At 68.5% G+C, this 56,152-nt stretch carries 53 protein-coding genes and 2 pseudogenes (1 of these 55 cut by a window edge); 27 read left to right on the forward strand and 28 right to left on the reverse strand.

The genetic code is table 11. The annotated features are described in order from the left end of the window. From ABTZ59_RS08590 to ABTZ59_RS08605, 4 genes are all read left to right on the forward strand, one after another. A protein-coding gene (locus tag ABTZ59_RS08590) for an SDR family oxidoreductase (RefSeq protein ID WP_351392749.1) crosses the window boundary here: on the forward strand, nt 1-1,455 show its 3' portion. It extends 345 nt beyond the left edge of the window; the window shows 1,455 of its 1,800 coding nt (coding positions 346-1,800); the start codon falls outside the window, past its left edge; the stop codon is at nt 1,453-1,455. Continuing rightward, complete coding sequence (locus ABTZ59_RS08595; RefSeq protein ID WP_351392752.1) at nt 1,452-2,375, forward strand: metal-dependent hydrolase; 924 nt, start codon at nt 1,452-1,454, stop codon at nt 2,373-2,375. Before ABTZ59_RS08590 ends, ABTZ59_RS08595 begins: the two co-directional genes overlap by 4 nt. Further along, complete coding sequence (locus ABTZ59_RS08600) at nt 2,372-3,334, forward strand: MerR family transcriptional regulator (RefSeq protein ID WP_351392755.1); 963 nt, start codon at nt 2,372-2,374, stop codon at nt 3,332-3,334. Before ABTZ59_RS08595 ends, ABTZ59_RS08600 begins: the two co-directional genes overlap by 4 nt. 132 nt (nt 3,335-3,466) lie before the next feature. Beyond that, nucleotides 3,467-4,021, forward strand: coding sequence for an RNA 2'-phosphotransferase (locus tag ABTZ59_RS08605; RefSeq protein ID WP_351392758.1), 555 nt, complete (start codon nt 3,467-3,469; stop codon nt 4,019-4,021). 147 nt (nt 4,022-4,168) lie between these two features. Here ABTZ59_RS08605 and ABTZ59_RS08610 read toward each other — a convergent pair whose 3' ends face one another. Next, entirely contained in the window at nt 4,169-5,068 is a 900-nt protein-coding gene (locus ABTZ59_RS08610; protein ID WP_351392761.1) for an LLM class flavin-dependent oxidoreductase, read from the reverse strand. A 128-nt stretch (nt 5,069-5,196) separates the two neighbouring features. On the opposite strand from ABTZ59_RS08610, the gene ABTZ59_RS08615 reads away from it, so the two are divergent. Further along, nucleotides 5,197-6,126: a Cof-type HAD-IIB family hydrolase gene (locus tag ABTZ59_RS08615; RefSeq protein WP_351392764.1), complete on the forward strand. Its 930-nt coding sequence runs from the start codon at nt 5,197-5,199 to the stop codon at nt 6,124-6,126. A gap of 162 nt (nt 6,127-6,288) precedes the next feature. Here the strand turns inward: ABTZ59_RS08615 and ABTZ59_RS08620 are convergent, their stop codons facing one another. The 5 genes from ABTZ59_RS08620 to hisC all read right to left on the reverse strand — a co-directional run bounded on the left by ABTZ59_RS08620 (nt 6,289) and on the right by hisC (nt 15,820). After that, the gene (locus ABTZ59_RS08620) at nt 6,289-7,992 is read right to left on the reverse strand and encodes a sensor histidine kinase (protein ID WP_351392767.1); all 1,704 of its coding nucleotides are present in this window, start codon (nt 7,990-7,992) and stop codon (nt 6,289-6,291) included. 20 nt (nt 7,993-8,012) lie between these two features. After that, a complete protein-coding gene (gene cydD / locus ABTZ59_RS08625) occupies nt 8,013-11,759 on the reverse strand; it encodes a thiol reductant ABC exporter subunit CydD (RefSeq protein ID WP_351392770.1) in 3,747 nt (1,248 codons plus the stop codon). Between the two features lie 150 nt (nt 11,760-11,909). Continuing rightward, nucleotides 11,910-12,905: a cytochrome d ubiquinol oxidase subunit II gene (gene cydB, locus ABTZ59_RS08630; protein WP_351392773.1), complete on the reverse strand. Its 996-nt coding sequence runs from the start codon at nt 12,903-12,905 to the stop codon at nt 11,910-11,912. Between the two features lie 15 nt (nt 12,906-12,920). Continuing rightward, nucleotides 12,921-14,429 (reverse strand): cytochrome ubiquinol oxidase subunit I, encoded by a 1,509-nt coding sequence (locus tag ABTZ59_RS08635; RefSeq protein WP_249951506.1) that lies wholly within the window; start codon nt 14,427-14,429, stop codon nt 12,921-12,923. Between the two features lie 296 nt (nt 14,430-14,725). Further along, entirely contained in the window at nt 14,726-15,820 is a 1,095-nt protein-coding gene (hisC, locus tag ABTZ59_RS08640; RefSeq protein WP_351392777.1) for a histidinol-phosphate transaminase, read from the reverse strand. A gap of 369 nt (nt 15,821-16,189) precedes the next feature. Between hisC and ABTZ59_RS08645 the strand changes: the two genes are divergently transcribed. The 3 genes from ABTZ59_RS08645 to ABTZ59_RS08655 all read left to right on the forward strand — a co-directional run bounded on the left by ABTZ59_RS08645 (nt 16,190) and on the right by ABTZ59_RS08655 (nt 19,837). Next, a complete protein-coding gene (locus tag ABTZ59_RS08645; protein ID WP_249951504.1) occupies nt 16,190-17,302 on the forward strand; it encodes a LacI family DNA-binding transcriptional regulator in 1,113 nt (370 codons plus the stop codon). A gap of 432 nt (nt 17,303-17,734) precedes the next feature. Continuing rightward, nucleotides 17,735-18,835, forward strand: coding sequence for a metallophosphoesterase (locus ABTZ59_RS08650; protein WP_351392782.1), 1,101 nt, complete (start codon nt 17,735-17,737; stop codon nt 18,833-18,835). A gap of 147 nt (nt 18,836-18,982) precedes the next feature. After that, nucleotides 18,983-19,837, forward strand: coding sequence for a hypothetical protein (locus ABTZ59_RS08655; protein WP_351392785.1), 855 nt, complete (start codon nt 18,983-18,985; stop codon nt 19,835-19,837). A 41-nt stretch (nt 19,838-19,878) separates the two neighbouring features. On the opposite strand, the gene thiC is transcribed toward ABTZ59_RS08655, so the two are convergent. Then, a complete protein-coding gene (gene thiC, locus ABTZ59_RS08660; RefSeq protein WP_351392788.1) occupies nt 19,879-21,720 on the reverse strand; it encodes a phosphomethylpyrimidine synthase ThiC in 1,842 nt (613 codons plus the stop codon). Nucleotides 21,721-21,928: 208 nt separating this feature from the next. Between thiC and ABTZ59_RS08665 the strand changes: the two genes are divergently transcribed. After that, a complete protein-coding gene (locus tag ABTZ59_RS08665) occupies nt 21,929-23,377 on the forward strand; it encodes a YibE/F family protein (protein ID WP_351392791.1) in 1,449 nt (482 codons plus the stop codon). A gap of 40 nt (nt 23,378-23,417) precedes the next feature. On the opposite strand, the gene ABTZ59_RS08670 is transcribed toward ABTZ59_RS08665, so the two are convergent. From ABTZ59_RS08670 to ABTZ59_RS08685, 4 genes are all read right to left on the reverse strand, one after another. Then, nucleotides 23,418-23,852 (reverse strand): SsgA family sporulation/cell division regulator, encoded by a 435-nt coding sequence (locus ABTZ59_RS08670; RefSeq protein ID WP_351392793.1) that lies wholly within the window; start codon nt 23,850-23,852, stop codon nt 23,418-23,420. 101 nt (nt 23,853-23,953) lie between these two features. After that, nucleotides 23,954-24,724 (reverse strand): IclR family transcriptional regulator, encoded by a 771-nt coding sequence (locus tag ABTZ59_RS08675; RefSeq protein WP_351392796.1) that lies wholly within the window; start codon nt 24,722-24,724, stop codon nt 23,954-23,956. A gap of 301 nt (nt 24,725-25,025) precedes the next feature. After that, nucleotides 25,026-25,250, reverse strand: coding sequence for a DUF5326 family protein (locus tag ABTZ59_RS08680; RefSeq protein ID WP_326611436.1), 225 nt, complete (start codon nt 25,248-25,250; stop codon nt 25,026-25,028). Nucleotides 25,251-25,387: 137 nt separating this feature from the next. Further along, on the reverse strand, nt 25,388-25,705 hold the full coding sequence (locus tag ABTZ59_RS08685) for a cupin domain-containing protein (protein WP_030349859.1): 318 nt from the start codon (nt 25,703-25,705) through the stop codon (nt 25,388-25,390). A gap of 15 nt (nt 25,706-25,720) precedes the next feature. Here ABTZ59_RS08685 and ABTZ59_RS08690 point away from each other — a divergent pair, with 15 nt between their 5' ends. The 4 genes from ABTZ59_RS08690 (at nt 25,721) to ABTZ59_RS08705 (ending at nt 28,484) form a co-directional block, all read left to right on the forward strand. Then, entirely contained in the window at nt 25,721-26,101 is a 381-nt protein-coding gene (locus tag ABTZ59_RS08690; protein ID WP_351392801.1) for a phage holin family protein, read from the forward strand. A gap of 8 nt (nt 26,102-26,109) precedes the next feature. After that, nucleotides 26,110-26,622, forward strand: a complete 513-nt coding sequence (locus ABTZ59_RS08695; protein WP_351392804.1) for a low molecular weight protein-tyrosine-phosphatase — start codon at nt 26,110-26,112, stop codon at nt 26,620-26,622. Nucleotides 26,623-26,639: 17 nt separating this feature from the next. Continuing rightward, entirely contained in the window at nt 26,640-27,761 is a 1,122-nt protein-coding gene (locus ABTZ59_RS08700) for a cystathionine gamma-lyase (protein WP_351392808.1), read from the forward strand. Between the two features lie 342 nt (nt 27,762-28,103). After that, nucleotides 28,104-28,484 carry a transposase gene (locus ABTZ59_RS08705; RefSeq protein ID WP_351392811.1) on the forward strand — a complete coding sequence of 127 codons (381 nt, stop codon included), beginning with the start codon at nt 28,104-28,106 and terminating at the stop codon, nt 28,482-28,484. Between the two features lie 66 nt (nt 28,485-28,550). Here the strand turns inward: ABTZ59_RS08705 and ABTZ59_RS08710 are convergent, their stop codons facing one another. The 5 genes and pseudogenes from ABTZ59_RS08710 to ABTZ59_RS08730 all read right to left on the reverse strand — a co-directional run. Beyond that, nucleotides 28,551-29,354, reverse strand: a complete 804-nt coding sequence (locus ABTZ59_RS08710) for an aminoglycoside phosphotransferase (RefSeq protein ID WP_351392814.1) — start codon at nt 29,352-29,354, stop codon at nt 28,551-28,553. A 77-nt stretch (nt 29,355-29,431) separates the two neighbouring features. Continuing rightward, the gene (locus tag ABTZ59_RS08715) at nt 29,432-29,659 is read right to left on the reverse strand and encodes a hypothetical protein (protein ID WP_351392818.1); all 228 of its coding nucleotides are present in this window, start codon (nt 29,657-29,659) and stop codon (nt 29,432-29,434) included. Between the two features lie 3 nt (nt 29,660-29,662). Continuing rightward, nucleotides 29,663-30,808 carry a radical SAM protein gene (locus ABTZ59_RS08720; protein ID WP_351392821.1) on the reverse strand — a complete coding sequence of 382 codons (1,146 nt, stop codon included), beginning with the start codon at nt 30,806-30,808 and terminating at the stop codon, nt 29,663-29,665. A 363-nt stretch (nt 30,809-31,171) separates the two neighbouring features. Beyond that, nucleotides 31,172-31,513 carry a hypothetical protein gene (locus ABTZ59_RS08725; RefSeq protein WP_351392958.1) on the reverse strand — a complete coding sequence of 114 codons (342 nt, stop codon included), beginning with the start codon at nt 31,511-31,513 and terminating at the stop codon, nt 31,172-31,174. A 261-nt stretch (nt 31,514-31,774) separates the two neighbouring features. Further along, nucleotides 31,775-32,035, reverse strand: a pseudogene (locus ABTZ59_RS08730) (ATP-binding protein); the annotation flags it as partial. 290 nt (nt 32,036-32,325) lie between these two features. Between ABTZ59_RS08730 and ABTZ59_RS08735 the strand changes: the two are divergent. Next, nucleotides 32,326-33,492, forward strand: a complete 1,167-nt coding sequence (locus ABTZ59_RS08735) for a helix-turn-helix transcriptional regulator (protein WP_351392823.1) — start codon at nt 32,326-32,328, stop codon at nt 33,490-33,492. 10 nt (nt 33,493-33,502) lie between these two features. Beyond that, entirely contained in the window at nt 33,503-34,249 is a 747-nt protein-coding gene (locus ABTZ59_RS08740) for a 5-formyltetrahydrofolate cyclo-ligase (protein ID WP_351392825.1), read from the forward strand. An 84-nt stretch (nt 34,250-34,333) separates the two neighbouring features. Here the strand turns inward: ABTZ59_RS08740 and ABTZ59_RS08745 are convergent, their stop codons facing one another. Together ABTZ59_RS08745 and ABTZ59_RS08750 are read right to left on the reverse strand one after the other, a co-directional pair. Continuing rightward, entirely contained in the window at nt 34,334-35,107 is a 774-nt protein-coding gene (locus ABTZ59_RS08745; protein WP_351392828.1) for a very short patch repair endonuclease, read from the reverse strand. Next, a complete protein-coding gene (locus ABTZ59_RS08750) occupies nt 35,104-36,408 on the reverse strand; it encodes a DNA cytosine methyltransferase (RefSeq protein WP_351392831.1) in 1,305 nt (434 codons plus the stop codon). Before ABTZ59_RS08750 ends, ABTZ59_RS08745 begins: the two co-directional genes overlap by 4 nt. A gap of 118 nt (nt 36,409-36,526) precedes the next feature. Here ABTZ59_RS08750 and ABTZ59_RS08755 point away from each other — a divergent pair, with 118 nt between their 5' ends. Then, nucleotides 36,527-37,306 (forward strand): Eco29kI family restriction endonuclease, encoded by a 780-nt coding sequence (locus tag ABTZ59_RS08755; protein ID WP_351392833.1) that lies wholly within the window; start codon nt 36,527-36,529, stop codon nt 37,304-37,306. Nucleotides 37,307-37,356: 50 nt separating this feature from the next. After that, nucleotides 37,357-38,121, forward strand: a complete 765-nt coding sequence (locus tag ABTZ59_RS08760; RefSeq protein WP_351392836.1) for an Eco29kI family restriction endonuclease — start codon at nt 37,357-37,359, stop codon at nt 38,119-38,121. Between the two features lie 57 nt (nt 38,122-38,178). On the opposite strand, the gene ABTZ59_RS08765 is transcribed toward ABTZ59_RS08760, so the two are convergent. From ABTZ59_RS08765 to ABTZ59_RS08790, 6 genes are all read right to left on the reverse strand, one after another. Next, the gene (locus tag ABTZ59_RS08765) at nt 38,179-38,433 is read right to left on the reverse strand and encodes a hypothetical protein (protein WP_351392838.1); all 255 of its coding nucleotides are present in this window, start codon (nt 38,431-38,433) and stop codon (nt 38,179-38,181) included. After that, on the reverse strand, nt 38,430-38,705 hold the full coding sequence (locus ABTZ59_RS08770; RefSeq protein ID WP_351392841.1) for a holin: 276 nt from the start codon (nt 38,703-38,705) through the stop codon (nt 38,430-38,432). Before ABTZ59_RS08770 ends, ABTZ59_RS08765 begins: the two co-directional genes overlap by 4 nt. A 19-nt stretch (nt 38,706-38,724) precedes the next feature. Further along, nucleotides 38,725-39,654 carry a peptidoglycan recognition protein family protein gene (locus ABTZ59_RS08775; RefSeq protein ID WP_351392843.1) on the reverse strand — a complete coding sequence of 310 codons (930 nt, stop codon included), beginning with the start codon at nt 39,652-39,654 and terminating at the stop codon, nt 38,725-38,727. A 135-nt stretch (nt 39,655-39,789) separates the two neighbouring features. Continuing rightward, a complete protein-coding gene (locus ABTZ59_RS08780; protein WP_351392846.1) occupies nt 39,790-40,914 on the reverse strand; it encodes a hypothetical protein in 1,125 nt (374 codons plus the stop codon). A gap of 9 nt (nt 40,915-40,923) precedes the next feature. Next, entirely contained in the window at nt 40,924-41,931 is a 1,008-nt protein-coding gene (locus ABTZ59_RS08785; RefSeq protein ID WP_351392849.1) for a hypothetical protein, read from the reverse strand. Between the two features lie 24 nt (nt 41,932-41,955). Beyond that, nucleotides 41,956-42,597, reverse strand: a complete 642-nt coding sequence (locus tag ABTZ59_RS08790) for a phage distal tail protein (protein WP_351392852.1) — start codon at nt 42,595-42,597, stop codon at nt 41,956-41,958. 67 nt (nt 42,598-42,664) lie between these two features. On the opposite strand from ABTZ59_RS08790, the gene ABTZ59_RS08795 reads away from it, so the two are divergent. From ABTZ59_RS08795 to ABTZ59_RS08815, 5 genes are all read left to right on the forward strand, one after another. Then, nucleotides 42,665-42,880: a hypothetical protein gene (locus tag ABTZ59_RS08795; protein ID WP_351392854.1), complete on the forward strand. Its 216-nt coding sequence runs from the start codon at nt 42,665-42,667 to the stop codon at nt 42,878-42,880. Between the two features lie 173 nt (nt 42,881-43,053). Next, the gene (locus tag ABTZ59_RS08800; RefSeq protein ID WP_351392858.1) at nt 43,054-43,485 is read left to right on the forward strand and encodes an ImmA/IrrE family metallo-endopeptidase; all 432 of its coding nucleotides are present in this window, start codon (nt 43,054-43,056) and stop codon (nt 43,483-43,485) included. Further along, nucleotides 43,455-44,834: a tyrosine-type recombinase/integrase gene (locus ABTZ59_RS08805; protein ID WP_351392861.1), complete on the forward strand. Its 1,380-nt coding sequence runs from the start codon at nt 43,455-43,457 to the stop codon at nt 44,832-44,834. Before ABTZ59_RS08800 ends, ABTZ59_RS08805 begins: the two co-directional genes overlap by 31 nt. 109 nt (nt 44,835-44,943) lie before the next feature. Beyond that, a complete protein-coding gene (locus ABTZ59_RS08810; protein ID WP_351392863.1) occupies nt 44,944-45,837 on the forward strand; it encodes a LysR family transcriptional regulator in 894 nt (297 codons plus the stop codon). An 86-nt stretch (nt 45,838-45,923) separates the two neighbouring features. Continuing rightward, nucleotides 45,924-46,403: an NUDIX domain-containing protein gene (locus ABTZ59_RS08815; RefSeq protein ID WP_351392866.1), complete on the forward strand. Its 480-nt coding sequence runs from the start codon at nt 45,924-45,926 to the stop codon at nt 46,401-46,403. 81 nt (nt 46,404-46,484) lie between these two features. Here ABTZ59_RS08815 and ABTZ59_RS08820 read toward each other — a convergent pair whose 3' ends face one another. After that, nucleotides 46,485-48,113: a globin domain-containing protein gene (locus ABTZ59_RS08820; RefSeq protein ID WP_503002427.1), complete on the reverse strand. Its 1,629-nt coding sequence runs from the start codon at nt 48,111-48,113 to the stop codon at nt 46,485-46,487. A gap of 493 nt (nt 48,114-48,606) precedes the next feature. Then, nucleotides 48,607-49,245 (reverse strand): HAD family hydrolase, encoded by a 639-nt coding sequence (locus ABTZ59_RS08825; protein ID WP_351392869.1) that lies wholly within the window; start codon nt 49,243-49,245, stop codon nt 48,607-48,609. Between the two features lie 76 nt (nt 49,246-49,321). On the opposite strand from ABTZ59_RS08825, the gene ABTZ59_RS08830 reads away from it, so the two are divergent. The 3 genes from ABTZ59_RS08830 to ABTZ59_RS08840 all read left to right on the forward strand — a co-directional run bounded on the left by ABTZ59_RS08830 (nt 49,322) and on the right by ABTZ59_RS08840 (nt 51,275). Next, nucleotides 49,322-49,864 carry a DUF2269 domain-containing protein gene (locus ABTZ59_RS08830; RefSeq protein WP_351392872.1) on the forward strand — a complete coding sequence of 181 codons (543 nt, stop codon included), beginning with the start codon at nt 49,322-49,324 and terminating at the stop codon, nt 49,862-49,864. Between the two features lie 5 nt (nt 49,865-49,869). After that, nucleotides 49,870-50,736 carry a GNAT family N-acetyltransferase gene (locus tag ABTZ59_RS08835; protein WP_351392874.1) on the forward strand — a complete coding sequence of 289 codons (867 nt, stop codon included), beginning with the start codon at nt 49,870-49,872 and terminating at the stop codon, nt 50,734-50,736. Nucleotides 50,737-50,822: 86 nt separating this feature from the next. Then, nucleotides 50,823-51,275 (forward strand): GNAT family N-acetyltransferase, encoded by a 453-nt coding sequence (locus ABTZ59_RS08840; RefSeq protein WP_351392877.1) that lies wholly within the window; start codon nt 50,823-50,825, stop codon nt 51,273-51,275. A gap of 48 nt (nt 51,276-51,323) precedes the next feature. Here the strand turns inward: ABTZ59_RS08840 and ABTZ59_RS08845 are convergent, their stop codons facing one another. Beyond that, nucleotides 51,324-52,715: a serine hydrolase domain-containing protein gene (locus ABTZ59_RS08845; protein ID WP_351392879.1), complete on the reverse strand. Its 1,392-nt coding sequence runs from the start codon at nt 52,713-52,715 to the stop codon at nt 51,324-51,326. 97 nt (nt 52,716-52,812) lie between these two features. On the opposite strand from ABTZ59_RS08845, the pseudogene ABTZ59_RS08850 reads away from it, so the two are divergent. Next, nucleotides 52,813-53,184 (forward strand): annotated as a pseudogene (locus tag ABTZ59_RS08850) (VOC family protein); the annotation flags it as partial. Nucleotides 53,185-53,224: 40 nt separating this feature from the next. Continuing rightward, complete coding sequence (locus ABTZ59_RS08855; RefSeq protein WP_351392955.1) at nt 53,225-54,190, forward strand: aldo/keto reductase; 966 nt, start codon at nt 53,225-53,227, stop codon at nt 54,188-54,190. A 108-nt stretch (nt 54,191-54,298) separates the two neighbouring features. Here the strand turns inward: ABTZ59_RS08855 and dnaB are convergent, their stop codons facing one another. Further along, entirely contained in the window at nt 54,299-55,777 is a 1,479-nt protein-coding gene (gene dnaB / locus ABTZ59_RS08860) for a replicative DNA helicase (RefSeq protein WP_249951484.1), read from the reverse strand. Between the last annotated feature and the right edge of the window lie 375 nt (nt 55,778-56,152).

Below are 56,152 nucleotides of genomic sequence, written 5' to 3' on the forward strand. Positions count from 1 at the left end.
GGCCACGACTGGGGCTCCGTGCAGTGCTGGGAGTTTGCCACGGTGGCGCGGACCGAGGGACGGATCGCCTCCTTCACCTCGATGTCGGGACCCTCCCTCGATCATATGGGGCACTGGATCAAGCAGCGGGCGGCACGGCCCACTCCACGCCGTGCCGGCCAGCTCCTCGGGCAGGGCGCCAAGTCCTGGTACGTCTATCTGCTGCATACGCCCGCGCTGCCGGAGCTGGCCTGGCGCGGGCCGCTCGGCAGGCGGTGGCCGAGGATCCTCCGGCGGATAGAGGGGATCCCGGACGGTACGTACCCGACGTCCTCGCTGCCCCAGGACGCGGCGCACGGCGCGTGGCTCTACCGGGACAACGTCCGCGCCCGGCTGCGCAGCCCGCGCACCGACGCCTACGCGCACGCCCCCGTTCAGCTGATCACGCCGACCGGCGACGCCTTCCTGTCGGCACGGCTCTACGACGATCTGGAGCAGTGGGCTCCGCGGCTCGTGCGGCGGACGCTGCCCGCCAAGCACTGGGTGCCCCGCACCCGGCCCGACCAGCTGGCTGCCTGGATCGGTGACTTCGTCACGGTCCACGAGGACGGCGGGCTCCCGGACCCCGGTACGGCGCCGAGCGGGCCGTACGCCGAGCGCTTCGGCGGACAGCTGGTGCTGGTCACCGGCGCCGCCAGCGGCATCGGCCGGGCCACCGCCTTCGCGTTCGCCGAGGCGGGCGCGCGGATCGTGGCGGTCGACCGGGACGCGGAGGGGGCGGCCAGGACCGCGGAGCTGGCCCGGCTGATCGGCGCCCCGGACGCCTGGGCAGAGCCGACCGATGTCGGCGACGGGCAGGCGATGGAGAAGCTCGCCGAGAGGGTCGCCACGGAGTACGGCATTGTGGATGTGCTGGTCAACAACGCGGGGATCGGGCTGTCCGGAGCGTTCCTCGACACCACCGCCGAGGAGTGGAAGAAGGTCCTGGACGTCAATCTGTGGGGCGTCATCCATGGCTGCCGGCTCTTCGGCAAGCAGATGGCCGAGCGCGGCCAGGGCGGTCATATCGTCAACATCGCTTCGGCCGCGGCGTATCAGCCCTCAAAGGCGCTGCCCGCGTACAGCACGTCGAAGGCGGCGGTGCTGATGCTCAGCGAGTGTCTCCGGGCCGAACTGGCCGGGCAGGACATCGGGGTCTCCGCGATCTGCCCCGGCTTCGTCAACACCAACATCACCTCGACCGCGCACTTCACCGGCGTCTCCGCCGAGGAGGAGGCGCGGCGCAGGAAGAAGTCGGCCCGGCTGTACGGTCTGCGCAACTATCCGCCGGAGAAGGTCGCCGAGGCCGTGCTGCGAGCCGTCGTCCGCAACCAGGCCGTGGTGCCGGTCACTCCGGAGGCGCACGGGTCGCGGCTGCTGTCCCGGTTCGCGCCGGGCGTGCTGCGGGCCATCGCACGCGTGGAGCCGCCGCTGTGAACGCCGGAAGAGACGTGGAGCACCCCATCGTGCCGCGCCGGGTCTCGTTCGACTGGCGCGAGACCCCGCTGCACTGGATACCGGACGAGCCCACCGCCACGCATGTCATCAATGTGCTGCATCTGCTGCTGCCCGCGGGCGAGCGGTGGTTCGTGAGGGTCTTCAAGGAGGGCCTTCCGCTGGTCACCGACGCGGACCTGGTCAAGGACGTCAAGGGGTTCATGGGTCAGGAGGCCACACACAGCGTGCAGCACTCCTATGTGCTGGACCACCTGGCGGAGCAGCGGCTGGACACCGACGCGTACACCCGGCATGTGGACTTCCTCTTCGAGCGGCTGCTCGGCGAGAAGCCGCCCTGGGGGATACCCTTCCCGGCCGGGAAATGGCTCCTGTACCGGCTGGCGTTCGTCGCCGCGATCGAGCAGTTCACGGCGGTCCTCGGCGACTGGGTGCTGCGCGCGCGGGAGTTGGACCGCGCAGGCGCCGACGAGGTCATGCTCGATCTGCTGCGCTGGCACGGCGCCGAGGAGGTCGAGCACCGGGCGGTGGCGTTCGACATGTACCAGCACTGCGGCGGCTCCGGGGCGGCGCCGTACGCCCGGCGGATCGTGACGATGTGCGTCACCGCGCCCGTACTGCTGTGGCTGTGGACCTGGGGCGCGGCCTATCTGATCCGGCACGACCCCCAACTCGCGGGGCGGTCGCGGTATTCGCTGCGTGAGCACAGCAAGGCGATCAACAAGGGTCTGCTGCCCAGCTGGCGGGAGCTCGGTTCGGCGATACCCCGCTACTTCCGGCGCTCGTACCATCCCTCGCGGGAGGGCTCGCCGCGCAGGGCGCTCGACTATCTCGCGACCTCGCCGGCGGCGCGTGCGGCGGCGGGCGCGGTGGGCCGCGCGGCGCTGGGGCGAGGGAAGTGAGCGTGTCCGGGTCCGAGCCGCGGTCCGAGCCCGGCGCCGAGTACCGGATCGAGGGTCTCGCGCACGCGAGCGGCGCCACGGTCCGTACGATCCGTGCCTACCAGGACCGCGGGCTGCTGCCCAGGCCCGAGCGGCGCGGCCGGGCCAATGTGTACGACGACACCCATCTCGCCCGGCTGCGGCAGATCGCCGATCTGCTGGAGCGGGGCTACACCCTGGCCTCCATCAAGGAGTTGCTGGAGGCATGGGACGCCGGGCAGGGACTGGGCGGGGTGCTCGGGCTCGTCGCCGAGGTGCACGGACCGTGGACCGACGAGGAGACGGCCAGTATTTCGCGGGCGGAGCTGGACGAGCGGTTCGGCGGCGCGCGGGACGACGCGGCCATCGAGGAGGCCCTGGAGCTGGGCGTGCTGGAACGTATCCCGGGCCGGGACGACGCCTTCCTCGTCCCCAGCCCCCAGGAGCTGGCCGTGGCGGCGGAGTTGCACGCGGCCGGGGTGCCCCTGCCCGCGATCTCCGGACATCTGCGGGAGCTTCGCGGTCAGGTCGAGCACATCGCCTCCCGTTTCCTGGAGTTCACCACTGAGCATGTCTTCGCCCGCTATCTCGGTCACCGCCCTCCGACGGACGCGGACGCGGCCGAGGCGGCCGCGCTGGTGCGCCGGATGCGGCCGCTGGCGCGGCAGTCGGTCGACGCGGAACTGGCCCGCGCGATGCGGCTGTTCGCCACCCGCCGTCTCCACCGGCGGCTGTCGGTGGACGCTCCGCCCTCGGGCCCCTCCGGGACCCGGTCCGTGCCGCTGCCCGCCGACACGATCCGGGCTGTGGAGAACCTTGTTGGCCGGGAGCGAGTGGCGTCCTTCGTCGCCGCGGCCACCGAACGCGAGGTTCAGGCAAGAGCCTTGGACGACCTCACCTCAACCCACAGACAAGAAAGACAAATTGACCAAATAGGTTAAATGGGCGCCCAGTTATCCACAGATCCGTCAAATAGCCTGTGGATAAACAAAGTTGACTGTGGATCAAACCTACGCACCGTCAGCAATGTGAAATGAGTGGCGCCGGACAGCACCACCGGCCACGCTGGTGCGATGACCGGAGTATCCGACGAACGACGCATCGTGAAGGTGTCGAAGTACCTCGCCAAACATCTGCGCCATCAGCCCGAGCGCATCGGCATCACCCTCGACGCGAACGGCTGGGTGCCGGTCGATGAGCTGATGACCGCCGCCGCCGCGCACGGCTTCCGGCTGAGCCGTGCCGAACTGGACCATGTGGTCGCCGTCAACGACAAGCGTCGCTTCACCATCGACGGCAACCGGATCCGCGCCAACCAGGGCCACACCGTCGCCGTCGACCTTGAGCTGGCTCCGGCACAGCCACCCGCGTACCTCTACCACGGCACGGTCGCCCGCAACGTGGACGCGATCCGGGCGGAGGGGCTGCGCCGCATGGACCGCCACCACGTCCATCTCTCGCCCGACCGCGAGACCGCTACGCGGGTGGGCGCGCGCCGCGGCCGGCCCGTCGTCCTGTCGGTGGACGCCGGAGCGATGCACCGCGACGGGCTGGTGTTCCACGTCAGCGCGAATGGCGTCTGGCTCACCGACTCCGTACCGCCGCCGTATCTGCGCTTCTCCGACTGAGGGCTGACGGTCGCGGGCCCGGGCCGCGGGCTGACGCCCGACAGCGGACCGGCCCCCGGACGAGCAGACGAGCTGACGAGCCCTGGACGGAGCTGACAAGCCCCGGACGAGCCTCGGACGAGCCCGGAAAGAGCCCCCGGAAGAGCGCTACCGCTGGAGCTGGGCCGGCGCCTCGGTGGCGATCCGCTCGTAGACCCGCTGGTCGGCCGCGAATTCCGAGTCCGGGATGGGTGCGTGCACCGCGATCTCGGTGATGCCCAGCTCGAAGTGCCTGCCCGCGAAGTCCACGAACGCGTCGAGCGACTCCATCGGGCCATTACGGTCCGGGGTGAAGCCGGTGAGCAAGATCTTCTCCACCTCGGACACCTCCCGCCCGATCTCCGAGAAGGCCCCGCCCAGCCGCTCGATCTGCCCGCTGATGGCGGCACGCGACTGCTCCGGCGTACCCGTCTCGAACAGCTTCGGGTCCCCCGTGGTCACCCATGCCTGACCGTGCCGGGCGGCGAGCTTCATACCGCGCGGTCCGGTGGCCGCCACCGCGAAGGGCAGCCGGGGCCGCTGCGTACACCCCGGAATGTCGCGCGCCTCGACCGCCGAGTAGTACGTCCCGTCGTATGTGACGGAGTCCTCGGTCAGCAGCCGGTCGAGCAACGGCACGAACTCGGCGAACCGGTCGGCCCGCTCCTTCGGCGTCCATGGCTCCTGCCCCAGCACCATCGCGTCGAAGCCGGTGCCACCCGCTCCGATCCCCAGGGTGATCCGGCCGTCCGAGACGTCGTCGAGCGAGATGAGGTCTTTGGCGAGCGTCACCGGATGCCGGAAGTTCGGCGAGGTGACGAGGGTGCCCAGCCGCAGCCGCTCGGTGACGGCGGCAGCCGCGGTCAGGGTCGGCACGGCCCCGAACCAGGGCCCGTCGCGGAAGGTCCGCCAGGACAGATGGTCGTAGGTGTACGCGGTATGGAAGCCGAGCCGCTCGGCTCGCCGCCAGTCGTCACGGCCTCCGTCATGCCAGCGGCGGACGGGCAGGATCACGGTACTCAGACGCATGCCCCCGACGATACGGGTGCGTACGGAGCGCACGTCCGGCCGGGGACGGAACCGAGCGCGCACCCCGGGTCCACTCAGATGTGCGCCCCTCCGCACGCCCGTGCGTATCCGTACGGGAGAATGGATGAGTGACCTCGCCCAATGGACCCGCGCCCGCGCCCGACGACTCGCCGCTCCCCGCCAGACCCCGGCTGATCGCCACCGATCTCGACGGCACCCTGCTGCACGACGACAAGTACGTCTCGGAGCGCACGATCGCCGCGCTCGCCGCCGCCGAGCGGGCCGGTATCGAGGTCTTCTTCGTCACCGGCCGCCCGGCCCGCTGGATGGATGTCGTCAGCGAGCATGTGCACGGCCACGGGATGGCGATCTGCGCCAACGGCGCCGCGGTCGTGGATCTGCACGACGGCGGAAAGCTGTTGCAGGTCCGCCCCCTGGAGCGCGACATCGCCCTCGCCGTCGTCCAGGCGCTGCGCGACAGCGCGCCCGGCACGACCTTCGCCGTCGAACTGACCACGGGTATCCACTACGAGCCGGCGTATCCGCCCTTCCACCAGGATCCGGGCGCGACCGTCGCCACCGCGGAGAAGCTCCTCCAGGTACAGGGGCGGGTGCACGAGCGGACACCACAACAGGGACCGGAAACGGAGGCGGAGGACGAGTACGCCGCGCCCGTGGTGAAGCTGCTCGCGCACCACCCGGACCTGACACCCGACGGCTTCCTCGCCTTGGCCCGTACGGCGGTTGGGGACCGCGCCACCATCACCCGATCCAGCCCGAGCGCGCTCCTTGAGGTCAGCGGCCCGGGGGTCAGCAAGGCCAGCACGCTCGCGCTCTGCTGTGCCCAGCGCGGCATCTCCTCGGACGAGGTCGTCGCCTTCGGCGACATGCCGAACGATCTGGAGATGCTGACCTGGGCCGGGACGTCGTACGCGATGGGCAACGCCCACCCGGACGTACTGGCCGCCGCCTCCGGACGTACGGTCACCAACAACGAGGACGGCGTCGCGATCGTCATCGAGCAGATCGTGGCCCGCCGTCAGGCAGAGGGACATTGAGCGAACAGGCTCTGACCGAACGGGCCCCGAGCAAACAGGCCCCGACCGGACACGCATGAGGCACAGGCACACCGGCGAAGAGCAACAGTGTTCCCCCCTGGAGCGGCACCCCACAACGGGATCTCGCAACGGCACCTCACAGCGGGGCGTCACAGCGGGGCGTCACAGCGGGACCTCCCACACCACCGTCGTACCGCGTCTGCCCTCCCCGAGCCCCGGTTCGCACGTACTCGATCCGCCCAGCGCCTCCGCCCGCCGCTTGAGGTTGCGCAGTCCGCTGCGCCGCCCGCCCGCCGGAATGCCCACCCCGTCGTCGGCGACCGACAGCCGGACCCCCCGCCCGCCGTCGGGAAGCAGCACCGTGCAGTCGACGACCACTTCGATCCGGGTGGCGTGCGCGTGCCGGAAGGCATTGGAAAGGGCCTCCCGAAGTGCGGCGATCAGGTTCTTTCCGGCGAGCTCGCCGACGGAGTCGACCGCGCCGACGAAGCGATGGGTGGGCCGGAAGCCCAGAGGGACCGCGGCCATGTTGATCTCGCGCAGCACTCGGGTACGCATCCCGGGCGGCGCCTCGGCCGGTCCCTGCTGGAGCGCGAAGATGGCCGTACGGATCTCCTGAATCGTCACGTCCAGTTCCGCGACCGCCTTCTCGATGCCGTGGTGCACCTCGGGCGCCACCTCGCCGCGCTGGGCCGTCTCCAGCGTCATCCCGGTGGCGAACAGCCGCTGGATGACCAGATCGTGGAGGTCACGTGCGATGCGGTCGCGGTCCTCCAGTACGGCCAGCCGCTCCCGGTCCCGCTGTGCCCCGGCCATCATCAGGGCCAGCGCGGCCTGCGAGGCGAACTGCCTGGCCAGCGAGCGTTCCCGGCCGCTGAATTGACGCGCGCCCGGTGCGCGCGGCATCACCAGCGCGCCGAGCACCCGCCCGTCGGTACGCAGCGGCAGCAGCATGAGGGGACCGAACTCGCAGGCCAGCCTGGTCACCAGGCGCGGGTCGGTGGCGGCGTCGTCCACGAAGACGGATTCACCGGCCAGCAGAGCCGCGGCTGCGGGGGCGTTGGCCGGGACGCGGTACCCCACCCTCATCACCGGATGGTCGGCGGAGACGGCCACGATCTCCAGGCCGCCGGTCCGCGCGCGCAGCATCACCGCGCCCATGGTCGAATCCGAGAGTCCGCCGGCCTGTTCCGCGACGACGGTGAGCGCGTCGTCGGCGTCACCGCCGGAGAGGAGGGCGGTGGTGACGGCGACCGAACCCTCGATCCACCGTTCACGCTGCCGGGCCGCCTCGTACAGCCGGGCGTTGCCGATGGCCACCCCCGCCTCGGCGGCGAGCACCCGCAACAGGCGCAGATCGCTGTCGCCGAACTCGCCCCCGTCCGCCTTCTCCGCCAGATAGAAGTTGCCGATCGTCCTGTCCCTGGCGCGGATCGGGACGCCGAGGAAGGTCCGCATCGGCGGGTGGCCCGGCGGGAATCCGACGGCGCGCGGATCGGTCGTCAGATCGCTGAGCCGAATCGGCTCGGGTGCCCGGATCAGCGCGCCGAGGAGGCCGCTCCGTCCGTCCGGTCTGCGTCCGATCCGCCGGGCCACCTCCTCACCGGCCCCGTAGGTCACGAAGTCGGAGAGGCCCTCGCCCTCCTCGTCGACCACGCCGATCGCCGCGTACCGGGCGTCGGCGAGTTCGGCCGCGGTCTCACAGATCCGGTCGAGCGTGGAGTGCTGGCCGAGTCCGGTGCCGACCGAACACATCGCCTCCAGCAATTGCGGCACGCGCGCGGCGGTCTCGGCGGACAGGCCCTCAAGGCTGGTCGCCGCCCGGATCGCGGCTTCGAGGGGGTCCTTGGATTCGGGCACGTCCATGCCCTTGAGCCTAATAAGTCCTATTTGACAGGGAAAGTCGACTTCTGAGCTTCCAGGAGGTCTCCGGCGCGTTCCCGGTCCAGCATCCGGCGCAGCGGTCCCTCCTCAGCGGCCAGTTCGGCGTAGGTACCGCGCTGTACGGGACGACCGCCGTCGAGCACGATCACCTCGTCAACCGTGTCAAGGCCCTGCAACCGGTGGGTGATGAGCAGCGTCGTCCGCCCCTCGGTCGCCGCCAGCAGATCAGTGGTCAGCGCGTCGGCCGTCGCCAGGTCCAGATGCTCGGCCGGCTCGTCGAGGACGAGCACGGGGAAGTCGGCGAGAAGCGCGCGGGCCAGCGCGAGCCGCTGCCGCTGGCCGCCGGAGATCCGTGCGCCGTGCTCACCGACGAGCGTGTCGAGTCCGGCGGGCAGGGCGTCGACCCAGTCGAGCAGCCGGGCCCTGCGCAGGGCATCGCGCAGTTCGTCGTCGGTCGCGTCCGTACGGGCGAGCCTGAGGTTCTCCCGTACGGAGCTGTCGAAGAGGTGCGCGTCCTGGGCGCACAGCCCCACGAACCGGCGGACGGTGTCCCCGTCGAGCGTGGCCGTGTCCGTACCGCCGAGCCGGCAGCCGCCCTCGCGCGCGTCCAGGAAGCGCAGCAGTACCTGAGCCAGCGTCGTCTTGCCCGAACCGGAAGGTCCGACGACGGCGACCCGTTTCCCGGCGGTCAGGGTCAGATCGAAGCCGCTCAGCGCGTCCCGCCGCTGCCCCGGGTACCGCGCGGCCAGCCCGCGCACCTCCAGCGGGAACGGCGATACGGGAGCGGTGGCAGGCCGCTCTGGCTCCCGTACGGGTACGGGCGCGTCCAGCACCTCGCACACCCGCTCCGCGCCGCGCCGGGAGCGCTGCCGGTACCGCACGGCGAGCGGGAGCCCCGTGACCGCCTCGAACGCGGCGAGGGAGGTCAGAACGACCACGGCCAGTTCGACGCCCGCGAGCCGTCCCTCCGCCAGGGCCCCGACCCCCGCATACCCGGCCGCGGCGACGGTCAGCCCGCAGACCAGGGCGGAGAGCCCGCCGCCGAGCGCGTTGGCGCTCGCGCCGCGGGAGGCGATGGCCGTCAGTGTCCCGTCGGCCTCCCGTGTCCGGCGCATCCGGCTCTTCAGCGCGCCCGCGACGGTCAACTCGGCGACGCCGCTGAGCAGATCGGCGACGCGGGTGGCCAGCAGTCCCCGTGCCGGGGCGAGTTGCCGCTCGGTCCTGCGAGCGCAGAGACCGCTCAGCAGCGGTACGCCCACGCCGGCGACGAGCAGCCCACCGGCCAGTACGGCGCCCGCCTCGGGCAGCAGCCACGCGGTGAATCCGACCGCGCCCACCCCGACGAGCAGGGCGGAGCCGACCGGGAGCAGCCAGCGCAGCCAGTAGTCCTGGAGTTCGTCCACATCGGCGACCAGCCGGGACAGCAGATCGCCGCGCCTGGTCTCGCGCAGACCGGCGGGCGCGACGCGCTCCAGCCTCCGGTACACGGAGACCCTGAGGTCGGCGAGCATCCTGAGGACCGCGTCGTGCGACACGATCCGCTCGGCGTACCGGAAGACGGCCCGCCCGATACCGAAGGCGCGGGTCGCCGTCACCGCGATCATCAGATAGAGAACGGGCGGCTGCTCGGAGGCACGGGAGATGAGCCAGCCGGACACCGCCATGAGCCCGACGGCGGAACCGAGCGCGCAGCTCCCGAGGACCAGCGCGAGGACGAAGCGGCCACGGAGCGCACCGGCGGCGGCCCGCATCCGCGCGAGCGGGGTCCGCGCACCGGTATTTCCAGCGTGCCCGTGCTCCGCGCCACCTCCGCCGTCCCCTCGTACGCCGTCGTCCCCTCGTACGCCGCTGTCCCCCCGCACTCCGCCGCCTCTGCGTCCGCCACCGTCCGTCCCGTTTCCGCTGTCCGCCGCGTCGAAGGTGGCGGGTTTAGCGTGCTCTTCGCCGGGCGGGGGCAGCGCGGGAACGTCGCCGAGTCCCAGCCCGGGTCCGGACTCCTCGATCGCCGACCCCACCGACGCCATCGACGCCATGGGCGTCAGCGGCCGCTCCATGGACGCCGACAGGTCGGACAGCTCCGGCCGCGCGGATCCGGCCGTACGTTCGCGGGGGCGCGCCCGCTCCACGAGGGTCACCACCCGGTCCGCCACCGCGAGCAGCGCGGGCCGGTGGACGACCAGCAGTACCGTACGGCCCACGGCCAGCCGTCGTACCGCTTCGACGATGCCCGCCTCCGTCTCGCCGTCGAGCGCCGCCGTGGGCTCGTCAAGCAGCAGCAGCGGCCGGTCCGCGAGGAAGGCACGGGCCAGCGCGAGCCGCTGACGCTGTCCCGCCGAGAGCCCCGCCCCGTCCTCGCCGAGCACGGTGTCCGGTCCGTCCGGTAGCGCCGCCACGAAGTCGTACGCCCCCGCCTCCCGCAGCGCGTCCCGTACGGCCGTGTCATCCGCGTCCGGCCTGGCCAGCCGTACGTTCTCCGCGATCGTCCCGGCGAAGAGATACGGCCGCTGCGGCACCCACGCGATCCGTTCACGCCAGCGCTCCATGTCGAGGGAGGCCAGATCGCGGCCGTCCACCCGCACCCGGCCCTCGTCGGGCGCGGTGAAACCGAGGACCACATTGAGCAGGGTGGTCTTGCCGATGCCGCTGGGGCCGACCAGAGCCACCGTCTCCCCCGGCTCGACCGTCAGCGTGGCCTCGTCCAATGAGGGCTCGGCACGCCCCTGATGGCGGACCGTCACCCCATCCAGCTCCAGCCGCAGCACTCCGGGCACCTCCCCCGTACCGCCGGCCGCAGGGTCGGTCTCCAGCACCGTGAAGATCTCCTCGGCCGCCGAAAGCCCCTCGGCCGCCGCGTGGTACTGCGCCCCCACCTGCCGGATCGGCAGATAGGCCTCCGGGGCGAGGATCAGCACCACCAGCCCGGTGTACAGATCGAGTTCGCCGTGGACGAGCCGCATCCCGATGGTGACCGCGACCAGTGCCACCGACAGCGTCGCGAGCAGTTCCAGCGCGAATGACGACAGGAAGGCGATCCGCAGCGTGCGCAGGGTGGCCTGCCGGTACTCCGAGGTGATCGTACGGATCGCCTCGGCCTGGGCCTTGGCCCGGCCGAAGACCTTGAGGGTCGGCAGCCCCGCGACCACATCCAGGAAGTGCCCCGACAGCCGGGACAGCAGCCGCCACTGCCGATCCATCCGGGCCTGGGTGGCCCAGCCGATGAGCACCATGAACAGCGGGATCAGCGGGAGGGTCACCACGATGATGGCCGCCGAGACCCAGTCCTCCGTGACGATCCGGGCCAGAACCGCCACCGGCACCACCACGGCAAGCCCCAGCTGTGGCAGATAGCGCGCGAAGTAGTCGTCCAGCGCGTCGACCCCGCGGGTGGCGAGCGCGACCAGCGAACCGATGCGCTGGCCACTCAGCCACCCCGGGCCCAGTTCGGCGGCCCGCTCCAGCAGCCGTCCGCGTAGTTCCGACTTGACCGCGGCGCTCGCCCGGTGGGCGGCGAGCTCGGTCAGCCAGGCGACCAGTCCCCGCCCCGCGGCGACCGCGACCAGCAACAGCAGCGGAGTACGCAGATCGGAGCCGTCGAACCCGCGCTGGAACCCGCCGACCACCACCTCGGCGATAAGCATCGCCTGGGCGATGACCAGCCCCGCGCCGACCACCCCGAGAACCACCACGGCCACCAGGAAGAAGCGGGTGGCCCGGGCATACCGGAGCAGACGGGGGTCGATTGGTTTCACGTGAAACACCTACTCCTACTGCTCGGCCGCTCTGCCGCTTCTGTCTTGCCCTGCGCCCCGGCGCCGTACGGTCTGACGCCTTACGGTCCGGGGCCTTGTTGTCGGGTGCCTCGTTGTCCGGAGCCTTGTTGTCGGGCGCCTTCGCCGTCGCTACTCGGCGATGTGCTGCGTACCGATCCGCTTACGGAACACCCAGTACGTCCAGCCCTGGTAGAGCAGCACGACCGGAGTGGCGATACCCGCGCACCACGTCATGATCTTCAGCGTGTACGGGGTCGACGAGGCGTTCGTCACCGTGAGGCTCCACGCCTCATTCAGCGAGGATGGCATGACGTTCGGAAAGAGCGTCAGGAAGAGCATCGCGACCGCGGCCACGATCGTCACGCCGGAGAGCGCGAACGACCAGCCCTCACGCCCCGCCGCGATGGCCCCGATGGCGGCGACCAGTGCCGCGACGGCGACGATCATGGCGACCAGGCTCTTGCCGTCCCCGTTGTCCGCCTGGGTCCAGATCAGAAAGCCGAGCGCCAGTACGGCGGTGATCGCTCCGAGGCCGAGGGCCAGCTTCCTGGCCCTGACCCGGATGTCCCCCACCGTCTTCAGGGCGGCGAACACGGTGCCGTGGAAAGTGAAGAGGGCCAGGGTCACCAGCCCGCCGAGGATCGCGTACGGGTTGAGCAGATCGCCCAGGGTGCCGACGTACTCCTTCTGCGCGTCGATCTTCACGCCCCGCACGATGTTTCCGAAGGCGACACCCCAGAGCACCGCGGGGATCAGGGAGGTCCAGAAGATCGCGTTCTCCCAGTTGCGCTGCCAGCTCTCGGCGGGCCGCTTGGCCCGGTACTCGAAGGCGACACCGCGCACGATCAGACAGACCAGGATGAGCAGCAGCGGCAGATAGAAGCCCGAGAAGAGCGTGGCGTACCAGTCGGGAAAGGCGGCGAAGGTAGCTCCTCCGGCGCTGAGCAGCCACACCTCGTTGCCGTCCCAGACGGGCCCGATGGTGTTGATGAGGACCCGTCGCTCCTTGCGATTACGGGCCAGCAGCTTGGTGAGGATTCCGATGCCGAAGTCGAATCCCTCAAGGAAGAAGTAGCCGGTCCACAGGACGGCGATCAGAACGAACCAGACGTCGTGGAGTTCCATTGCTCCTCAAACTCCTCAGTACGAGAAGGCCATCGGCCGGTCGGCGTCCGTATGGTCGCCGCCGATCTTGGTGGGCGGGTTGAGGTCGGCGTCCGTGAGCTCCGGCGGCCCGGCCTTGACGTACTTGACCATCAGCCTGACCTCGATGACCGCGAGCACCGCGTACAGCAGGGTGAAGACGATCATCGAAGTGAGCACCTCCGCCTGGGAGACGCCGGGGGAGACGGCGTCGGCGGTGCGCAGCACTCCGTACACGACCCATGGCTGGCGTCCCGTCTCGGTGAAGATCCAGCCCCAGGAGTTGGCGATCAGCGGGAAGAGCAGCGTCCAGAGCGCGGTGATCCAGTACCACTTGGCGAATCTCGGGCTGAGCGCCTTGTTCCGGAAGAGCACCAGATTCGGCACTTCGTCCTCGCCGGTCCGCAGAGCGGCCGGCAGCAGGAACTTCTTGCGCGTCAGCCAGAGCCCGAGCGCGCCGATGGCCAGGGACGCCATGCCGAAGCCGATCATCCAGCGGAATGACCAGTAGGCGACGGGGATGTTGGGCCGGTAGTCGCCGGGGCCGAACTTCTCCTGCTCGGCCTTGTTGATGTCGTTGATACCGGGGACATGCGAGGTGAAGTCGTTGTTGGCGAGGAAGGAGAGCATCCCGGGTATCTCGATGGCGACTTCGTTGTGCCCCTTGTCGACGTCCCCGTAGGCGAACAGGGAGAACGGCGCGGGCGCCTCGCCGTCCCAGAGCGCCTCGGCGGCGGCCATCTTCATCGGCTGCTGCTTGAACATGACCTTGCCGAGGGTGTCGCCGCTGACCGCGGTGAGGAGTCCGGCCACCATGACGGTGATCAGGCCGAGACGCAGTGAGGTCCGCATCACCGGGATATGGCGCTTGCGGGCCAGATGGAAGGCCGCGATACCGACCATGAAGGCGCCACCGACGAGGAAGGCGGCCGTGAGCGTGTGGAAGAACTGCGTGAGCGCCGTGTCCTGGGTGAGCACCGCCCAGAAGTCGGTGAGTTCGGCCCGCCCGGCTTCCTTGTTGATCCGGTAGCCGATCGGATGCTGCATCCAGGAGTTGGCCGCGAGGATGAAGTACGCGGACAGGATCGTGCCGATCGAGACCATCCATATACAGGCCAGATGGATCTTCTTGGGCAGCTTGTCCCAGCCGAAGATCCACAGCCCGATGAAGGTGGACTCGAAGAAGAAGGCGATCAGCGCCTCGAAGGCGAGCGGGGCTCCGAAGACATCTCCGACGAACCGCGAGTAGTCGGACCAGTTCATTCCGAACTGGAACTCCTGCACGATGCCGGTGACGACACCCATCGCGATATTGATCAGGAAAAGCTTGCCCCAGAACTTCGTGGCCTTGAGGTACTTCGGATTTTCCGTGCGCACCCACGCGGTCTGCAGCCCCGCGGTGAGCGCGGCGAGCGAGATCGTCAGGGGGACGAAGAGGAAGTGGTAGACGGTGGTGATGCCGAACTGCCATCGCGCCAGGGTCTCCGGCGCCAGAGCAAGGTCCACGTCATCTCTCCTTACATCACATCGCCGTGGTCACGACGGCGGCCTGTCCCATTTGCCCTGGGCGTAACGCCAGGAACCGGGACACGCTTGTGAAAGCGTTCACATTCACAAGCATTATGTCGCACAGCCTTGCGGATCTTCGCGTGGGGGGTCCCCTCCACGGAGAGACCCGTGGGAACGCCCAGGAGGAGGCCCCTGGGAACGCCGAAGGGCGGCCTCGAAGAGACCGCCCCACGCGTCCGAAGCTCCGGATCCCGGCTTCCGGATCCCAGCTCCGGCTCCGGCTCCGGCTCGGACTACATCTCCTTGCGGAACGCCTCGGCCGTCCGCAGGAAGAGGTCATTGGCCTCGTTCTCGCCGACCGTGACCCGTACGCCCTCGCCCGCGAACGGCCGTACGACCACGCCGGAGGCCTCACACGCCGCGGCGAAGTCCAGCGTGCGCGCGCCCAGCCGCAGCCATACGAAATTGGCCTGTGTCTCGGGCACGGTCCAGCCCTGCCCGACCAGCCCCCGGTAGACCCGCTCCCGCTCGGCGACCAGCGAGCCGACCCGCCCCAGCAGCTCGTCCTCGGCGCGCAGCGAGGCGATCGCCGCCTCCTGGGCGATCTGGCTCACACCGAACGGAACCGCGGTCTTCCGCAGCGCGGCGGCGACCGGCTCATGGGCGACCGCGAAGCCGACCCGCAGACCGGCCAGCCCGTACGCCTTGGAGAAGGTACGCAGGACGGCCACGTTCGGCCGGTCGCGATAGATGTCGATCCCGTCCGGAACCGCACCGTCGCCGCCCCCGGCGGCCCGGATGAACTCGCGGTACGCCTCGTCCAGCACCACCAGCACATCCCCGGGCACCCGGTCCAGGAAGCGTTCCAGCTCTGCCCTGCGCACCACCGTCCCGGTCGGATTGTTCGGGTTGCAGACGAAGATCAGCCGTGTCCTGTCGGTGATCGCCTCAGCCATCGCGTCCAGGTCGTGCACCTCGCCGGCGGTCAGCGGCACCTTTATCGACGTGGCGCCCGAGATCTGCGTGATGATCGGGTACGCCTCGAAGGAGCGCCAGGCGTAGATGACCTCGTCACCGGCGCCCGCGGTGGCCTGGAGCAGCTGCTGGGCGACGCCCACCGAGCCGGTGCCGGTGGCCAGATGCGAGACGGGTACCCCGAAGCGGTCGGCCAGCTCGTTCATCAGGCCGGTGCACGCCATGTCCGGGTAGCGGTTGAAGACGCCCGCGGCCGAGATCGCCTGCTCCATGACCCCGGGCAGCGGCGGATAGGGGTTCTCGTTGGAGGACAGCTTGTACGCCACGGGTCCGCCGGCCGCCGCGGGCTTGCCCGGCTTGTACGTGGGGATGCCGTCCAGCTCGGCACGCAGCTTGGGGCTCGTCTCGCTCACCGCAGGTCCTCCTCGGCCGTTCACGGGTCCTTACATCTTCAATACTGCTCACCTTATGAGGATTCGGGGCCCCTGCGAATGGCGGGCACCGGGAAAGCCCGCAGGGGTGGGGCGCGCTTGCCTTCCTGGCGCGCGCCGGTGGCCCGCGCCGTGGCGCGCATCCCTCGTAGAGGTGAGTTGAGACCTCTTCGAAACATGGGCCCTTCGACAGGTCCATGCCGCTCCTTGCATGGCAGACCAATGCGAAACCCGCCAACCTCCTTGTTTTCCAAGCACGTTGATTATTTTTGATCATGCAGAAACGTGCCTGCTGCCGGGTGCATATGCGACCGGCCCCACCGCCCCTCAGCGCCCTACTATCGGCTCGCCATGACAGCAGCAGGGAAACACCAGGTGAGCCGGACGGACACAACCCGCCGGGGCAGCCGGCAAAGTCGGGCGGGCATCCGGGACGTAGCCGCCGCAGCCGGTGTCTCCATCACGACTGTCTCGGACGCGCTCAACGGCAAGGGACGGTTACCCGACGCCACCCGACGCCATGTCCGAGAAGTCGCGGAACGCCTCGGCTACCGGCCTTCCGCCGCGGCCCGAACCCTCCGTACCGGCAAGTCAGGACTCATCGGCCTGACCGTGACCACGTACGGGGATGAACCTTTCACCTTCACCGAGTTCGCCTACTTCGCCGAGATGGCCAGGGCGGCGACCTCCGCCGCGCTCGCCCGCGGTTACGCCCTCGTCATCCTCCCCGCCACCTCCCGCCATGACGTCTGGTCGAACGTCGCCCTCGACGGCACCGTCGTCATCGACCCCTCCGACCATGATCCCGTCGTCACCGAACTCGTCCGCCAGGGCCTTCCCGTCGTCTCCGACGGCCGGCCCGCGGGCACCCTCCCCGTCACCGCCTGGGTCGACAACGACCACGAGGCGGCCGTCCTCGAACTGCTCGACCATCTCGCCGCTGCCGGAGCACGCCGGATCGGCCTGCTCACCGGCACCACCACGGACACCTACACCCGGCTCTCCACCACCGCCTATCTGCACTGGTGCGAGCGCGTCGGCCAGGACCCGGTCTACGAGTCCTATCCCGCCCACGACCCGTGCGCCGGGGCCGTCGCCGCCGACCGGCTGCTGGCCCGCCCCGACCGCCCCGACGCCGTCTACGGTCTCTTCGACCCCAACGGCACCGACCTGCTCGCCGCCGCCCGGCGCTACGGGTTGCGCGTCCCCGAGGATCTGCTACTGGTCTGTTGCAGTGAGTCCACGGTGTACGCCGCGACCGAACCGCCCATCACCACGCTCTCGCTCAAGCCGCGCCGTATCGGCACCGCCGTCATCCAGCTCCTGATCGACGCCATCGAGGGGATCGACAACGGCCGGCCGGTCGAGCAGGTGATACCGACCGAACTGATCATCCGGACCTCTTCCCAACGGCGGCCCCCGCGCACCACGGTCAGCGCGCCCCGGTCTCCCGCGGGCGACTGACCGAGGCCCGAGGCCCGAGGACAACGGACGGTACGGTCCCCGGGCCTGTGGAGCGGCTCCGGAGAGCTGTCGGGCGGTCCGGAGACCGCCGTACGGTCCCGGAGGTCGTCGGGCGGTCCCACGACTCGCCGGAACAGTCTCGGAAACTCGCCGAACAGCCTCGGCGACGCGCCGAACGGTGCCGGAGACTCGCCGCCCCAGAGGCCGGAAGAAGGACCAGACCTTTTCGCAATTCGGGCGATCGGCGTGAAAACAGCCGTTGAACCCGAGGTCCCGCCGAATTCTCCCCCCTGGTGCGTCACAGAGCGGGAGCGGCGTTCCTATGATGGGCGCACGACACCACGGACCTCGTCCTACCTGCGATGGGCTCACCCCCATCCAGCCCGGCGGGCCCGACAGGTGTACGGCGGCGCGACGGTGGTGGAGGGGTCGATGACACAGGGGGCCGGCGAGGAACCCGTGGTGCGGACGGCGACGTTGCGCGACTTCCGCGTACCGCCGTACGCGCAGGTTCCCGTGCAGTCCGGAGAGCCCGGACCGTCCGGCACACCGGCCGACGGCCCGTCCGGGCATCCCGGCAACGCGATCCCGGACCACGAACCGCCGGAGGGCTACACCCCCACCGAGCGCGACCTCCCGGTGATCAACCGGGAGGACACCGTCCAGGTACGGGTCGACCCCGTGGAGCCGTCGGCGCCCGATGGCCGCGGCCCGCTCTACGTCGTCGGCGATGTGCACGGCTATCTCGACGAACTCGTCGCCGCGCTGGCCGCGCAGGACCTCATCGACGCCGATGGCCACTGGGCGGCGGGCAACGCGCGGCTCTGGTTCCTCGGCGACTTCACCGACCGCGGCCCCGACGGCATCGGTGTCATCGACCTCGTGATGCGGCTCTCCGCGGAGGCCGCGGCGGCCGGCGGCTACTGCAAGGCCCTGATGGGCAATCACGAACTGCTGCTCATCGGCGCCAAGCGATTCGGCGACACGCCCGTCAGCTCAGGCGCGGGCACCGCCACCTTCCAGGCCGCCTGGCTGCTCAACGGCGGCCAGCGGACCGACATGGAGCGCCTCCAGGACGTCCATCTACAGTGGATGTCCCGGCTCGACGCGGTTGTGGAGGAGGACGAGCATCTGCTGATGCACTCCGACACAACGGCTTATCTCGACTACGGATCCTCCATCGAGGACGTCAACGACACCGTCCATCAGATCCTCACCCGCAATGACGCCGACGAATGCTGGGATTTGTTCCGCAAGCTCACCAAACGCTTCGCGTTCCGTGACGACGGCGGGCCGCAGGCCGTCCGCGAACTGCTGTCCCAGTACGGCGGACAGCGCGTCGTCCACGGACACAGCCCCATTCCCTATCTGCTCGGCGAAGTCGGTACAGAAGACGCTTCGGACGACGAAGGCGACACGGGCCCGGTGGTGGAAGGGCCACACGTATATGCCGATGGACTCGCCATCGCGATGGACGGCGGCGTCACCATGGCGGGAAAGCTGCTGGTCGTACAGCTTCCGTTGAACGGCTGAATCGATGTGTGACAGGTGAATTCCCCAAACCCCCTGTCACGCCCCGCCACAACAGCCCTACCATCGCCTTATCCGTAGCAGGCTCTCCTCCGTTTCCGCCAACTGCCCGTCCCACGCGGGCGAACCGGCCCTACGGAGCATCGGGGGATGCACATGAACAGCGCTCCACACCTGCTGAGCGAGGATCGCGCGGATTTCGAGCGAATCCTCGACGAGGCACTGCGCCATACCCATGACCATGCGGAACTCTCCGCGGTCGGGCAGCGGCTCACCAGCCAACAGTTGCGCACGATGGCCTTGAGCGCCACGGCGCTGATCACCACGTCCGCCGCCCCGGAGTACGAGCATTTCGCGAAGGTCCGCGAGGAATTCCGCTCACCGGCGCCCTCTCCCTCCTCGGTCCAGGACGTCGCTTCGACCCCGGCGGGGAGCGAGGCTCCGGACGCCGGTGCGGGGCTCGCGGCCGTTGTCGCCGTGCTCGCCCCGGTCCTCGGCGGCACCGCGGCGGTGATCTTCCTGCTTGTCGGCTACCTCCTCAAGGCGCTCAGCCCGCCGCCCGCCTTCGCCCGCAGCATGGTCGCGGTCGGGTGGTTCTTCGCCGCCGTGACCGTCGTCGGCCTCCTGGTCGCCGCGGTAGGTCTGCTCGTCACGGCCCTGCGCAATACCGCGACCCAGCTCCCCGCCGAGGAACCGTGGGGTGGCGAACTGCCCGACGAGGTGGCCCGCGCGCGGGAGGCCTGGCGCGAGGCCCTGCTGGAGCGTGGCATCCTGCCCTTCCTGCGATCGGCGCTGGCCGACCCGAGCGCTGGCACCCCGGCCACCCCGGCCACCCCGCCCGCACCGCGCCAGGGGCAGCCGGCGAAGCATCTGCCCAAGATCGGCTACAGCCGCCCGGACTTCTCCAGCCCGGACGAGGGCTCGACCGCCGGCCAGCGCCCGACGTTCAGCAGCCCGGACTTCTCCAGCCCCGACTTCGGCGGCCCGGAGCACCGGCCGGAGTAGCCCCCGGCCAGTGCCCGGTCCACGCGGTGACGGCCGCTCGCTCAGTCCGCGAGCGGCAGATACACCCGGTTGCCCGCCGCGGCGAACTCCTTGGACTTCTCCGCCATGCCCGCCTCGATCTCTGCGGGCCCCATCCCGGCGGACCCCGTCCCGGCCGGCTCCATCTCACCGCCGTGCCTGCGCCTGATGTCCTGCGAGATCTTCATCGAGCAGAACTTGGGGCCGCACATCGAGCAGAAATGCGCCGTCTTCGCCGGTTCGGCCGGCAATGTCTCGTCATGGAACTCCCGTGCCGTGTCCGGGTCGAGAGCCAGATTGAACTGGTCCTCCCACCGGAACTCGAACCGGGCGTCGGACAGCGCGTCGTCCCACTCCTGCGCCCCCGGATGCCCCTTGGCGAGGTCCGCCGCGTGCGCCGCGATCTTGTATGTGATGACACCGGTCTTCACATCATCGCGATCCGGCAGGCCGAGATGCTCCTTGGGCGTGACATAGCAGAGCATCGCCGTGCCCCACCACGCGATCATCGCCGCGCCGATGCCGGAGGTGATGTGGTCGTACGCCGGAGCCACATCGGTCGTCAGCGGGCCGAGCGTGTAGAACGGCGCCTCCTCGCAGATCTCCTGCTGAAGGTCGATGTTCTCCTTGATCTTGTGCATCGGGACATGCCCCGGGCCCTCGATCATCGTCTGTACGCCCAGCCGCTTCGCGGTCGAGTTCAGCTCGCCCAGCGTGCGCAACTCGGCGAACTGCGCCTCGTCGTTGGCGTCCGCGATACAACCGGGCCGCAGCCCGTCACCCAGGGAGTACGTCACGTCGTAGGCCGCGAGGATCTCGCACAGCTCCTCGAAGTTCTCGTACAGGAACGACTCCTTGTGGTGCGCGAGACACCAAGCGGCCATGATCGAACCACCGCGCGAGACGATGCCCGTCTTGCGACGGGCCGTCAGCGGCACATAACGCAGCAGCACTCCGGCGTGCACCGTCATGTAGTCGACGCCCTGCTCGGCCTGCTCGATGACCGTGTCCTTGTAGATGTCCCAGGACAGTTCCTCGGCCTTGCCATCCACCTTTTCGAGCGCCTGGTACAGCGGGACGGTGCCGATGGGCACGGGGGAGTTACGCAGCACCCACTCCCGGGTGGTGTGGATATTGCGGCCCGTCGAGAGGTCCATGACCGTGTCCGCGCCCCAACGCGTCGCCCAGGTCATCTTCTCCACCTCCTCCTCGATGGAGGAAGTGACGGCGGAATTGCCGATATTGGCGTTGACCTTCACCAGGAACCTCTTGCCGATGATCATCGGCTCGATCTCCGGGTGATTGACATTGGCCGGTAGCACGGCCCGTCCGGCGGCGATCTCCTCGCGAACGACCTCCGGAGACACGTTCTCGCGGATCGCGACGTACTCCATCTCCGGAGTGATGTCACCGCGTCGGGCATACGCGAGCTGCGTCACCGGCTGCCCGTTCCGGCTCCGCCTGGGCTGGCGCGGCCGACCGGGGAAGACCGCGTCGAGGCCCCGCAGATCGGTCGATCCGCTCCGGAGCAGCCCCCCGCGTGGCGAGGTGTGCTTGAGCCCGTCGTCCTCGGGCCGGGCCGGCCGACCCGCGTACTCCTCGGTGTCGCCGCGACCGATGATCCAGTTCTCGCGCAGCGGTGCGAGACCCCGGCGTACGTCGGTCTCGACGCCGGGATCGGTGTACGGACCCGACGTGTCGTACAGCGTCACGTCCGTGCCGTTGGTGAGATGCACGTGGCGGACCGGCACCCGGAGGTCCGGGCGTGAACCCTGGACATATCCCTTGTGCCAGCCGATGGACTTTCCGGCCTCGCTCGTACTCCCCGAGTCGGAGGCAGACGGATGCGCGTCCTGAACGGTCATGAGACCTACTCCCTACGCCGGCATTACCCGGTAACAGGTTCAGCGGTCGGCGCAGCGCAGGTGTCCGGGAAGAACCCCCGGGACCACACAGTCAGCGCCCTCTCAGCCCGGTGCTCCGAGCTCCCGCGTGTGCAAAGGTTGCCTCCACGCTAGCGTCATATCCGGCGTGCTGAACAGAGGGCCCCTTCCTTCTTGCGATGATCGGTCGGTGACCCCTCCCCAGCAGACTCACGAAGCGCACGGCCACTCGCACAGCCATGGGCCGGCCGCTCCGGTCTCCCTGCACCTCCGCAAGGTCATCGCGGCGGTCCTGATTCCGTTCGCGGCCGCCGTGGCCGTCGGTCTTGCCCTGCTCTGGCCGGGCAGCACCCCAGCACACGAGCGCACCGGTGTGGGCTTCGACCGGCAGACGGAACAGGGCCAGGTCGTACGGATCGAACGGGTCGACTGCAAGGACGTCAACGCCTCCCAGCTCCCGTCGACGGGCGACCTCACCAAACCCCAGGGGCGCGAGGCGCAGCAGGCGGAGACCGGGGAGTGCAAGAAGGCCACGGTCGAGGTCACGACCGGCAAGGAGAAGGGGCGCACCTTCGTCGAGGTTGTCCAGCCCGATGCGCCGCGGCAGTTTCACGTGAAACAGGGTGTCGTGGTGGCATACGCCCCCGATGCGCCACGTGATCTCCAGTACTCCGTCACGGACGTGGACCGTAAGTTCCCACTGACGCTGCTGGCCGGGATCTTCGCGCTCGTCGTGGTCGTGGTGGGGCGGATGCGGGGCATCATGGCGCTGGTCGCGCTCATCGCCTCGTTCGCCATTCTGACGCTCTTCATCCTGCCCGCGATTCTGGAGGGATCGAACCCGCTGATCGTGGCGGTCGTCGGGGCCAGCGCGATCATGCTGATCGCCCTCTATCTCTGCCATGGTCTGACGGCGCGCACCTCGGTCGCGGTCCTGGGCACGCTGATCTCGCTGCTGCTGATCGGACTGCTGGGGTCGGTCTTCATCGGCTGGGCGAGCCTGACCGGCAACACCGATGACAACACCGGACTGATCCACGGCCTGTATCCCGAGATCGATATGAGCGGTCTGCTCCTGGCGGGCGTGATCATCGGTTCGCTCGGCGTGCTGGACGATGTGACGGTGACCCAGACCTCGGCGGTCTGGGAGCTGCGTCAGGCGGATCCGTCCATGGGGCCGCGCGCGCTCTACCGGGCGGCCATCCGGATCGGCCGGGACCATATCGCCTCGGTGGTCAATACGCTCGTCCTCGCCTACGCGGGCGCGGCGCTGCCGCTTCTGCTGCTCTTCTCGATCGCGCAGTCGAGCATGGGAACGGTCGCGAACAGCGAGCTGGTGGCGGAGGAGATCGTCCGGACGCTGGTGGGCTCGATCGGCCTGGTCGCGTCGGTGCCGGTCACGACGGCGCTGGCGGCGCTGGTGGTCTCCGCCGACCGGCAGGCTCCGGAGGCGCCCACCATGGCCCCGTATCCGGCGCCCACAGGGCCGGGGCCCGGGTCGGCTTCCCCGTACGAACCGGATTCCGTGCCCGGTGAGGGTTCAGGGCCTGGACTGGGTTCAGCCGCGTCCCCCTCGGTGCCGGGACAGAACGCACTGACCCGCAAGCTCGGTGGCAGGGGACGCCGGCGCAAGAAGTGACCAGGCGGGGCCGGACTGCCGCTCAGCGGGATCGGCCGGGTCAGCCGGCGTTCTCCTCGGCGAGGATACGGCCGAGCGCCTCCTCCAGATTGCCCTCGAAGTCACTGAGCGTGCGTTCCTGACCGAGCGGAACCAACCGGTCCGTACGGTCGAGGAAGGCCACCAGCGGCGCCGCACTGACCCGGAAGAGGGCGTGGTCGTCGCCGACCTGGAGCCGCATATGGACGTCGGAGAGTTCCTCCGGAGTGGTCGGCGCGATATGCACATCGCCGTCCCCACTGGGCGTGTTGATTCCGTCGAGCAGCAGCTCGCGGCCGAAAGTCCAGGTCACGGGGGCATCGCCGGGCAGATGGAAGGTCATCCGCACGGCATAGGGATCCCTCACCTCGTAGTGGAGTTCCACCGGGATTCGGAACGAGAGCTCCTCGGAGACGAGGAAGCTCATCAGGACCTCGGCCTGGACCGACTCGCGCATCGTGCACTCCGGAGTAGATGAAGCAGTGGCTGGGAATGATCCCGTGGATCCCCTTGACGCAATCGTCCTGTAAGCGCTAGCAGATCACAAGGAGTAATTTTTCAGATACTGATAGAGAAGGCGAGAGAGCTCGCCAGCGATTTGATCTCTCCATGTAACCGTTCGATCGCCGGGAGCAGTCGCTCCTGTTGATGGAGGGGTACGGAAATGGCCACTGAGCCCGCGCTGTCCCCGGCCTGGATCGGTACGGCCGCGCAGACGGTACCGAGTCGATACTCCTGGCGCTCCACCACCGGCTCGGCCGGTGGCAGTGAGCCCAGGCGCTCCAGCAGCGTCCGGCGGTCCGGCACGGAGTAGGGCGTGAGCGGGCGGACGGGATAGCGGTCCAGATGATCGCGGCGGGATTCCTCGTCGAGCCGGCTGAGCAGGCACTGGCCGAGCGCGTGCGCGTGCCCCGTCTCGCGGATGTCCGCGCCATGGGCGACCGCCGGGGCCGCGGGGCTGTCCGCCACGGAGACGAGATCGATCTCTCCGTCGTCGTAGATCGCGAAGTACACCGGGAGGCCGGTGGCGTCGTGCCATCGGCCAAGCGATTCGGTGATCTTGCTGCGACGATTCTGCTGGCCGTCACCGTGTGCCAGCCGCTGTACGGCGTCGCCGAGCAGGAAGACGCCCTTCTCACGGCGGAGATAGCCCTCGTGGGCCAGGGTGCGCAGCAGGTGATAGGCGGTGGGAAGCGGCAGCCCGGCCTCGCGTGCGAGCTGCTTCGCGGGAGCCCCGTCCGGATGGGAGCTCGCCGACTCCAGAAGTCGCAGCGCTCGCTGGACCGAACCGATCAGAGTTGGGGCTGCGGTACGTGTAGCTGTGGCCATAGGTCACCCCCAGGCGTGCTGACGGGCGCGAGCCCGCCCGCGGGGGCCGCCCCCGCGCGCCCGCCGCACCCCTGAGGGAACCCGAGGGACCGAAGGAACCTTGAGGCGGACCCGAGGAACCTTGTGGCCCCGCCCAGAAAAATCGCACAAACCAATGGTCAGCGCGATCGTCGATGGTGTTTTCCCAGGGCGCGGCAGTGGTTTGCCACTCTAGGGGCAGCCCGGGGCGAGGGATGGTTTCCTCTTCACCTTTCCCCCGCGCGGGCTAACGGCCGTTCGAGCCGGGAGCCCACCGGGAGCCCTACCAGTCGCCGCGTGACGAAGAGGATGAGGAGGACATGAACTTCCGTACGACATAAACCAGTCCACCGACCAGCGCCACCAGGATCAGCACCTTGAAGAGGAGACCGACCACGATGGAGATGACCGTCGTGATCAGTCCGCCGAACACGACAAGGACGATCACGGGAACCGCGATCCACTTCACCCACCAGGGCAGCCCTGTGAGTACGTCCCGAACCGCCATCGTCCTTACCTCGCTTCGCCGAGAGTCCGTGTATCCATTCTGCTCCCTCGATGCTAGAGGCGAGGGAGCGGCAGCGGCGGGCCCGCGGCCCCCGATCTCCCCTGATCCGACCCTGAGGCGGTCCTGAGGGTCGGGGGTCAGCCCTCGGGCGGGGAGAACACGACCATCACCCGCAGGTCCTCGGTGATGTGATGGAACTTGTGCGCGGTTCCGGCCGGTACGTACACCACGCTTCCCCTGCTGACCTGCGTGGTCTCCATCCCGACGGTGAGGGAGGCGCGGCCGCTCACGACGAAGTACACCTCGTCCTGCCGGTGCGGCTGCTGTGGGTCGCTCGCGCCGGCGTCCAGCGCGTACAGGCCCACAGACATGTTGCGTTCCCGCACAAACTGCAGATACGCCCCGTCGTTGGCGGCACGTTCCGCCTCCAGCTCATCCAGTCGGAATGCCTTCATGCCACGATCAGACACATGATGAATTTCCTAGTCAAGACGATCGCCAACGCGGGTGCCCTGGCAGTCGCGATCTGGCTCATCCAGAACATCACGCTGACCGGCGACAGCACCGGCAAGAAGGCCCTGACGCTGGTGCTCGTCGCCTTGCTCTTCGGCGTGGTCAACTTCATAGTCAAGCCGGTGGTGCAGCTGCTGACACTGCCGCTGTTCATCCTGACGCTCGGGCTGTTCACGCTGGTGATCAACGCCCTCATGCTGCTGCTGACGTCGTGGCTCGCGGACAAGCTCGACCTGAGCTTCCATGTCGAGGGCTTCTGGACGGCCGTGCTCGGCGGTCTGATCATCTCGATCGTGTCGTGGGCGCTGAACGTCGTCCTCCCCGACGGCAAGGACTGAGCGCCCCCATGACCTCTCCGTATCGCGTCTGCTTCGTCTGCACGGGCAATATCTGCCGCTCGCCCATCGCCGAGTCCGTCTTCCGCGCACGGCTGACGGAAGCCGGCCTCGACGGCCTGGTCGAGGTGGACAGCGCGGGCACCGACGGCTGGCACGAAGGTGACGGCGCCGACCCGCGCACCGTCGCCGTACTCGACGCGCACGGCTATGACAGCGACCACACGGCACGGCAGTTCCATGCCTCGTGGTTCGCGCGGCTCGACCTGGTGATCGCGCTGGACGAAGGTCATCTGCGCGAGCTGCGGCGCCTCGCACCGACGCCCGAGGACGCGGCGAAGGTGCGTCTGCTGCGCTCCTACGACCTCTCCCTCGACGCCTCGGGCGAACCGTCCGGCGATCTCGGCGTACCCGATCCCTACTACGGCGGGAGGGCCGAGTTCGAGGAGTGCCTGGAGCTGGTGGAGGCGGCCGGCGAAGGGCTGCTCGCCGCCGTGCGGAACGCGACCGAGAGAGCGGCATGAGCGAGCCAGGAGACGGTATGAGCATCGGGGACGGCACCCGAGCGGTACGGGCAGGACTGCCCGACCCCGTGAAGTACGAACCGCCCCTGCCCGGGCCGGTCTTCGCCGCCCACTACCACCTGCCGGGCGAACCGACCGGCCCATATACCTACGGCAGGGACGACAACCCGACCTGGACCCATCTGGAACGCGCCATCAGCGAGCTGGAGGCCCCGGGGGAGCCGGCCGAGACCGTCGTCTTCGCCTCCGGGATGGCGGCGATCTCCGCGGTGGCCTTCTCCCAACTGCGGGCCGGTGACGCGATCGTCCTGCCGGACGACGGCTACCAGGCACTGCCGCTGCTCCGGGAACGCCTGGAGGCGTACGGCGTGACGGTAAGGACCGCGCCGACCGGCGCGGATGCCCAACTGCGCGTCCTGGAGGGGGCGCGGCTGCTCTGGATCGAGACACCGTCCAACCCCGGCCTCGACGTCTGCGACATCCGGCGGTTGGTCGGGGCGGCGCACACCGCGGGCGCGCTGGTCGCCGTCGACAACACCCTCGCCACGCCGCTCGGGCAGCGGCCGCTGGAACTGGGCGCGGACTTCTCAGTGGCCAGTGACACCAAGGGCATGACCGGCCACGGAGACATCCTGCTCGGCCATGTCACCAGCGGGGATCCGGAACTGGCGGCGGGAGTACGGCGCTGGCGCAAGGTCGTCGGGGCGATTCCCGGGCCGATGGAAGCCTGGCTCGCGCACCGCTCACTGGCCACGCTCCAGCTGCGCGTCGACCGGCAGTGCGCCGGAGCGCTGGCACTGGCACAGGCGCTGGAGACACGCGCCGACGTCGACGGGCTGCGCTACCCCGGCCTGCCCGGCGACCCCTCGTACCGCATCGCCTCCCAGCAGATGCGGCGCTTCGGTTCCGTGGTGTCGTTCGTGCTCCCCGACCGGGAATGGGCCGAGCGCTTCCTGGCCGGGCTGCGGCTGGTCGACGACGCGACGAGCTTCGGCGGCGTACGGTCCACGGCGGAACGGCGCGGACGGTGGGGCGGCGACGCCGTACCGGAAGGATTCATCCGCTTCTCCGTCGGGGCCGAGGATCCCGAAGATCTGGTCGCGGACGTGCTGCGGGCCCTGGACGAGGCGGCTGCCTGAGACACGCCTCTGACCTGGCCCTCTCCGCGGGCGGACGGTCCGAGCCTCCCCCCTCTTAGCCCGGACCTGGGTGCGGTGACCTTGGGGTCGGCGCCCTGAAACGCTTTGACCTGGTGTTTCATGCGTTTCAGGGCGTTGACGGGGGTGCGGGGTTTTGCGGGCTCGCACTCCCCACAGACTCCCCGAACTCCCCAGAGACTCCCCAGGAAACGCGGGGGAACGAGCGCTTCCATATAGGGCTCCTGGCTTTCAGCCGACGTCCGGGCCTCCGGAAGGCGGAACTCATCCGACCTCGATCGGGCGGCGGACCGTGTCCCGTCCCAGGAACCCCGTTAGCCGAGTATGGCCACGGAGCACCGACGCCGGGTCGTCCCGGACGAGCTCTGGGAGATTGCCCGCCCTCTATTGCCGACGCCGAAGCTGCGATACGAGAACGGCGTGCGGCAGAACCTCGACCACTCGGACGTGTTCGCCGCCATCGTCTACGTGCGCGGGTCGGGCCGTACATGGCGCGAGCTGCCTACGGATTTCGGTGTATCGAGGACCACGGCGCAGCATCGTTTCCGCGTCTGGTCGGCGGACGGAGTTTGGAACCGTCTCCACCGAGCCGTGCTGGCGGCTTCTGATTCTGAGGAGACCCTTCGAATCGCGGCGGCCCTCCGCGCGGCGGCTCCATCAACCTCCGACCCGTGTAGCCATCGGGGTCCCTCCCGGCGTACCTGATGCGGTCGGGACCCTATCGGCCTGCTGGTGCGTGTCAGGCAACGCTGAGTCCCCGGCGGGCGGTGACTAGTGGGTGCGCCAGTAGGTAACCCAGGCATGTGCGAGTCGGCCCATGTGCTTTTTCCAGTCCTGCGGGTCATTCCGGGCGATCTCGTCCCAGGTACGGGCGTTCGCCTCGGAGAACGCGGCGACGGATGCGTGCGGGGCTGCTTCCCATGACGGGAAGTGTCCGCGTGACCACGCGTCCGCGGCTTCAGCAGTGTGGCCGGCTTCCATGAGTCGCAGGATGAGTACGGCGGGGTCGATCCATGCCGCACCGCGGGTAGGCCATGCCCAGTCGATCAGGTGGGCGCGGTCGGTCACGAGCATGTTGTGCGGGGCGAGGTCAGTGTGCAGCAGGGTGTCGCCGGCGAGCTGCTCGACGCCTGCGCGGCCCGCGTAGCCGCTCCATCGGTCCTCGGCACGCTTCAGCTCGATATCGGGGCATGGCGTGTTCTGTAGTTCGACCAGGGCGCGGGCGACGAGCGGCAGATCGGGGGAGCCGGGGGCGTAGTCGGCGTGACGCCCGACGATGCGCTCGTAACCGATCAGGTCCCATCCGGCGGCCTGTACGTGCCACAGCAGCCGGGGACATGACGGCGGTAGGTACGGGTTGATCGTGGCCTCGCGCTGCTGTGTCCGAGCCTGGGGGTGATCGGTGGGCACGCCCTTGACGAACTGGGTCGCGGCGGCGGTCTGGACAGTGGCGGCGATGCCGGAGTTCGCGCCCGCGTCGGCGGACCGGGCGCGAACTACCGGTCCGGTGCGCCGCTCGACGGCGTCGCGTGCGGCGAGCGGTAGGTCGTCCCAGTGGATGCGGTCTACTGGCATGTCGGATTCCTGGGGGTGGACGGGCGGGCCGCCCCCGACCCTATTCGGGCGGGGCGGCCCTGTGGTGCGTGTGGGGTTTAGTACGGCTGGTCGTCGTCGGCCTGGCACGAGCAGCCGAGGCTCTCGGAGAACGTGCCGATCTCCTTAGTGATCCGGAACTCGTCGTCAGCGATCGGCCGGGACGTGATCGCGACCGGGAGCGGTCCGGGGGCGGCTGTCGGCCGAGGGGAGATCGCGACGAGGACGGGCCCCAGGGTGGCGGGCGGGGTCTGTTCCGTGGTGCGGGGCTCGATGGCGGTTGCCATGGTTCACCTCACTGGTTCGGGGTCGGGATGCTGGCAGTACATATTTCGTGGTGCCTTCGCCTCCTGGTAGAGCTTGGCCATGGGGCGGCAGGTGGTGCAGCCGCCCGGGTTGCCGTCAGCGTCTTTCTGGCCGAACGCGCAGCCGGCGCAGCCCCCGGTGCGAAGCTGTAGGCCGTCGGCGATGCCGCCGAGGCGTTTGAGTCCCTCGATGCCTTCCTGCATCAGCGGGATGTGCGGGTCGCGGCCGATCTTGCAGATGGACGCGTGGCCGAACGGGTCGGCGTGGAAGAAGGTGTGTCCGGCGTTGCAGCCGGTGAACGGCTTCCGCTTGCGCAGGTACTTGGCGGCCTGCTCGGGTATCGGAGTCGCGTCACCCTGGATGGTGGGCGACATGTTGGTGAACACGAACACCTGCCCGTAGCGCTCGCCGAGCGCTTCCATGGCGGCGAACTCGTCGGCGTTGTCCTTCGTGATGACGATGTTCAACTGCAAGCGCAGAGCGGCCTCGCGCGCGGCGTCAAGTCCGCGGATGAAGCGGCCGAACGCGCCTCGGTTGCGGGTGAACCCGTCGTAGGTCTCCTCGGTCGCTCCGTAGACGCTGAGGGACAGGTGATGGGGCGGGCGTTCGGTGAGGGTCTCCAGGATCTTCGGCTTGTGGAGCTGTGATCCGTTGGTGGAAATCGTCAGCATGATGCCGAGGTCATAGGCGTACGAGTACGCCTCGGGGAACTCGCGATCGATCAGTGGCTCGCCGCCCGTGATCTGAAGCCACAGCACGCCAGCGTCACGCATGATGTCGAGTAGCCGGACCTTGTCGGCCCACGACATCCCCTCGAACCTCTTCAATCCGAGGTAGCAGTGCGGGCAGTCGTAGTCACAGCCCTTGTTGATCTCGTAGGACGCGCGGGCCATGCCGTACGGGGAGGGAGCGCGTACGAGGACGGCATCGCGTAGGGGTCGGTGTTCCGGGAGGTCGAGCCCCCATGCCTGGCGTGCGCCGTCGACGAGCCAGTGCGGCGCCGCAGCGCCCGTGCTCGCGGCCTTGCTCAGTTCGAGGTACCGGGCGAGCGAGATCTGCACCCCGTTGTCGTCGCCGGGGCGTACGACGAGGTACTCGTCGAGGAACGGGCTAGCAATCAGTTCGTGCATGGGCTTCCTCCCTGGGCGGTGGGGGATCTGAAGGCAGCCGTTACGGAGGACCGACTCGGCTTGATCGATGGCGCCGTATGGCGTGGTAGTGCGCAGTGAGGCGCTGGTGCTGGATGCGCTGTTCGTGAGCAATCACGTACGGGCATACAAGGGCAACGGCCTGCCCGTCCAAGGGACGGAGTCGCTCCCGCACGTGCTTCGGCACGGGACGACGGGCGTACGGAGCGGGCGTCGGCAGAACGTTTCGCGGCCTCGGCAGCGGGGGCGGAGTCAGGCCAGCAGTGATGCGGCGGACGGTGGTGCGCCAGGTCCGGCAGAACCCAGGCCCTAACCAAATAGCCAGGCACCCGATGAAGTCACGGATCACTTCGCCAGCTCCTGTCCGGCCACTGTCTCGCCCACCACACACTCGGCGTGCACGCGGCCGACCATGAGGTCGCCGTGGTGAAGGCATCTGTCGAGATAGCGGTCGGCTTCTTCTGCGGCGGCCTGCACATCGAGCGGGACCAAGCCGATGACGAGCGCGGCTTCAAGGCGTGTGAGGAGCAGCCGTCTCCAGCACTCGTGCGTGGGGAGTGAGAGCCACTTGTTGATGCGTACGAGCCGAAGACGTACGGCACCCTCCCAGGCTGTCAGGCATGTGCCCAAGTCGGCGAGGGGTCGATCGGGAGTGCGGAGTCCGGCGGCGAAGGCCAGTGCCCTCATGCGCTGATGGATGACCGCAGGTGCAGCGTCATGGGAGGGCGTAGGCGGATGAGTCAGGAGGACAAAGCCGATCTCTTGGCCGCGTGGGTCGGCACCGATCCATGTACGGATGGTCAGAGGGGCCTCAACGTCGTCCCTCTGTGCCTCGGGCACCCAGAGGCCGCTCGGGCGGGAGGGCGTCAGCACACGATCACCTTCATCGCGTCGGCTGTATCGATCTTGAAATCGGCCCACACGACCTTGTGCTGCGCGTCTGTCGACGCCCCAGCCGTCAGCACATGCGGCCACAAGCAGAAGCCCGCGCCCGGTGGGGTTTTCGTCGTCCGGGAAGCACTGCTCGGGCAGAGCAGAGCTGTTGTCACGCACTTCGACCCGCACGAGATGGTCGGCGGCTCTGAGCCGGACGAGGATGTCGCCACTGCCGACAGTGTCGTGAAGCAGGGCGTTGGTGGCCAACTCCGATACGCAGAGCCGGACATCGTCGACGCGGTCGGTGATGCCCCAGTCGTCAAGGGTTTGCACGGCGAACTACCGCGCCTCACCCACGGACGACGCGTCATGGCCGAACGCCCTTTGCCGTGGCGGTTGTTGCCAGAGGCTTTGCGGGGATGGTGCCATGACGTTCTCCGTCCCGGATGCGGTGGCGCGTGGGGCGCCTAACCCGTTCGGTGGAGCTCTACGGAACCGCTCCCAGCCGCCGCGAACCAGAGCAGAATTGGCGCATGGATGAGGCATTCATGACGCATCACCGGGCATGACCAGGGGAGTTTTGCCCTCGGGAATCACAAAGAACTAGGCGGGGAGATCGCTCCATGGCTCTGAAACGGCACGGCTTGGTACGCCGCCGCCGGGCGGTGGGCCTCACGCAGGAGGGCCTCGCCGAGGTGCTTCGGGTCGAGCGGTCCACAATCGGGCGCTGGGAGTCAGGGAAAGTGGCGCCCCAGCCATGGATTCGGCCGCGACTGGCGGAAGTTCTTCAGGTAAGCACCGACGAGTTGAGCGAGCTCCTTGCGGTCTCATCCGCAGACGAACAACCCCTCGCGGAGCGCACGGAGTACGCGATGCGCCATCCGTCCCGTGTGGATCTCTCAACCGTGGCTGAACTCCGGGACGGAATGACCTCCCTGGGCGAGCGCTACGACCGCGTACCCTCCGCAACGCTGCTGGCCCGTGCCGGCGAGCACGCGAGCAAGGTTGCCTTCCTCGCCGGAGAGGCCCCGCCCGGGCGGGTTCAGCGCGAGATGCGGATCCTCCAGGCGGATGCGGCGACCTTCATGGGGCAGCTCGTCTGGGATGCCTCGCAGCGGAAGGACCACGCGACGGCCCGCTCGTACTACGCGCAAAGCGTGGACGTGGCTCGCCATCTCGGCGATCCGAACGCGGAAGGGCACGCGCTCTTACGAACCTGCTACGTGGCCCTGTACGGGGCTAGTGACTATCGGGAGGGTCTGGACTTGGCGCTCCAGGCAGCCCGTACGGCCCGATACACCAGCCACGTCCTGACGGGGCTGGCCATGCTGCACGCCGCGGAGGCGCATGCCTATCTGGGGGAGGCAGTCGAGTGCGAACGTACTCTGGCGGGCGCCGAGAAACACTTGGGCCAAGCGCACGGTGCGGACGTGGCCCACGATCTGTTCTCACCCACGCACTTTGGCCGCTTGGCCGGATCGTGCTACCTATCGCTCGGCGACTACCGTAAAGCCGAGCAGTTCCTCGCCCAGACCGCAGCCGAGCTGCACGACAGGCGCAAGTCCCGGGGGATCGTCCTTGGCAACCTCACGCTGGCTCGACTTCGGGACGGAGATCTGGACGCCGCACTCGCCGGTTTCAACGACGCTGTAAGCGAACTGCATGGCACGCGCGGAGGTGGTGGGATGAACATCGTCTTCCGAGCCGCCCGAGAGATGCGCCCATGGCGCAACGAGCCTGCGGTGCAGGACGCGCAGGACCGGCTGATGGCGTTGATGGAAGCGACGTGACGACCACGGCATGAAGGAGCCCGACGTGCGTACACATGTGGACCAGGACAAGCAACGAGTACGCGAGCGCGTCTGGGATCTGCTCGACGCGGAGGGCGCCGTCCTGGATGCGACGGCGCACGGCCGTATCCCGAACTTCAAGGGATCCGAGGCCTCCGCAGTTCGGCTAGCCGAACTGCCGGCCTGGCGCGACGCGCGCGTCATCAAGGCCGTGCCAGACAAGGCGCAGCTGCCCGTCCGGGCTCGCGCGCTCACCGAGGGAAAAACCGTGTTCATGGCGGTGCCGAAGCTGGCCGACTCGCGTCCCTTCTACCTCCTCGATCCGGCGGCCCTCTCTGTTCCTCCGCTGGAGGCGGCCTCCAGCAAGGTTGCGGCAACCGTAGCTCCCCGGGTCGATGTAGCTGATCTCCAACCCGTCGACATGGTGGTCGTCGGCAGTGTCGCCGTGAACCGAGCCGGCGTGCGCATCGGCAAGGGAGCCGGGTATTCGGACCTGGAGTTCGCGTTTCTGATGGAGGCGGGACTGATCAGCGACCGGACGATGGTCGTGTCGACGGTTCACCCACTTCAGGTGCTGGACGAGGAGCTCCCGGCGACTGATCACGATTTCGGGGTGGACTTGATCGTCACTCCCGAAGAGGTCATCTCCTGTGAGTCGCCTCACCGACCGACCGGGCTGGTGTGGGAGCACCTGGACGCGGAGAAGATCGCTTCCATTCCGGTGCTCGCCGCCCGGGCTCCCGCAAACGACCTCTGAGCGTCCTGGAGAAGGCAGAAGAACGCCCCGCCCACGGCCGAAGCCGTGGACGGGGCAAATGCTTGTGCTGGCAGAGCCACTCCGTCAGTGATCCGCAGCGACGATCCCCCTGATCCGCTCGGCGGCCTCGTCGACGTCCTCGTGTTCCCAGACTCTCACAACCGTCCAACCCGCCTCACGAAGCGCGACATTGGTTGCGGCATCACGGTCACGATTTCCCTTGATCTTGTCTTGCCAGAATTCGCCACGCTTCTTGGCCGGCCTGTGGTGCTCCGGGCAACCATGCCAGAAGCATCCGTCCACGAAGACGGCAACCCTAGCCTTGGGAAACACCACATCCGCCGTACGACGAAGGTCCGGCAGGGGGCGGACACCCACTCGGTAACGCAGTCCTTTGCGGTGAAGGGCGGAGCGTAGGAGCCGCTCGGGCTTGGTGTCCTTGCCCTTGTTCGCGGCCATGACGGCGCGGACCGACATCGAGGTGGCGGAGGAGTCCTCCGGCAGCGGCTCATCAACGACCATGCCCGCCGTGCGAGCCTTGCTCCAGGCGAGCGCGAGGTTGGCGGCGCGGGTGGGCTCATCGACGTCACAGACGTAGCGCTCCTCCGTCTCGCCGCTGACCGACCAGCGCAGATAGGCCCGAATCCGCCGGGTGCGCCGATACAGCCGAAGCATGATCGACGCCCGCGCGTATCGGCCTTCCTCAAGGGGAACGGCACGGTGGTAGCGTCCACCTGCCGCCTTGTCCTGCTCCGCCGTCCGCTTATCCCGGGACAGTCCCGAGCGCGGCTTGTACGCCTTCTCTGGCGGCAGCCGATCGTTCCACCCCCGTTGCTTCCCGACCGCCGCCTGCGTCATCGCTTCCTGCCGGACTGCTCCAGGGCTCCCACAGAGCGGAGAGCGGCGCCTACCGCGTTGGCGAAGACCGTTCCGAGCTTCACAGGCACGGCATTGCCAAGCTGCCGCATCTTCTCGCCGCGCGGCCCAGCGAGCTGCCACTCGTCGGGGAAGGTCATGACGCGGGCGGTCTCCCGTACGGTCATGTATCGGTACCCGGTGCCGTTGAATGTGGGGTTGTCCATCCGCATGACCGACTCGCCACCTGGTACCCCGTGCACCCCCGCCTTGACGGTCTTGGCCGGCCGGTCGAGAAGGTTCGGGGTATGGCCGGTGTAGACGCGGGCTCCCGGCCAGCCGAAGTGGTCGGAGATCTCGCCCACTTGGCGCTTGTTCTCGACGTCGTCGACCTCGACGAACGGCAACGGACGCCCCTCGAACTCGTCGATCCCCTGAATGGCGTCGCGCAGCGTACGCCAGGGCTGGAGTTCCAGCTTCGCTTTGGTCTTGGGGTTGTCGTAGTCGAGTTCCGGCAGATTCGCGATGGCGCGAGCCTTGGCGTCGTCGTCGACATAGTCATGCCGCGCCCAGTACTCCCCGCCCTCGCGCATGGAGTGAATCAGAGCCTCGTCTGAGTGGGTCTGCTTAGGCTCGAAGGTCTCCCAGTTCGTGTCATTCACGCCGAGGTCGGCGCGGAAGGCGACGATGATCACGCGCTGTCGGATCTGCGGGACACCGTAGTCCGCCGCGTTCACCGGGATGTGCTTGACGAAGTAGCGCTCCGAGGCCGGCACCTCATCGTTGGCGAGCTTCTTCTTCAGGCCATCGTTGTGGTCCTCCCACGAGGCGCCCTTCTCGCGCTTCTCGAAGGGGAGACGCAGTTCGTTGAGGATGTACTCGAAGTACGGCTCGAAGGAGGGCCGCAGGAGGCCGCGAACGTTCTCGCAGATGACCGCCTTCGGCCTCATCTCCTGGATGGCGCGGAACATCTCGGGGAACATGTTCCGCTTGTCCTCCGTGCCCTTGTGTACGCCGCCGAGGCTGAAGGGCTGGCACGGCGGCCCGCCGGCCAGGACGTCGACCTTTCCGTCGAGGGCCTTGAAGTCGTCGACGAGTTCACGGACGTCACCGGGCTTGAGAGGCCACTTCTCGCCATCTGGTGTGGGGTTCGTCTGAAGCGTCTCGACCGCCCGCGTGGCGTACTCGTTCACGAGGAGCGGGCGGAAGCCGGCGTTGTGCACGCCCATGGCGAGACCGCCACCGCCAGCGAACAGCTCGACGCAGGTTCCCACCTCGGGGTGCTTCTTTCGCAGCTCAGACATGCTGAAACTATACCGCGGAGTTCGCGATCTTCAAGGCACTTCAAGGAAATCGCGCCCCATGTCCACCAGCTTCACCGGTTAGAGTGATAACGATCACTCGACGGGAGGAGCCGAGGTCGTGTCCCTGGAGAATCACGCGGAGTTCAAGCTGAGCATCACGAAAGCCCTGGGCGATCAGCTGGCGGCCGCGCTGGAGGACCTGACGCCGGCCCCGCTGACCTTCGAGAACATCCAGGCGCTTCGTCCGCTCCCCGGCGTGTACCAGCTCTACAAGGACGACGACCTCGTGTACGTCGGCAAGGCGGACCGATCCCTGCCTCGGCGTATCGAGAAGCACTTCCGGAAGATTTCGGGGCGCACGAACATAGACCTCTCCGAGATGTCGTTCACGTGCCTCTACGTCGATGAGGACTTCGGCGCCGTCGCACCCGAGCGACTCCTGATCAACAAGCACCGAGGGCGGGGCGAGGTTCCCTGGAACTACAACGGGTTCGGGAACAACGACCCTGGCAAGCGCCGCGACACGACCGAGGTGGACGCGGCTCATTTCGATCGGGCCTATCCCATCGACCTTGAGTTCGAACTCGCTGAGCTGCTGAGCGACACGGGGACAGATGACACCGTCCCGCTTGCCTCGCTGCTGTCCGCTACGAAGGCAGCGCTTCCGTACGTCTTCCGCTACGAGGCGTCCAAGATCTTCGACGAGATCCAGGTCCCTCACCCGCCGGAGGGGGTCACGGCCGACAAGGTGCTGCGCCTGGCCGCCTCACACCTCCCCGCTCCTTGGCAGATCACCGCCTTGCCCGGCTACGTGATCATGTATCGGAAGGCCGAGGAGTACCCGAGCGCACGCAGGTACTACCGAGGGACCGACGTAGTAGACGTCGTCGAGCAATAGGCACGCGTGTCCGGCTTCCCCGACCCAAACTCAGCAGTTCCGGAGGGCAGTTGTCCGACTACTCAGCCTCGAACGATGGCGAGTCCTTGCCCGCTCCCGTGAAACCCCCGAGAAAGGCCGCCAAGTCGAAGGCCTGGCACAAGCAGGCCGAGGCTTCGCGGCGGGAGCCATTCAACCCCCTGGACCTGGAGAACCTGGGACGCAGCATGGAGGCCGAGCTCCTGACTCGTAAGCCCGAGCCGCTCGCCGACATCCCTCCGGTCTACGGCAGCGGCATCTACGCGCTGTACTACTGCGGCCCGAACCCTCTGTACCAGGAGATCAGCCAGCCCGAATGCCTGAGCCCGATCTACGTAGGCCAGGCCCGGCCCGAAGGGGTACGGAAGGGGGCTAAGACCAAGGGGCCCGGCGTGAAGTTGTGGGATCGGCTCTTCCTGCATCGGCGCTCGATCGAACAGGTTCACGATCTCGACGTCGCCGACTTCAAGGTCCGCTATCTGGTCTCCATCGAGGCATTCGTCAGCCTTGCCGAGCGTGTGATGATCAGCCACTACCGGCCGGTTTGGAACAGCGTCGTGGACGGCTTCGGCAACAATGACCCTGGCGCGAATCGGCGCAAGACCGGCGCCCGCCCTCCGTGGGACGAGCTGCACCCTGGGCGTTGGTGGTCACATCCACAGAACATGCCCACCCCCAGCAACACCCCAGCGAACGTATCTCGCGCACGAGTCCGCGCACTGCTCGAAGACAAGCTTACGGACAGTGAGCTGGAGGCGATCGCTGAGGAATTCGACTCGCAGGACGAGTCCGAGTAGCGCGGGACGCCAAAGAGTGCCCCCGGTCCGGCATCAGCCAGCCGGGGGCACCATGCGTTACGGGTGCGGACTCGACCAGTAGGCAACGAGGACCGCCGCCACCGCCGCGATGGCTGCGATGGTCGACCATGGCCAGCGCTTTGCTTCGAGTTGGCGGAGGCGGTCTTCGTGGTCGTCGAGTTGGTCGTTGATGCCGGTGAGGCCGTCGAGCTTTCCTTCGATACGGCTGACACTCTCGCGGGTGGTGCGGAGTTCGCCGTACATCTCAGCGGCTGTGATGGTGACGACTGGGGCGGGCTGGTCGTCGGTCACGGGTTGCCGCCTGTGCCTGCTGTCAGGCTCGTGCCGTAGGGAGTCTCGGTGACACCAGGTCCGTCGTTGCCCGTACCGACGGTGAGGAGAGACGTGGCGACGGAGAGCACGGTCGCGATGCCAGCGAGGGCGAGGCCGCGGCCCCAGGGGAGGGCGAGGAGATCTGCGGCGTCGAGGCCCAGTGCGGCGAGGAGCGTCTGGGCGAAAGTACGAACGGCGCGCTCGTCGGTGGCGAGCCAGAACGTCGGGGTGAAGAGGGATGCTGAGGCCATGATGGGTAAGGTGTCCTGTTCAGTCGGTGACGGTGAAGCCGTTGCGCTGGGCAAGTGCGGTAAGGGTGGTGCGGCCTGGGATGCCGTTGGCGTCGCGGCCGGTGTGGCCGTAGCGGCGCTGCCAAGAGGCATACGCGGCGATGGTCTTGGTGCCGTATGAGCCGTCGGCCCACTTGGCATTGAGGAGGCCCTCGGCGACCAGGGCGTACTCCACGCGCAGGACCTCGTCCTTGTAGGTGGTGTGTCCCTGCTTCGCGCTCGGGTCGGTGCCAGCGGCTTCGCGGATGTGGGCGAGGCTGACTCGTGGCACGACCGGGACGCCTGTCGTCTGGGTGTTGCCGGTCAGCCTCTTGCCGAGGCGGGAGGCGACGCGGGCGCGAAGGTCGGGCATACCGAAGCCACGCGGATCGATCTTGGTATTAGTCCACTCCTTGTGTCCTATGACGGACTTCGCCGTCCAGCCGTGGGCGCGGCAGATCGCTGCGGCGGTCCGCTCGATGGCTTCCAGTTGGGCGTCGGGCCAGGGGTCTACGCCATCGCCGAGGTTGACGCACTCGAATCCGTAGAAGCGGGCGTTGCCGTCGGTGTTGTTCTCGTTCGGGCGGGGCGGTGTGGTGCTGTAGTTCTCGGCGATGACGGCGCGCAGGACGTCGTCGTCTCCGGTGCCGGCGTGGTTGGCACAGCCGTGGCCGACGAGGTGGACGGTGCCGTCCTTGGCGATGACGCCGTGGCAAAGCGGGCCGGGCAGGTCGGCGTGGCCGCCGTAGCAGAGGCGGACTGATGTGTCGGTCCCGGTGGTCACGGTGTGGTGGATGATGACGCCGTTGACCGGCCCCCAGGATCCCTTGTGGTTGCGGTTGTGGGTGCGCCAGCCGTCATGCTCGACGACGGTGATGCCTTCGACGCGCAGGGCCCTGACGAGGGCGTCGGCGGGCAGGGGCGTGGCCATGGAGGGACTCCTTCTGGGGGCTGCGTTACTCGTCGGTGTCATCCGGCGGGGGCGCGGGCAGGCGTCCGCGTAGTTCGCGGATGTCCTCTTCAAGGCGGCGGATGCGGTCGAGCAGGTCGGGCGGGATGGTGGCCATCAGTCGTCGTCTCCTTGATCTGCGACGGAGCTGGTGGCGGCGTCGAGGAGGAGGGAGGCGGACTCGGGCTGGCCGCTTTCGGGGGCGCGGACGGTGAAGCCGACCACGCGGTAGCGGCCGGTGAGTTGGTCGGCCCAGACGTCGGCGATGCGCAGGCGGACGGTGGCGCCGAGGATGGCCGGGGTCAGGGCTGCGGCGTCGAGGTTGACGGTGATCTCGGGAACAGTGGTCCGGTTCCAGGCTTCGCGCAAGTCCGCCGTGGCGTGCTGGTCGATAACCGTCTTGGAGGTGACGGTGGTGTAGTCGCTGGTGCCGTCGAGTCGGGGCCACCCCTCCTCAATGGCGCCGGGGATGTAGAGGGCGGCGGACATGAGCGGGCGCTGGCTGGTGCTGTTGGTAGCGCCGCGGGAGCGCCAGTGGGTGGCACGGGTGGTGGCGTCGTACGGGAATCGGTACGAGGCGATGGGGCCCGGGAAGTTGAGCACGGTGTCGGTGTCGGTGCTGGACGTCGTGATGCGCGGGTAGCCGAGTTGGAGTTCCTTGACGCGTTCGCCGTCGGTGTCGCGGTAGCAGCGGATGCGCCACTCGAAGCCGTTGTCCGTGGCGGCAAGCTTGTCGAGCAGGTCACGGAGCTTGGGCAGGTCGTATCGGGAGTATTTACGGGTGCGCGCGACGCCAGAGGTCTGGGTGGTGGTGCGGATACCGATGTCGCCGCCCTCGGCGTCCTGGGCGAAGGCCAGCAGACGCCGGGCAGTCTCCAACTGATCGAGGTTCGTTGCGGTGAGATCTGCAGTCAGCAGCCGGTGATCCAGGTAGCTGTCGAACGTCGCGGCCTGGATCTCTGCCTGTGCGGGGATACCGCGGTCGGTGGAAGACAGCGCGGCGGTCCACACGATGCCGGCCCACCAGATGGCGCGGTCGCGCTCGATCCACACCGCGGTACGCCCGGGGATGACGGCTGTGCGGACGCGCTCGGCGGTGTCGTGGTCCGGTGCGGTGAGCGTGGCCGTCAGGGTGCCGGTCTTGCCGATGTAGTCCTCAATGCTGACGGAGGAGATCGGGAAGGCATCGCGTACCTGGTCGGTGCGCAGGTCGCAGAAGAGCGCGCGGTAGACGGAGGTCACGTCCCCTACTCAGAGCGGGTACATGACGCCGTGAAGACTGACCCAGGGCGGGGCGTCGCCAGCGGCGGACAACAGGGTCGCCGTGCCGTTGCTGTGAAAGTCGATCTTTACGGCGATGATCGAGCTGTTCGCAGACGAGCAGGCCACCGGCAGCGTTCGCAGCCCGGAGCTGGGGCGAGCGGTGGTGGGCAGGGCGCTACGCAGGAACCTGCCGCTGCCGCGCGGGTTGCCGCCGGAGTAGGAGACGTTCATGCCGCCGCGCCACTGGACGAAGCGGGTGCCGAGCAGGTCGATCACGCGGTAGCGCACGTCGCCGTTGCTGTTGCCGTTGTGGCCGTAGCCAGAGGCGAGGGACGCCTTCGTCCAGGTGATGAGCCCGGTAGCGAGGCCGGACCAGGCGGTCCCGGTGTAGCGCTGGAGTCCGGTGCCGTTGTCGCGGTACTGGCCTCGGTGGGCGCCGGCCACGCTGTAGGGAGTGATGCCGCCGACTGCGGCGGTGTAGCGGCGCACGTCGGTGGTGGCCGCGGCGAACCCGATACCGCCCGTGCCCGCGGAGATCCCGGCGGCGATTTGGACCCGGAAGAGGGCGAGCGCGCCCCTCGGCGTGGAAGGCGCCGTGGGGGCGGCGCCGGGCGTGCCGGGGATGATCTCGACGGCGACGAGGGTCTGGCCGGAGTCGTCGTATGCGGTGTCGTAGACGCGCAGCACCACGAGGTCGATGCGCGGGTTGGCAGGGTCGCCGTCAGCGAACACCAGCGGCTCGTCGGCGGTGATCGCGACGGGGTAGGCGCCTTGGGGTTCGGTGCCCTGGATGATCGCACGGCCGGTGGCCAAGGTGGCGGTCATGGGGCCCGTGGCCGTGAGCGCGAAGGGATCGCTGCCGGGGATCGCACCGGGGGAAGTCGTGAGTTCGGCGGCAGGGGTCATGGTGCCGAGCGGGGCGAGGCGGGTGTCGTTGCGGGTCTGTCCCCCTGCGGTATCCCCGCGGTTGGTGAGCCACGCGGCCCTGACGGTCATGGTCGGACTCCTGAGGGTCGAGGGTTACCAGTACGCGGAGCGCCACAAGACGGTGAGGGGCCCATTGGCGTTGAACTCGGCGGCGCGGAAAGTGAGCAGTGATTCGCCGGGCGGGAGCGTGAACGCCTGCTCGGGGGTGCTGCGTGCGGTCGCCGTGTACAGGCGCGGGGCGGTGTCGTTGAGGGTGACGGTGCCGGCCTGCGTGTCGATGACCAGCCGGTCGTTGGAGGCCAGCGTGATGTCGTACTCCAGCACCGCGCCGGTCGCCTGGTTCGTGACGGTGGGTCGCACGACCGGGCCGGTGATCGCCAGGACGGGCTGGGTATCGGCGTCCCCCGCGTTGTCGACGAGCACGGCGCCCGGCGTACCTGCGGCGCCGTAATCGAGTTCCCACTCCACGCCGGGCGGCGTGTCGGTGGGGTGCCAGTCGAGACCGGGCTCCGGTTCGGGCAGCCCAGTGCGGGCGACCTGTTCCTCGACCTGGTAGCGGCGAGGGTCGGCGCAGGTGAACTCCACCGACCCGCTCGGCTTGCCCCAGGTGTAGTCGCGTGAGGCGGGCAAGGTGCGGCGAGTCACCCGTGCCGCGACACCGGGCTGCGGCTGGTCGGCGGCGACTTCAACCAGTGCGCGTACGGCGTCGGCATGCACCAGCACCGCAGGACCCACGGGCGACACAGGGCGTCTGGTCGCGGCCCTTCGCCAAGCCACAGAGTTCAGCCGCATCTGCGCGGACATGGGCGCCGAACCTGCCGCGCTGGCCCAGTTCGACGCCGCCGCCGAGGCCCTGCTGTCCTCCGCCGTAACCGCACAGGCTCGCGCCGCCGGCCTCACCCAAGAGCACTTCGCCGCCGTAGCCCACTCTCCACGCAGCGACGGCGGACCCGACTCCGACCGCGCAGTCGTCGACGACGTCGTACGACAGTTCCGCGCCGAGCAACGCGAGGAATAGGAGCGGCACTCAGCGTTTCGGGTTGCACACAAATGATCATTCCCACAGAATCGAACATCAGTTCTATGTCGTGAAACGGAGAGCGCATGGCCACCGCCGCCTGCCCGCTACCCCCACCCGTTGCGACCCCGCGCCCTCGACTCCTGTCCGCCCACCGCCGCGAGACCCCCCACATGATCAAGCCGTACAACCCCTGGGACGCGGCCGATGAGCTTGGGCTGCACATCCGCTACGCGCCGCTGCGTGACTCGTGGTCGTGGTGGGTGCCCTCCGACCGCCTGGTCGTCATGGCCGATCGACTCACGCAGGTGCAGGAACGCTGCGCCCTCGCGCACGAGATCGAACACGCGATCAACAACGACAGCGAATGCCGCAACACCTCACCCATCGAGCACGTCTGGGCTCGACGACAGGAAATCCGCGCCGACGAGGCCGCAGCCCGCAAACTCGTCCCCGCCGTGGATCTCGAAGAGGCGCTGAACTGGGCGACCTCCCGCGAGGAAGCCGCCTACGAACTGGGCGTCACGGAGCACATGCTCCGCGTCCGGCTCCGAATACGCAGAAGGGAGCTTGAGTGGCTGGATACATCGAGGACCGGTGGCTGAACAAACGCCCCGATCCCGCGACCGGCAAGGGGGACCGGTACAAGGTCGCAGGCATCCCCGGCGTCCGCGCCCGTACGTTCCAGACGCTCGACGACGCGAAGGCCTGGCTAGCCAAGGCCTCGTCCCAGGCCCGGGAAGGCGAGTTCGTCGACCCCCGCCGCGGACTGATCACGCTGTCCGAGTACATCGACAAGTACTGGCTGCCGGGCAAGCCCCAGCGTGGCAAGAATCGCAAGAACATCAACGAGCGCCTCAACCACATTCGACCGCAGCTCGGTGCCCTCCCACTCAGGGACGTCACTGCGGCCGTCCTGCGCAAGTTCATCGTCCACCTTGAAGAGACGGTGGCCGGTTCGTACGGCAACAGCATCTGCTCGACGCTCGCGAGCATCCTCGACACTGCGGTCGAGGACAAGCGGATCACCTCCAACTCCGCCCGCTCCAAGTCCGTCGTCTTCCCTTCGAAGAAGGTGAAGGAGAAGCGGGAAGCGTGGGCGCCGGAAGTCGTGCGGGCCGTCCTCGAAGCCATCAACCCGCGTCATCGCATCGCGGTCGTTCTCGGAGCGGGCTGCGGTCTACGCCAGGGCGAGGTCTTCGGGCTCTCGGCCGCAGACATCGACTTCAAAGACGCGCAGATCCACGTACACCGCCAGATCCAGCTCGACGGCAACACGATGCTCTACAAGCTGCCGAAGGGGGAGAAGACCCGCGTCGTGCCCATGCCGGCCTCCGTCGCGGCCGAGCTCCGGCGACACATGCGCGAGTACGCGCCCCTCCTGATCGAACTGCCCTGGGGAGAAGCTGACGCGGAGAAGACGCAGCAGCACGCCCTCGTCCTCACCAACGCTGCGGGCAACGCGAACAACTTCAAGAACTGGAACGTCCGCACCTGGAAGCCCGCGCTCGTGGCAGCCAGCCTGATCCCGAAGCCGGAGCCGGGCGCGCGCCGAGGCGCCTTTACCGAGTCCCGGAAGGACGGCTTCCACGTCCTGCGTCACACCTACGCCTCGGTGACGCTCAGGGAAGAGGAGGACATCGTCACGCTCTCCCACTGGCTCGGCCATGAGACACCGACCATCACGCTTGAGCACTACGCCCACTTCATGCCGCAGTCCGGAGCCAAGGGCGCCGCCGCGGTGAACGCCCTGCTCGCGCCACCTACGGCCGCCAAGACTCCCCTCGTGCTGAAACTCCCCCAGCACTCCCCAGCCCTCATCTGGAAGCAGTACCCCGACAAGGAACCCGCAGCCAGGCGGCATACGAAAGTTGGACGGTCCGAGCCTCCCCCCTCATGGCTCGGACCGTCCCAGGTTCCACGCGCGGAGAACCATTTGCCCAAGGCTAGTTGACTCTGCGTCAGTGTCCAATCACAGTAGCGACAGCGACCTATCGACTTATTTATAGTTGACTGTCCGGAGTTGCCGCGGGGGCCGAGGCTCAAGACGGGAGAGCGGGAACATGGACCTGGCCCTGCTCCGCACCTTTGTCACCGTGCACCGCGCGGGCTCCTTCACCCGCGCCGCGGCGCTGCTCGGTCTCTCCCAGCCCGCGGTCACCGGCCAGATCAGAACCCTGGAACGACAGCTCGGCCGGCCGCTCTTCCTGCGCCAGGCCCGCGGCGTGACCCCCACCACCATCGGCGACGAACTCGCCCAGCGGGCCGCCCCCCATCTCGACGCCCTTGTCGAGATCGCCGAGACCGGACTCGACGAGGAATCCGGCGTACGGACACTCCATCTGGCCGGACCACCGGAGTTCACCTCCCTGCGGGCGCTGCCCGCGCTCACCCCGCTCACCACCCAGGGCCTCGCCCTGCGCACCTCCTTCTTCGGCAACCCCGAAGAGACCCTGGAAGGCCTGGCCGCCGGACACCACGATCTGGCCATCACCACGGCTCGGCCGCGCGGCGGGCTGCTCACCTCGACTCCGCTCTGCGACGAGGAACATGTACTGATCGCCGCACCCCGCTGGGCGGCCAGGCTGGGCCATGACGTGCTGCGCGAGGGCCAGGTGGTGCTGGAGCAGCTGCCGGTGGTGGAGGTGCACGAATCCCTCCCGCTCGTCTCCCGCTACTGGGCGACCGTCTTCGAGTCCCAGCCGGCCGCCGCCGGCACCGTGATCGCCCCCGACCTGCGGGCCGTCCTCGAATGCACGGCCGCGGGTGCCGGACTGGCCGTACTGCCCCGTTACCTCTGCGAAGGAGCGCTGGAGCGCGGGGAAGTGGTCGCGCTGCTCGATCCGCCCGTACCCCCGCTGCGCACCTACTTCCTGGTCGTACGCACAGGCACCCTCACCCTGCCCCCGGTCGCACGGGCCCATGAATGGCTGCTGCGCGCCGCCGAGGAGTGGTGAGAGGAGAACAGGCGGGAGACAGGCGGGAGACAGCTGGGAGTCCCGGCGGGAGTTTCAGAAGGGGAATCCCGGGCGAACCTCTTCCCATGACCGAAAGGCCCGTGGTCAAGCGCACCGCACGCGCCATCCTGCTCGACGGCGACGACCTGATCCTGATCAAACGCACCAAACCGGGAGTGGATCCCTACTGGCTCACCCCCGGCGGCGGAGTGGAGCCGACGGACACCACCGTCGTCGACGCACTCCACCGCGAAGTCCACGAAGAACTCGGCGCCAAGATCATGGATGTGGTGCCCTGCTTCGTCGACACCGTGGAACATATCGCCGACGGTGGCGTGACCGGCGTCAAAGTGCAGCACTTCTTCGTCTGCCGGCTGGCCTCGATGGACCCCTCGCTGCGGCACGGCCCCGAGATCGAGGAGCCGCATGGCGAGTACGAGATCGTACGGGTGCCCTTCAGCCGTGTCGGGATCGCCGCCGTCCACCTCGTACCGCTGTCACTGCGGCACTACCTGGACGGCAATATCGAGGGCGTACGCGCGATGCACGCCCCCGACCTGGCCTGAAGACCACCAGCCCGGCCGCGCCGCGTTCCCGGCCCCATCCGGCCGGATCCCGACGACAGGCCCTGGCCCGGACGACAGGACCTAGCCGACCGCCGCCACCAGTTCCTCAAGGGAGTCATGGCGGATCCGCTCCAACGGGATCCCCGCCCCCTTGAGCGCGTCGAGACTGCTGCGGATCATCCCGGGCGGCCCCGACAGATACGCGTCGTACTCATGCCAGGGACCGTAGTCGCGCACCGCCTCCGGAAGCTGCCCCGTAAGCCCCTGGCTGGGCCCCTCGGCGACCACCGGACGCACCGCCAGCCACGGATGCACGCTCTGGAGCCGCAGCATCGTCTCGATGTCGTACAGATCCGCGTCATGGCGCGCACCGTAGAAGACGTGGACGGGGCGGCGGTGCCCATGCTCGGCGACATCCTCGACAAGCGCCTTGATCGGCGCTATGCCCGTGCCGCCGCCCAGACAGAGCAGGCCGTTGTCCGTGCTGTGGTCGACGGTCATCGAACCGGCCGGCGGGCCCAGCCGCAGAACATCGCCGGGACGGGCGTGATGGACCAGCGCGTTGGAGACCCAGCCCGCCGGAACCGCCTTGACATGGAAGGACAGCAGACCGTCCGGACGGGGCGCGGAAGCGAACGAGTAGTGCCGCCAGACCCGTGGCCACCACGGCGTCTCCAGGCTGGTGTACTGCCCCGCCACGAACGGATACGGCTGATCGGGGCGGACCGTGACGACCGCGATGTCGGACGTGCGCAGATCGTGCGAGACCACCTCGGCCTGCCACCAGGCCGGAGCGTGCAGCTCGTTCTCCGCCGCCGCGTCGATCATGATCTGCGAGATCGTGGTGTACGTCCTGACCCAGGCGCCCTCGGTCTCGTCGTCCCAGCTGGCCGAGGCGTAACGGGACAGCGCCCCCAAAAGCGCCTCGCCGACGGCGGGATAGTGCGTGGCCTGCGTGCCGTACTTGCGGTGTCCCCGGCCCAGTTGGCGGAGATAGCCCGTCAGCACAGCCGGCGAGTCCATGTGCTCGGCGGCGGTCAGCAGCGCCTTGAGGAGCCGGTCACGCTGGGCGTCCATGGCGACGGGGAACAGGCTCCGCAGGTCCGGGTGACGGACGAAGAGCAGCGAATAGAAGTACGAGGTGACCTGGTCGGAGACCGGAGCGATCTCGGCCAGCGTACGGCGGACCAGGATGGCGTCCGGGGACGCGTCCGGGTCGTCCGCGGGAGCGGAGGGCGCGGCTGAAGCGGAGGGCGCTGTTGACGCGGAGGGCGCGGACGACGCGACAGGGGCCCCGGTGGACGGCTGCGGCGCCGGCGCCTCGGGAGGCAGCGCGCCCGGCATCGGTGCGGCAGGCTTCGCTGCTCCTGGTGCGGCCTCGGCGGCCGGTCCACCGCCGCTGCCGGCCGTCGCGGCGGGATGCGAAGCGGGGTTCGTAGCGGCTGCGGCGGGGCCTGCCGGTGCAGGGCCTGCCGGTGCCGGATGCTCATGGACCGGCGGATGAGGAGCCGGTCCGTCGGCGCCGCGTACCCCCTTGCCACGCGGCCGGAATGCCTCGGGAACGTCGTCCACCGGCCCCGGCTGCCGCCCGGCCGCCGTATCCGTCCGTGAATCATGCCCCACGGCGCCCTCACGCGGCGGCGGCGCGGAACGAGCCGCCCCGGAGCCCACCGGGCGTATGGAGGCAAGCGAGCGCCCCGGAACGGGTATTCGCTCCCGCCCGGCCGCCTCCCGCGCGCCGTCCGCGGTCCCGGTGTCCGGCCGGCCCTCGCCCTTCGGCGCTCTACGGGCCGCGAACCAACCGCCTCCTCCGCCGTCTCCAGAAGTGCCGTTGTCGGCCGACGTGGTGGTCGGAGCGTCCATGGTGTGCCTCGCCTCGAACATCTCTCGGTCGGTCTGCGCACTTCCGCTGGCCCGGAATACGCTAGCAATTCCCCGCTCTGACTAGGACTGTTGACAGCTCACGTCAACCTCCCCCGAAGCCCCCATTCGGGCACAAGGTGAAGGAGTGCGACATTGCCCACATCGCCTCTGCACGCAGCATGACAGGCCGAGGGACCACAGGGGACAAAGAGCGCGAAGTCCGGGCATCCACACCGGATTTACCGTTAGGCTGCATCGCTCCTGTGCTCATTCGCCGGATTCCCGCCGCGTTTCCCGCGGCACCTCCGGGTCAGAGTATTACTGCCGCCGCCGTACCGGTTCACTGGAGCCGAACCAGTTCATAGGCCTCACGCAGATCGCCTCCCTTGTACGTGTGCGTAGCAAGCCCCGACAGATGGTGATCCGCATTGACCGCCACAGCCCGGGGCACCGTCGCGAAGATCTCCGCATCAGACATCGAATCACCGTAGGCGACACAGTCGTCCAGACCCACCCCGAACTCTGCACACAGCCGGTTCGCGATCTTCACCTTGGCGGCGGGGTTCAAAATGCCCGCCCGGTCGACCGGCTCGGTGAAAGGCAGCACCGGCCAGCGAGAACCATGCGCGGCATGCACACCCCACTCCAGCAGCCGCGCCACAAAGAAGTCGGGCGACAAGGAGATAACAGCGCAGTAATCCCCCCGCTTCCGGATATCCGCCCAGACCTCACGGATACCCAGCAGCCAGGGCGCGCCTTCGAAAGCCGCCGCGACCTGCGCGAGGGTGAGTTCTGCCCACAGCTCCCGGGCCCGCACCGCGAACTCGTCCGGCGCCAGCCCCAGGGATCGAAACTCACGCTCCAACTCCGCGATTTCGGCACCTACCCCCAACTGCCGGGAAATCTCCACAGCCGCCGCCGAACCACGGATCAGCGTTCCATCGAGGTCGAAGAGATGCAGTCTGCGTACGCTTGCCATGTACGCCGAGGTTAGTACGCGCGGTTACTCCCGTGGTCAGACGCCCCACACCCGGCCGCAAGGCACCGTGTTTCACGTGAAACAACTCAAGCGGCCCGCGCGCCGTACTCTCCTCGTCGCCCATGTCGCCACATCCGTGAGCTGGCTGGGACTCACCCTCGGCCTCCTCACCCTCGGCATCACCGCCTACATCACCGACGACGCCACCACCACACAGGCCGCCTACCGCGCCATGAAGATCTTCGCCGACTGGCTGATCGTCCCCATCGCTCTGCTCGCCCTCATCAGTGGAGTGCTGCTCTCACTCGGAACCCCCTGGGGTCTGGCCCGGCACCGCTGGGTGTGGATCAAGTTCTGGCTCACCCTGATCACCCTCGCGGCAACCGTCTTCGCCCTGCGGCCGACCATCAACGACGCCGCGGCCGCCGGACTCCCCAACAGCAGCCTCGTCGCCGCGCCCACCGTGGCGAGCTGTGCCTATCTCTTCATGACAGCGATCTCCGTACTCAAACCCTGGGGACTCACACGGCGCGGCCGACGTCTGCAGCACCGGGCCGCATCCCGTCGCACTACTTCTCGTAAAGCGGTGGACGAACGATCACCGGCTCCGACAGCCTGATCCTTATGTCGACACCGCTGTCCGCACAGCCGATCCGCCGTCTGACCATGAGCGACCTCACCTCCTGCGCAGACCTCGCCGAAGACCGCAGCTGGCCACGCGAAGAGCGCAAATGGAGTCTGCTCCTCTCGGCGAGCACCACCTATGGCATCGACGACCCGGCGGGCACAGGGCTGGCAGGCGTATGCGTCGTCACCTCGTACGGCCCCACGGACCGCCCGGAACTCGCCTCCATCGGCATGCTGCTCGTCGCCGGACGGCACGCGCGCCAGGGGCTCGGGCGGCGGCTCATGAACCACGCGCTGCACGAGGCCGGGAGCACCCCGCTCACCCTCTACGCCACTCCATTCGGACGCCCGCTCTACGAGAAGCTTGGCTTCACCGACATCGGCGAAGCCGAGACGCTCCTCGGACATCTCCGGTCATCGGAGCACCCGCCGCGGATCACCACCCGGCCCGCGTCCGCCAGCGACCTGCCGGCCCTCGTACGCCTGGACACCGAAGTCTTCGGAGCAGACCGCACCCACCTCATCGCACGGCTTCCGGCCTTCGCCGACCGGCTCAGAGTCGCGGAGGAAGGCTCCACCCTCATCGGGTACGCGGCGGCCTGGCCGTCGGCGAGCGCCGATGTCATCGGCCCCCTGATCGCCCGGGACACAGAGACAGCGAAAGCACTGATCTCCACGCTGGCCACGGGCTCGGACCGACCCGTTCGAACCGTCATCGACCTGCGCCACGAAGAACTGCTCAACTGGCTCAAAGAGCATGGCCTGAATCCGGTCACCCTTACGACGCTCATGACATACAGCGACCGGGAACTGCCCGGCGACCGGTCCCGACGGTTCGCACCACTGAACATGGCGACCGGCTGAGCCTCCCGGACCGATCGACCGCCCGATCGACCGACCGCGGCCCCCGACCGGCCCCCGTCAGCGCCCTCCGGCGTACTCTGCGGATCATGAGCGATCTGCACATACGGCCCGCCGCCCACGACGACATCCCCGCCATCGCGGCGATGCTCGCCGACGACCCCTTGGGCGCCCAGCGCGAATCCCCCGACGACCTCACCCCGTACACCGAGGCCTACGAGCGACTCGCCCGCGACCCGAACCAGCACGTCATGGTGGCCGAACTCGATGGCCGGATCATCGGCACGCTCCAGCTCACCATCGTCCCCGGACTCTCCCGGCGCGGCGCGACCCGCTCCATCATCGAGGCCGTACGCGTACACGCCGATGCGCGCGGCAGCGGACTCGGCACGCGCTTCATCGAGTGGGCGGTCGACGAATCCCGTCGCCAGGGCTGCCAGTTGATCCAGCTGACCTCCGACGCCAGCCGCACCGACGCCCACCGCTTCTACGAGCGACTCGGCTTCACCGCCTCACATGTCGGTTTCAAGATGAGTATCTGACAACCGCATCCTTATGTGCCCGGTTTCACGTGAAACATCACAGTCTCTCTACTCCCTGAAATCCCTGCGGCCGAGCCAGCCCTTCGAGTCCACGCCCCCGGGGACCGCGTCGCCCGGCTCATACGGCTCGCGCGTGAAGACGAACGACCCGAGATCGAGATGGCTCACCGAGCCGTCAGGGCGACGCACCACCCGCAGGGTCTCCCCCGCGTAGTAGCCATCGAGTCCTCTCCAGTCGCCATCCGGCTGCACCACGAAGCGGGAACCACGCCCGCCGCCTCGTAGCGGATCAAGTTCCAGGCCCCGGTCCGACGACCACTTCAGCCCGAAGGGATGCGTCCCCCAGTACCACGGCCCGGTGAGATCCAGCAGCGCCCGGTCCGCCTCGGGCAGCGGACGCCACGGTTCGGGGATCCGCGGCTCCGCCTCGGCCACAATGCCGATGAGCTCTGCCGCGATCACCCCGACATACGGCCCCGAGGTGACATTGGCCAGCACCACCGCCGCCACATCCTCCTCCACGCTGACCCACAGACCGGCGACAAATCCGGGCAGCGAACCCATATGCCCCACCAGCGTCCGGTCCCCCCACCGGGCAAGCTGGGTCCCGAGCCCGTAGCCGCCATTCCACTCCCCGGCCTCGGGCGGCGCGGCCGGCGTCCGCATCTCCCGCACCGACTCCGCACTCAGAACCCTCTCGTCCCCCTCCGAGAGGAAGACCGCGAAGCGGCAGAGATCGGCGGCCGTCGACCAGAGCTGACCGGCGGGGGCCATCAGGCCCAGATCCTCCACGGGCTCGGCCAGCATCACATCGGCCCAGGGATGCACAGCCCAGCCGCCCGCGTGCGGCGCCATGGGCCGCGAGGACGTTCGGTCCATGGACAAGGGCTCAAGAACCTCACGCCGCAGCACCTCCTCCCAGGACGCCCCGCGCACGGCCTCCACCAGCGACCCGAGCAGCGTGAAGCCTGGATTCGAGTAGTGATGGCGCCGTCCCGCCGGGTGCAGCACGGGCCGCTCACCGAGGACATCGGCGAGCTCCGGGCGGAGCGAACCCGGTGTCCGCTCCCACCAGGGGGCCGGGGTCTCCGCGCTCAACCCCGCGCTGTGCCCCAGGAGCTGAGCAACCGTGACTTCGCCCACCCCCGTGCCCGGAAGGTGCTTCTCCAGCGGGTCGTTCAGATCGAGCAGTCCCTCATCACGCAACCGCAGTACCAGAACGGCGGTGAACGTCTTGGTGATGGACCCGATCCGGTACTGCGTATCCGCGTCCGGAGCATGCCCCTCCACGCAACTACGGGCCCCCGTCCACACCATCCGCCCCTCTCGCGCCACCGCACCAACCAGTGATGGAGCTCGGCCCTCGGCCTGAGCTCGGGCGATGCGGTGCAACAGGGCTCGACGCGTACTGGGCAGCAACTGTTCGGGAGATGAGGTCATGGTCCACATCTACCGGCGACAGCCCCGCCCGGTCGACTGCATTTCGCTCCACGGCGTCACCCTGGACAGAAACGGCCGCAATGATCAGAGTGACCGCATGACATCCCTGGTACGCCACATCACCATCGACTGCGCCGACGCCTACGCCCTCGGCAGCTTCTGGGCCAAGGTCATCGGCGGCTCCCTGGCGGACGACGACAACCCCGGCGACCCGGAAGCCGTGCTCGCGTCAGAGGGCGCCACGCTGCTGTTCATCCAGGTGCCCGAGGCCAAGTCCACCAAGAACAGAGTCCATCTGGATCTCCAGCCCCAGAACCGCACACGCGACGACGAGGTGGACCGCCTCCTCGCCCTCGGCGCCACCCTTGTGGGCGACCACCGCCGCCCCGACGGCACGGGCTGGGTCACCCTCGCCGACCCGGAAGACAACGAATTCTGCGTGGAACGCAGCGCCGCCGAACGAGCGGCCTGACCAACCCAACCCGACCAACCAAGATGTGGAGGGGACTGTGCACTACCGCGAGCTGGGACGCAGTGGCCTGTCGGTGTCCGAGATCGGCTACGGAGCCTGGGGCATCGGCGAGTCCGGCTGGGTGGGCGCCACGGAGGACGAGTCCGTACGCGCACTGCACCACGCCATCGACCGGGGCGTGAACTTCATCGACACCGCCCGCGGCTACGGCGAGAGCGAGCGCATCGTGGGCCAAGTGGTCCGCGAGCGGGCCGATGACCAGGTGTACGTGGCGACCAAGGTGCCCCCGAAGAATCGCGTCTGGCCTGCCCCCGGCGGGCTGGACCCCGCCGAGAGCTTCCCTGGCACACATATCCGCGACAGCCTGGAGACCAGCCTGCGCGTCAGCGGCCTGGACCACTTCGACGTACTGCAGTTCCACGTCTGGAGCGACGAATGGGTCGGCCGCGGCGACTGGCTGGAGACCATCGCCGAACTCAAGCAGCAGGGGAAGATCCGCCTGTTCGGCATATCCATCAACGACCACGAGCCCGACAACGCCCTCGCCCTGGTCCGCAGCGGCGTCGTGGACACCGTGCAGGTCATCTACAACATCTTCGACCAGGCCCCGGCCGACACCCTGCTTCCCGCCTGCCAGGAACACGGAGTCGGCGTGATCGTCCGAGTGGCCCTCGACGAAGGGGGCCTGACAGGGCGAATCACGGCCGGAACCACCTTCCCCGACGGCGACTTCCGCAGCCGCTACTTCCGCGGCGACCGTCCCGCCCAGGTCGAGCAGCGCGTCAACGCGATCACCACCGAGCTGGGCATCGCCCCCGACGCGATCGCGGAAACCGCACTGCGGTACGTGCTCAGCGCACCGGCCGTCTCCACCGTCATCCCCGGCATGCGCACCGTACGGAACGTGGAGCGCAACACCGCCGTGAGCGACGGGCACCCGCTGACCTCCGACCAGCTCACCCTGCTCGCCAAACACCGCTGGCAGCGCGACTTCTACGCCTGACCCCCGGCGGACGCGGCCCCCGCCGGACGGCTGTCCACGGCGGGGCCGCACCAAGCGAACCGACCTCGGCGTATCGAGCACCCGGATCCAGCAGGCGAGGGACGGGCGTCAGGTCTGCGCCATGTCCACGAAGCGCGAATAGTGGCCCTGGAACGCCACCGTGATCGTCGCCGTCGGGCCGTTACGGTGCTTCGCCACGATGAGGTCGGCCTCACCCGCGCGCGGCGACTCCTTCTCGTAGGCATCCTCGCGGTGCAGCAGGATCACCATGTCCGCGTCCTGCTCGATCGACCCCGACTCACGCAGGTCGGAGACCATCGGCTTCTTGTCCGTACGCTGCTCCGGACCACGGTTCAGCTGCGACAGCGCGATGACCGGCAGCTCCAACTCCTTGGCCAGCAGCTTCAGGTTTCGCGACATGTCCGAGACCTCCTGCTGACGGCTCTCGGCCCGCTTCGAACCGCCCGACTGCATCAGCTGCAGATAGTCGATGATCACCAGCTTCAGCTCATTGCGCTGCTTCAGCCGCCGGCACTTCGCCCGGATCTCCATCATCGAGAGGTTCGGCGAATCGTCGATATAGAGCGGAGCCTGCGACACATCCGGCATACGACGGGCCAGCCGCGTCCAGTCCTCGTCCGTCATCGTGCCCGATCGCATGTGGTGCAGCGCCACCCGCGCCTCCGCCGACAGCAGACGCATCGCGATCTCATTGCGCCCCATTTCAAGCGAGAAGATCACACTCGGCAGATTGTTCTTGATCGACGCGGCCCTCGCGAAGTCCAGAGCGAGCGTGGACTTACCCATGGCGGGACGGGCCGCGATGACAATCATCTGGCCGGGGTGCAGCCCGTTCGTGAGGGAATCGAAGTCCGTGAAGCCGGTCGGCACACCGGTCATCTCACCGCTGCGCGAACCGATCGCCTCGATCTCGTCGAGCGCTCCCTCCATGATGTCGCCGAGCGGCAGATAGTCCTCACTGGTCCGCTGCTCGGTGACGGCATAGATCTCGGCCTGCGCGGAGTTGACGATCTCGTCCACATCGCCGTCGGCCGCGTATCCCATCTGCGTGATCTTCGTGCCGGCCTCGACGAGCCGTCGCAGCACCGCCCGCTCATGGACGATCTCCGCGTAGTACGAGGCGTTGGCCGCCGTGGGCACCGACTGCACCAGGGTGTGCAGATACGACGGCCCGCCCACGCGGGTGATCTCACCCCGCTTGGTCAGCTCGGCCGCCACCGTGATCGGGTCGGCCGGCTCGCCCTTCGCATAGAGATCGAGGATCGCCTGGAAGACGGTCTCGTGCGCGGGGCGATAGAAGTCATGCCCCTTGATGATCTCCACCACATCGGCGATGGCGTCCTTGGACAGCAGCATGCCGCCGAGTACGGACTGCTCGGCATCGAGATCCTGCGGCGGGACTCGCTCGAACCCGGGTGACCCACCGTCCCAGGCACCGCTGTCCCGACCGCGCTCGTGCTGCTCCTCGCGGCCCTGCCCCTCGCCACGGCGCTGCCGGGAGACAGGCAGACGGTCACTGGGACCGGCGTCGGTCCAAGGGTCGTCCAATGGCTCGGGAATGCTCACCGGCCACCTCCTCACGTCCGCTCAGCGGACCTCGCCGTGCCACTCTTTCTACGGCACGACACTGACAAAACGAGAGGCCCATCTCCGGTTCCGGCGCGTCGGACGCCGGTCCACGGTAGGCCCGCGGGCACCGTCAGCCAATCTGGTTATCCACAGGCCATGTGGACGACCGATCAGATGCTGTGGAGAACCCCGGCGATCCTGTGCACGGACCGGGGGACAGCACTGTGGACAAACTCATAATGCCCCTGCCGAACCCACTCTGACCTGCGCTTTTTCCGTCCACCGACTGTGGGGGAGAAAAACTTTCCCGACTGGACCAAGATCAGAACAAACGGCACACAGTCGAGCCTTCGCGAGGCAGTCACGTAAGGA

Source organism: Streptomyces sp. NPDC094034 (assembly GCF_040303865.1).
In the GTDB taxonomy this organism is placed as follows: Bacteria; Actinomycetota; Actinomycetes; order Streptomycetales; family Streptomycetaceae; genus Streptomyces.

What these genes read in the sequence shown, in the direction of transcription:
- thiC (WP_351392788.1), bottom strand. Translation starts at nt 21,720, where the DNA reads ATGACCGTTCAGGACGCGCATCCGTCTGCCTCCGACTCGGGGAGTACG.
- ABTZ59_RS08720 (WP_351392821.1), bottom strand. Translation starts at nt 30,808, where the DNA reads ATGCACGAACTGATTGCTAGCCCGTTCCTCGACGAGTACCTCGTCGTA.
- ABTZ59_RS08605 (WP_351392758.1), top strand. Translation starts at nt 3,467, where the DNA reads ATGACCGGAGTATCCGACGAACGACGCATCGTGAAGGTGTCGAAGTAC.
- ABTZ59_RS08650 (WP_351392782.1), top strand. Translation starts at nt 17,735, where the DNA reads ATGACACAGGGGGCCGGCGAGGAACCCGTGGTGCGGACGGCGACGTTG.
- ABTZ59_RS08620 (WP_351392767.1), bottom strand. Translation starts at nt 7,992, where the DNA reads ATGGACGTGCCCGAATCCAAGGACCCCCTCGAAGCCGCGATCCGGGCG.
- ABTZ59_RS08690 (WP_351392801.1), top strand. Translation starts at nt 25,721, where the DNA reads ATGATGAATTTCCTAGTCAAGACGATCGCCAACGCGGGTGCCCTGGCA.
- ABTZ59_RS08825 (WP_351392869.1), bottom strand. Translation starts at nt 49,245, where the DNA reads ATGGCAAGCGTACGCAGACTGCATCTCTTCGACCTCGATGGAACGCTG.
- ABTZ59_RS08710 (WP_351392814.1), bottom strand. Translation starts at nt 29,354, where the DNA reads ATGCCAGTAGACCGCATCCACTGGGACGACCTACCGCTCGCCGCACGC.
- ABTZ59_RS08775 (WP_351392843.1), bottom strand. Translation starts at nt 39,654, where the DNA reads ATGGCCACGCCCCTGCCCGCCGACGCCCTCGTCAGGGCCCTGCGCGTC.
- ABTZ59_RS08655 (WP_351392785.1), top strand. Translation starts at nt 18,983, where the DNA reads ATGCACATGAACAGCGCTCCACACCTGCTGAGCGAGGATCGCGCGGAT.
- ABTZ59_RS08735 (WP_351392823.1), top strand. Translation starts at nt 32,326, where the DNA reads ATGGCTCTGAAACGGCACGGCTTGGTACGCCGCCGCCGGGCGGTGGGC.
- ABTZ59_RS08845 (WP_351392879.1), bottom strand. Translation starts at nt 52,715, where the DNA reads ATGACCTCATCTCCCGAACAGTTGCTGCCCAGTACGCGTCGAGCCCTG.
- ABTZ59_RS08645 (WP_249951504.1), top strand. Translation starts at nt 16,190, where the DNA reads ATGACAGCAGCAGGGAAACACCAGGTGAGCCGGACGGACACAACCCGC.
- ABTZ59_RS08785 (WP_351392849.1), bottom strand. Translation starts at nt 41,931, where the DNA reads ATGACCGTCAGGGCCGCGTGGCTCACCAACCGCGGGGATACCGCAGGG.
- ABTZ59_RS08815 (WP_351392866.1), top strand. Translation starts at nt 45,924, where the DNA reads ATGACCGAAAGGCCCGTGGTCAAGCGCACCGCACGCGCCATCCTGCTC.
- ABTZ59_RS08610 (WP_351392761.1), bottom strand. Translation starts at nt 5,068, where the DNA reads ATGCGTCTGAGTACCGTGATCCTGCCCGTCCGCCGCTGGCATGACGGA.
- ABTZ59_RS08770 (WP_351392841.1), bottom strand. Translation starts at nt 38,705, where the DNA reads ATGGCCTCAGCATCCCTCTTCACCCCGACGTTCTGGCTCGCCACCGAC.
- ABTZ59_RS08675 (WP_351392796.1), bottom strand. Translation starts at nt 24,724, where the DNA reads ATGGCCACAGCTACACGTACCGCAGCCCCAACTCTGATCGGTTCGGTC.
- ABTZ59_RS08835 (WP_351392874.1), top strand. Translation starts at nt 49,870, where the DNA reads ATGTCGACACCGCTGTCCGCACAGCCGATCCGCCGTCTGACCATGAGC.
- ABTZ59_RS08700 (WP_351392808.1), top strand. Translation starts at nt 26,640, where the DNA reads ATGAGCATCGGGGACGGCACCCGAGCGGTACGGGCAGGACTGCCCGAC.
- ABTZ59_RS08800 (WP_351392858.1), top strand. Translation starts at nt 43,054, where the DNA reads ATGATCAAGCCGTACAACCCCTGGGACGCGGCCGATGAGCTTGGGCTG.
- ABTZ59_RS08740 (WP_351392825.1), top strand. Translation starts at nt 33,503, where the DNA reads ATGAAGGAGCCCGACGTGCGTACACATGTGGACCAGGACAAGCAACGA.
- ABTZ59_RS08705 (WP_351392811.1), top strand. Translation starts at nt 28,104, where the DNA reads ATGGCCACGGAGCACCGACGCCGGGTCGTCCCGGACGAGCTCTGGGAG.
- ABTZ59_RS08680 (WP_326611436.1), bottom strand. Translation starts at nt 25,250, where the DNA reads ATGGCGGTTCGGGACGTACTCACAGGGCTGCCCTGGTGGGTGAAGTGG.
- ABTZ59_RS08795 (WP_351392854.1), top strand. Translation starts at nt 42,665, where the DNA reads ATGGGCGCCGAACCTGCCGCGCTGGCCCAGTTCGACGCCGCCGCCGAG.
- cydB (WP_351392773.1), bottom strand. Translation starts at nt 12,905, where the DNA reads ATGGAACTCCACGACGTCTGGTTCGTTCTGATCGCCGTCCTGTGGACC.
- ABTZ59_RS08670 (WP_351392793.1), bottom strand. Translation starts at nt 23,852, where the DNA reads ATGCGCGAGTCGGTCCAGGCCGAGGTCCTGATGAGCTTCCTCGTCTCC.
- ABTZ59_RS08810 (WP_351392863.1), top strand. Translation starts at nt 44,944, where the DNA reads ATGGACCTGGCCCTGCTCCGCACCTTTGTCACCGTGCACCGCGCGGGC.
- ABTZ59_RS08725 (WP_351392958.1), bottom strand. Translation starts at nt 31,513, where the DNA reads ATGAGGGCACTGGCCTTCGCCGCCGGACTCCGCACTCCCGATCGACCC.
- ABTZ59_RS08695 (WP_351392804.1), top strand. Translation starts at nt 26,110, where the DNA reads ATGACCTCTCCGTATCGCGTCTGCTTCGTCTGCACGGGCAATATCTGC.
- ABTZ59_RS08750 (WP_351392831.1), bottom strand. Translation starts at nt 36,408, where the DNA reads ATGTCTGAGCTGCGAAAGAAGCACCCCGAGGTGGGAACCTGCGTCGAG.
- ABTZ59_RS08840 (WP_351392877.1), top strand. Translation starts at nt 50,823, where the DNA reads ATGAGCGATCTGCACATACGGCCCGCCGCCCACGACGACATCCCCGCC.
- ABTZ59_RS08715 (WP_351392818.1), bottom strand. Translation starts at nt 29,659, where the DNA reads ATGGCAACCGCCATCGAGCCCCGCACCACGGAACAGACCCCGCCCGCC.
- ABTZ59_RS08745 (WP_351392828.1), bottom strand. Translation starts at nt 35,107, where the DNA reads ATGACGCAGGCGGCGGTCGGGAAGCAACGGGGGTGGAACGATCGGCTG.
- ABTZ59_RS08685 (WP_030349859.1), bottom strand. Translation starts at nt 25,705, where the DNA reads ATGAAGGCATTCCGACTGGATGAGCTGGAGGCGGAACGTGCCGCCAAC.